Genomic DNA, 56636 nt, shown 5'->3' with positions numbered 1-56636 from the left:
GGTGCTCGGCGCCCTCAAGCAGGCCATCGGGGTCTTCCTGGCCGTCTACATCCTCGCCGAGGTGGGCCCGGCCTCGGCCACCGAACCCATACAGCAGTTCACCGGCGCCTTCGCCGCGATGATGCCGTCCTGGCTGGTCGTCCCGCTGGCCGTGGTGCTGGTCGTGATCAGCCAGATCAAAATCAACGTGACCAATGCCTACTCCGGTTCGCTGGCCTGGACGAACTCGTTCACCCGGGTCACCAAGCGCTACCCGGGCCGGATGGTGTTCGTGCTCGCCAATCTGGCCTTCGCGCTGATCCTGATGGAAGCGGACATGTTCAGCTTCCTCAACACCCTCCTCGGGTTCTATTCCAACTGCGCCATCGCCTGGATCGTGACCGTGGCCACCGACATCATCGTCAACAAGTACCTGCTGAAACTCTCCCCGCACGCCCCGGAGTTCCGCCGCGGCATGCTCTACGCGGTCAACCCCGTGGGCGTGGTGGCCTTCATCGCCGCGTCCGGCCTGTCGATCGCGATGTACTTCCATGCCCTGGGTGACACGCTCCAGCCGTACTCCCCGGTCGCGGCGGCGGTGATCGCCTTCGTCGTCACTCCGCTGATGGCGATCCTGACCCGGGGCAGGTTCTACCTGCGGCGCACCTCCGACGGGATCGACGCTCCGCTGCTGGACCGGGACGGCAACCCCAGCTCGGCGACGTTCCCGTGCCATGTGTGCCGCCAGGACTTCGAGCGCCCGGATCTCACCGCCTGCCACAGCCACGGCGCGATGGTCTGCTCCCTGTGTCTGAGCACCGACCGGACCGGCGTTCATCTGCTGCCCGCGGACCGCACCTGACACGGGGACGGGCGGGCCGTCGGCACGTCAACGACCGGCCGGTGCCCGCCGAAGTGGCCCTCGGACCTCTCTCCGGGGGCCACTTCCCATGAGCGCAACGAGACGGAGACCCGGCGGTCAGACACCGGGGGCGGTCTGTTGTAGCTGCCGCAGAAGCGTCGCGTTGTCGGGCGTGCGCCGGATCTTCTCCAGCAGGGACTGCATATTCGCCGGTCCGTCGCCGGTCTGGAGGGCACGGCGCAGGCGGCGGGTCGCCACCAACTCGGCCGGGGTGAGCAGCAGTTCCTCCCGGCGGGTGCCGGAGCCGACGGCATTGACCGCCGGATAGACCCGCTTGCCCGCGAGCGCCCGGTCCAGGCGCAGCTCCATGTTTCCGGTGCTCTTCAATTCCTCGAAGAAGTAGTCGTCGGCGCGGGATCCGGTCTCCACCAAAGCGGTGGCGAGCAGGGTCAGCGAACCGCCCTCCTCGGCGAGCCGTGCCGCACCGAAGAGCCGCTTGGGGCCATGCAGCGCGGCGGCGTCGACGCCTCCGCTCAGCGTGCGGCCACCGGATGTGGCGGCGTTGTTGTGGGCCCGGCACAGCCGGGTGAGGGAGTCGAGAAGGATGACCACGTCCTGTCCCTGCTCGACGAGTCGTTTGGCGCGTTCCACGGCCAGTTCGGCGAGGGCGATATGTTCCTTGGCCGGGCGGTCGAAGGTGGAGGCGAGCACCTCGCCACGCACCGAGCGACGCATCTCGGTGACTTCTTCCGGCCGTTCGTCGATCAGCACAACCATCAGCCGGCACTCCGGGTGATTCTCGGCGACGGCGGCCGCGAGCTGTTGCAGCAGCACGGTCTTCCCGGTCTTCGGTGGTGCCACGATCAGTCCGCGCTGCCCCTTCCCGATCGGTGTCAGCAGGTCGACGATGCGCGGGGCCGGTCCGCCGGTGGCGCTTTCCAGGCGGATGCGGTGCCGGGGGTGCAGCGGTGTGAGGTCGCGGAAGTGCGGCCGGCCGCGCACGGCGCCCGGCCGGTGCCCGTTGATCGTTTCGACCCGGGCGAGCGAGCGTGGCCGGTCGCAGACCCCGACGACGAAGTCGCCGGTGCGCAGGCCCGCTGCCCGGATCAGCGCGGCGGGCACCCGGACATCGTGGGACGAGGCACGGCAGCCCTCCGCTCGAAGGAAGCCGGATTCCTGTCGTTCGTTGCCCACGTCCAGGATCCCCGCCGCCGTGACGACGGGTTTCGTGGGCGCGGCAGCGGGCGGTGCGGTGGTGCGGGAGGTGGCAGTGGTGGGAGAGGGGGCAGTGGTGGAAGACGGGGCAGTGGTAGCGGTGCGGAGTTGAGTGCTCCTGGTCACGGGGGTCCTCTCGGGACGTCGGTACACGGCAGATGGGAGGGAACCGGCAAGGAAGGGCGGTGAGATCACGCCATGGGCGGGCCGGACGGCCCGCGGCCGGAGAGAGAAGCTGCGGCATCGCTGGACTACGGGTGCCGCACAGTGATGCTGGCTCGCCGGCCCGGAAACGACGGGCACGAAGGCGAGGGAAAAGCGATCCACAAGGGAGAACGAGGCACCGGCGCCGGAAATACGGCGAGCACAAGTGCGCCTCTCCGGCACAGTACCACCACGGGGCGCGGCCGATGCGGTGAAGTGTGGACCGGATCTATGCTGGGGGCGATGTTCGCACCCCAGGGACCCACCTTCCGTGAACTCGCCGTCCAGGCGCTGTCCTCCGTCGAGCGAGGCTATGACCTGCTCGCCCCGAAGTTCGACCACACTCCGTTCCGGACCCCGGACCGAGTGCTGACGCCGGTGTCACGGGCGCTGCACGGGCTCGGACCGTTCGACAGCGGTCTCGATCTGTGCTGCGGCACGGGCGCGGGCATGGATGTCCTGCGGCAGGTGTGCCGGGAGCGGGTCACCGGTGTCGATATCAGCGCGGGGATGCTCTCCGTGGCCCGGACCCGTGAACGGGTGACCGCGACCGCGCCCCGGGTCGAGTGGGTGCGCGCGGACGCACGGGCCCTCCCCTTCGAGCCGGTCTTCGACCTCGCGGTGAGCTTCGGCGCGTTCGGGCACTTCCTGCCCCGGGAGCGGCCGGAGCTGTTCGCGCAGGTCCACTCGGTGCTGCGCCCCGGCGGCCGGTTCGTCTTCCCGATCGGGGCGCCGGCCCGGCCGGGGTCGGCCGGCTACTGGATGCTGCTGGCCTTCGACGCGGTGATGCGGGTGCGCAACGCGCTGTGGCGCCCGGAATTCGTCATGTACTACCGCACGTTCCGGCTCGCCGAGGTCCGCGCGGAGCTGACCCAGGCCGGTTTCGATGTGCGGCTTCAGGCCCTCCCGGAGCTCGGCCGCCGCCCCGACGGCAGCCCCCGGTGCCGGCTGGTGGTGGCCACCCGGGCCTGGTGAACGGGGGCGCCGTACGGGCGGATCGCCGGTCCGGCGCGTGCGCCCCGGCGGTCCGCCCACGCCCGGTTCCCCCGTCCCGGAGCTTCACCAGCGCAGCGCGGTGAAGTCGATGGGCTGCGGCTGAAGCGTGCGGGTGCGGGCCGTCAGCTGCTCCAGGCGGCGGGTCATCTCCTCGGCCGGGAGCCGCTTGCGGTCGCCGTGGCCGGGCAGCACCCACTCGAAGCGCAGCCGGGGCGCCGTACGGGCCAGGGAAGCGGCCAGCTCCGTGATCGAGTACCAGGTGACACTGGCGGCCACCTCCAGGTCGGCGGTGCTACGCGACCAGTAGAAGCTGTCGCCGCTGAAGCAGTACTTCCCATCGGCGAGGTAGAGCACGCTGCCACGGGTATGGCCGGGCAGCGGGTACACGGTGACCCCCGCGCCGATCTCGACCGGGTCCGTGCCCCGGATGACGTGGTCCGCGTCCGGAGCGGCGTCGAGGTCGCCCTCGTGGATCCAGAGCCGGGCCCCGAACCGGTCGGCGTAGCGGCGGCCGTGCGCGGCATGGTCCCGGTGGGTGAGCAGTACGTCGGTGACGGGCCCCAACGCCTCGTAGCGGGAGGCTAGTTCCTCGCTCCATCGCGGGGTGTCGATCATCATGGTGCTGCCGTCGGGCCGGCGCAGCAGGTAGGCGTTGGCTCCTGCCGTGTGACGGGAGTTGTGGCCGCAGTGATGGACGGTGTCGTCGAGGGCCAGCGGGAAGGGGTCGAGGCCGGGGGTGAGGTGGTGCGCGGGGTGGCGGATGGACCGGGTGTGGCAGGCGAAGGCGGCCGCGTATAACTGCCGCTGCTCGGCCTCGTTTTGTGGCTGCCGGATCACTTCCGCCCGGCCGTCCTGCTCCCGGATGACATCGGGGGCCATCTGCCGGGCCACGTCACAGTTGGTGCAGCGCGCATCGACGTACCAGCCCTCGCCGGTCCCCTCCTCCGGTGCCGCCGCGGGTGACAGGTCGTTACTCATGACAGGTCCGTCCTTCCTGGTCAGGGTGGGGGTCGGAATGCTGTGGTCAGTGCGCACTGCCCCCAGAAGTACCCCGCCCCGCAGCAGAAGCGGAAGGGGGGACAGACCTTGCGCTTTGCGGCTGGAACGCCTCTTCCGGCGGGGAATCGGACGCCGGGGGTTGGGCGTTTTGCACCTGTTTAACCTACCCGCTGGCGGCGCTCCTGCGGGGGGCGGGGGACCTGCCCCCCGCCCCCCTTCACGCGCCGGGAAGGCCCGCCGATTCAGCTGATTCAGTCGGCCCGTTCGCATGCGGCGCTCAGCCGACGCAGCGTCGTGCGCATGCCGACGCGGTTGTGAGCGGCGCGCCGGGCGGGCGGGGTCCCGGTGAAGAGCAGGCCCAGCAGCTCAGCGAGCCGGCGACGCCATCCATGGCGGCGGTGGTCGATCCAGTACTCGGCGACCAGGGTGCCGCGCTCCGTCGGGGCCAGCCGGTAGCCCCAGCGCGCCACGGGCAGACCGAAGGTGATGTTGTCGAAGGCGAACTCGCGGCCGGGGTCGGCGGTGACGATCCGGCAGGTGGCGAACCAGACCCAGAACGCCTTGCGGTTGACCCCCACGAAACGGCCTCCGCGGGGCCACACCCAGATGACCTCCGGGCTCCACTCCGCCATCCGCCGGACGTCGGCGAGCGCCGCGTAGACGACCTGTGGCGGGGCCGGGATCTCCAGGGATTCCTCCACGCTCCACACCCGGCCGGTCATCGCATGCTCCCTTCGGGCGCCGATCCCTGCGTCCGGGCCGCGACGACCGCAGCGGCATCGCGCACCTGCCGGGTGACGGCCGCCGTATCGGTGAGGCTGGTGAGGTGTCCGCATCTGGGGCGGATGATGAGGCGGCCGTCGCGACAGGCGTGGAGGAAGCGGTGTTCCTGGCGGCGGAAGTGGTCGCGTTCGCCGTTCACCAGCCAGACCGGGCCCGGATACCCGGCGAGGGACGCCAAGGTGTTCATCTCCCGCACGGCCTCGATGATGCCCGGCACGGCCTCGGAGCTCAGTCCGCCCGCGACCATGGCGTCCGCCTGGGGCCGGGGCAGTGCGTGGCGGAAGGCGAGGGCGCTGAACCGGTTGAACTCCTCGGGGTGCTTGGCCGCCAGCCGTCCCGCTCCCCGGTAGACGGCGCCGAACGCCCCGCGCGGCAGCGCCGTACACCCCATGGCCATCAGGCCGAGGACACGGTCCGGGTGGGTGCCGGCGGTGGCGACGGCGACATAGCCGCCCAGGGACAGCCCCACCACCAGTGCACGGCCGCCGAGTTGGTCCACGGCATCGACGACCGCGTCCACGGCGCCGGGCATGCTGAACGGTTCCCCGCGCCGTGTGCCGTGGCCGGGCAAGTCGGGGGCCGCTATGGGATGACGCCCATCGAGGGCTTGGATCACGGGTCGCCACATCGTGCCGCTCACGCGCATGCCGTGCACGAAGACGATGGGCAGCCCGGCTTCATTGGACTCCATGTCCGGCACCGTACCTCAAATGCAACGCAACGTTGCGTTGTTCTTGATGCTAATCTCCCCTCATGAGCGAGGAGCGGCACGGAACACGGCGCAGCGGCGGCGGCCCACGGAAGGCGCAGGAGATCTTCGATGCCACGCTGGACCTGCTGGCGGAGAAGGGCTACGAGGGACTGACCATCGAGGGGGTCGCCCAGCGGTCCGGGGTCAACAAGACCACGATCTACCGCTGGTGGCCGTCCAAGGGAGCACTCCTGGGCGCCGCGCTCATCGGCGCACGCCAACTCGACTTCACGGCCCCCGACACCGGCAGCCTCACCGGAGACCTGGAGGCCCTGCTGCACACAGTGGTGACCCTCCTCACCACGCGACCGGCCTCCGACATCGCCGTTTCCGTGCTGGGTGCCGCCACTCAGAGCCCCGAACTGGCCGTGCACGTAAGGGACTTCTTCGCAGACCGGATGAGGCTGGAGCAACCCGTCTTCGATCGCGCCGTCGCGCGCGGTGAACTCGCGGCGGACACCGACGCCACGCTACTGATGGACCTGCTGGCCGGGGCCGCCTGGATCCGGGTGGTCCTGCGCCAACTCCCGCTTGAGCAGGGCTTTGTGTCGCGCACCGTTGCCATCGTGCTCGACGGAGCACGCGTACGGACCTGATGCCGCCTCCGTTTCCCCCCTCTAAAGAGTCTGTTTCAGCATCAACTACAACTTTGCCAATTCTTGGTGTAGTTGACGCAGATTTCACACCAGTCTCAAACGTAACGCGACGAACGTCACACCCAGGCACGTCGCTTTCACAAAGCTGGGCGAGAGGTAACAGCACGATGAGAAAAAGCAGGATGACCCGCCACGGCAGCCGGCTGATGGCGCTGTCCACGGTGTCACTCGGTCTGGTCGCCGCGATGGCCGTGCCGGCCGCCGCGGAGGACCAGCCCACCCGGGAGCAGCTCATAGCCGACTGCGCTTCCGGTGAAGGGAAGTGCAGCTTCAACGAGCCGACGCTCGGCAAGGCGTACCTCGGAGACTTCCGTCAGGTCTCCAACTCGCTGTACAACTGCAGCACCTCGGACGCCACTCAGTCGATGGGCTGGGCCGACACCGTGGGCTCCACGGACTCGGCGGGTGTCTCCGTCACCGCCGGCGGCAAGATCGCCGGTCTGATCGACCTCAGTGTGACCGCGACCTACAGCCACACCTGGTCGAGCTCGCACACCGAGAACAGCTCGCTGAACATGACGGTGAAGCCCGGCGAGGTCGGCTGGATCTCCCGCGCACAGGTGATGCAGACCGTCTCCGGCACCTGGCAGACCCACTACGACAGCCCGAAGTGGGGGCACTACTACTGGTTCGTGCCGGACACCGTCACCGGGCCCGCGCCCAACGGGACGGACGGACAGAGCAATGCGGTGACCGTCAAGACCCGCAAGATGACCGCCGCGGAGAAGAACTCCTGCTCGTCCGGGGCGAAGAAGGGCCAGGCGTTCGTGGCCAAGCGCTGACCACGGCGAAGTCGCGCAGCTGAACGGGGGGCGCGGTCCCTGCCTCCGGGCCCGGAACCGCATCACGGCCGCCGACCACAGTGCCTCTCGGATCCCGCAGACCGGGAGGCACCTTCGGGCCCTGCCGGCGCCCTCACCGCCGGTTGTACGCGCGTTTCGCGCATAAGCTCCGCCCGTGCACTCTTCACGCTCCCGCGCCGCCGGCGCCCTCGTCCTGATCATGGCGCTGGGCACGGCATGCTCCCCCGAACGTCTCCCGCACACCACCGGATCCGGGACCTCGAAGCCCTCCCCCGCCGCGCCCACCGCGGTGCGGCCGCCGACCGCGAACGCCGTCTTCGACTATCAGCTAGGCGGCGCCTATCCGCCGCCCGACACGGTCCGGGCTGTCTCCCGCGACCGCACGGCCAAGCCGGCGCCCGGCCGTTACAACGTCTGCTACGTGAATGCCTTCCAGGCGCAGCCCGACGACACCGGCTCCTGGGAGGACGACCACCCCGACCTGCTGCTGCGGGACGAGCACGGAGACCCCGTCATCGACGAGGACTGGGACGAGCCGCTGCTCGACATCTCCACCGGCGCCAAGCGGGCGGCCCTCATGAAGATCGTCGGCCCGTGGATCGACGGCTGCGCCAAGGCCGGTTATGACGCCGTGGAACCCGACAACCTCGACTCCTACGAGCGCTCCGACGGCAGGCTCACCGCCGGGCACGCCGCGGCCTTCGCCCGGCTCCTGGCCCGCCGCGCCCACCAGCGGCAGCTGGCCATCGCCCAGAAGAACACCGCCGATCTGCTGCCGCAACGCGGCCGTATCGGCTTCGACTTCGCCGTCGTCGAGGAGTGCACCCGCTACAAGGAATGCACCGACTTCGCGGCGGCCTACGCCAACCGGGTCTTCATCATCGAATACCGGAAGCAGGACTTCACCGCCGCCTGCCGCGCCTGGGGCAAGAAGCTCTCCCTCACCCTGCGCGACCGCGAGGTCCGTCCCGCCGGCACCAAGGGCTCCCTCCGCCGGTACTGCTGACCGTTGCCCAATGGCCGGTGCCCCATGGTCAGTTCAGCTCGGGCGGATCGTCGCGAGCCGGTTCGGCCCGGCGCAGGTCGGTGTCGGAGAGCGGTTCGAGTTCGCCGTGCGTGTCCAGCCAGTACAGGAAGGCCACGGCCGGGAAGACGAGCACCACGGCCACGAGGGTGACCAGACCGGTCCAGCGCAGGCTGCCGGGGTCGCCGGCTCCCTCGGCCACGGACAGGGACGTGGGGATGAGGTAAGGGCGTTGGGCGGCGCCCCAGGCGATGACCGCCGCCGCGACCACGCCGACGGCGGTGACCCGGGACCAGACGCCGGACCGGCGCAGCAGCAGCCATCCGGTGGCGAGGGAACAGACTCCGGCCAGGATGACGAGGCCGAGGCCGACCCCATGAGTGAGCCCGTGCCAGACATGCGGGGCATCGCTCCGGGTGACGGTCAGCATGACGGCCGCGAGGACGGCGAGGGCGACGACGCTGCCCAGGGCCCGCCGCCGGAAGTAGCCGACCAGGTCGGGCGCGTCGTAACGGGCGGCGTCGCCGGCGAGGAACACGGCGCCGAGGAAGGCCGTCGCCACGATGGCGATCAGTCCGAAGAGGATGGAGGTCGGGTTGGCCCAGGCGTGGGCCGCGGCCTCCGTGCCCGGTACCGCCCGGCCCGAGGCGATCCCGCCGACGGCGGCGCCGAGGAAGAACGGGGTGAGCAGCGAGGAGATGGCGAAGACCGCGCCGTAGAGGCGTCGCCCGGCGATCCGGCGGAGGGGTTTGCGCAGCGCGAAGCCGGCGCCGCGCAGCACGAGGCCGATGGCGGCCAGGGCCAGCGGCAGCCACATGGCGGAGAACACCGTCTGGAACAGCGTGGGAAAACCGGTCCACATGATGACGAAGACGAAGACCAGCCAGACGTTGTTGACCTCCCATACGGGGGCCATGGCGTGGTCGATCAGCCACCTGGGCCGCGCGCCGCGCCGGGCGCCACCGGCCGTCAGGTCCCAGAACCCGGCTCCGTAGTCGGTGCCTCCGGCGCAGGCGTAGGCGGCCACGGCGAGCAGCAGCAGCACGGCGATGACATCGGCGATCACGGCCGACCACCCTCGTCCGGTCCGGGCCCGGTGCCGTCGGCGGGCGGCGGGTCACCGGCCGCTACCCGCGCGCGGGGCCCGTATGGGGTGTCGGTCTCCGGTTCCCCGGTCCGCTCCCCCACCGCCCGGCGCGCGTCGGCGAGCCGCCAGCCCGTCCGCATCTTGAGCAGCACGGCGAGCAGCGAGCCGAAGATGAACACATACACCACGATGACCAGGCCCAGCATGATCCAGAGGCTGGTGGACCGGGTCGCGGTCACCGCCTCGGCGATGCGCATGTGCCGGTAGACGATCCAGGGCTGGCGCCCCACTTCGGCGGTGATCCAGCCGCATTCGACGGCAACGACAGAGGCGACGCCCGCGCAGGCCGCGCCGCGGAAGAACCACGGTGAGGCGGGCAGCCGGTGTTGCCGCAGCCGGCACCAGCCGTACCAGAGGGCGAGCAGGATCAGCAGGGAGCCGATCACCACCATGAGGTCGAAGGCCCAGTGGGCGATGGTGGCCTGGGTGGCCGTCGGCCGGTCGTCCGCGGGGACGGAGGTCAGCCCGGTCACCTTGGTCCCGGGGGTGAACCCGGCCAGGATGGAGTCGAATTGAGGGATCTTGATGCCGCCGGAGACACTGCCGTCCGGGTGCAGCCGGCCGAAGATGTACTCGGGTACGTGGGTGTCGGTCCGCCAGACGAGTTCCGTCGCGGCGAACTTCACCGGTTGCTTGTGGAAGACCGACCGGGCGATCGAGTCCCCCAGCACGAACTGCACCGGGGTGAACACCGCGGCGAGGGTGAACGGCACGGTGAAGCCGAGCCGGTGGTAGCGGTCGCGGCGGCCGCGCAGCCAGCCGACGGCGTAGACCCCGGCGACGGTGTAGCCCGCGGTGATCAGCATCGCCACGACGAAGTGCCAGTACTGCGGCCCGAACATCGGGGTGAAAATCGCCGACCAGATGTGGACGTTCTCGGGGGTGCCGTCGGCGTCGAGGGTGAACCCTTGGGGCGTGTTCATCCATGCGTTGGCCGCCAGGATGCCGAACGCGCCGAGGAGGGCGGCGGCCGGCAGCGGCAGGCCGAGCAGGAAGTGAGTGCGGGGCTTCAGCCGCCGCCAGCCGTAGAGGTAGATGGCGATGAGCACCGCTTCGAGGAAGAAGGCCCAGGCCTCCACCCCGAAACCGATGCCGAAGACGCCGCCCCACTTGCCCATCAGTCCCGGCCAGAGCAGTCCGAACTCGAAGGACAGCACGGTGCCGGTGACCACCCCGACCGCGAACTGCACCGCCATCACCGCCGACCAGCGCCGGGCGAGGAGCAGCGCGACGGGATCGTTCCGGCGCAGACCGCGGTAGTGCATCACCAGGGTGATCAGCGGGAGCGCCACCCCGAGCGGCACCAGAATGATGTGCGAGGCCAGCGTGAAGGCCATCAGCTCCCGGGCCGGGAGCAGTTGGGCCGGGGCGTCCGCCAGCAGGGTGACCGTGGTGTGCATGCCTTACGTGCCTTCGCTGCTCGGGACCTTCAGGAGAGCGCCGGCCTCGGCGTCCACGCTTGCCTGCCTCCTCGGTGCACGGCCCGGCTCTGCGGGGCCCCGCGACGGTCGCGCCGGCTCGCCACACAATCACCGGTGGGCGCGGGGCGGCACGCACTGTGCGCCCGGGTTGAGCCGTTGGGCCGAGGTACTTCGCCCGGTCGGCGCAGCCGATGGTCCGGCACCACCAGGAGCGGTCCACCGACCGGGCCGCGGGACCCCGAAGCGCGCTTGAGGGGCCCGGCGGCCCCACACCGCCGAACCCCTCCTCGAGGGGGACCCGCCGGGCCCCCTCGTGCTCTCAGCCCTGCGCCGCGCTACGCCGTCTCATGACCGGTGGAGCCGTTGATCTTCTCGATCGCCTGCCGGGCCTGTTCCTGCGGGGAGCGGGCGGGCAGCGGCGACACCGTCGTGGAGGCCACGGCGGGCTGGGCCCGCTCCTGTGGCATGGCCTTGGCATGGGCGGCGGGCGGCCGGATCCGCAGGCGATGACCTGCGGCCTCGTCCAGGGTCACCGGGCGCTTGAACCGGGCAGCCAGCCGGGCGGCGTCCTGGCCGAGTGCGGCGACATCCTCCCACTGCAAACGCACCACCAGCGAGAGTTCGGCGTCTCCGTCCGGCAATGCCTGAAGCTGCGGGATACCCGGGTCAGTCATGCTGCCTCCTCACATCGTGGACCGGTGCCTCAGGGGACACGGATATGGAGAGATACGCACGGACACCCGCGGCCGTTCACCTCCCGCCGACGGGAAATGCAGAGCCGGGCGGGCCCGGCCGGCGGAGGTGCGGATTCCGTAAGGCACGATGGTGGGTGGAACGGTGAGCGGGTGATGCCAGTGATGAGCCTTCAGCGGCTTCTCAGCTCCATCGGGCCGGCCGTGCTGTCGGGGGTGTGCGCCCCGGGAGGCACCGCGGTCCCGGTGGGAGATGTGGTGATCGCCGAACCGGACGGTGGCTTCGATCTGCGTCCGGGCGATGTCGTCCTCGGAGTGAATCTCACGGACCGGGCGCAGGCGCTGCGGCTGCTGTCCCTGTGCGCCGGACGGTCGGCGGGTGCGCTGCTGCTCAAGGCCCCGGTCGCGCTCGACGAAACGGTGGTCACGGCCGCGAGCGGGGCCGGACTCCCGCTGGTGCAGGTCGAGCAGCAGGCGGGCTGGGCGCAGGTCGTGTCGCTGCTGCGGGCGGTGCTCGACAGCGAGGGGTACGCGGACTCCGGCAGCGGGACGGCCGGGGCCGAGGCCGGTGACCTCTTCGGTCTGGCCGATGCGATCGCCGCCGTGATCGACGCGCCCGTGACCATAGAGGACCGCAGCTCCCGGGTCCTCGCCTACTCGGCGCGGCAGGAGCGCGGTGACGAGGCGCGGGTCGCCACGATCATGGGTCGGCATGTCCCCGACGAGGTCAACGCCCAGTTCCGGCGGTACGGCGTCTTCCACCGGATCGCCCAGGACACCGGCCCCATCTACGTCCCCGCGGTGGTCGAGGGAACCAAGCCGCGGCTGGTCGTGCCGGTGCATGCCGGCGGGGAAATGCTCGGCTCGATCTGGGCCATCGTGCCGGGGCCGGTGCCCGCCGAGCGGGCCGAGGCGTTCGCGGACACGGCCGCGACGGCGGCGCTGCATCTGCTGCGCCGGCGCGCCGGCGCCGATGTGGAGCGTCTGGTGCTGACCGACATGGTCGCCACGGTGCTGCACGGCCAGGAGGGCGCGGCCGACGCGGCGCGGCGGCTGGGGCTCACGACCGGCCCCTGGCGGGTGATCGCCGTGGGGGTGCGCTGCGAGGACGACGAGGAGGCGGAGCGGCAGCGGCTGACCGTATGGGAGCGGATGTCCCGGTTCCGCGGCAGTCGTCTGCGGTCCCCCGCGGCGGTCGTCGGCGGGGTGGTCTACGGGATCGTTCCGGCGGAGCGGGTCAGGCCCGGCCCCGACGACGGAACCGGGTGGCTGGAGACGCTCCACGGCAGCACCGGAGGGCCCGCTCCGCTGATCGCGGTCGGTGGGCTCGCGGCGTCGGTCCCCGGGCTGGCGCGCTCGCGTGAGCAGGCCGATGACACCCTCGACCTGCTGCGGACCGGCCTGATCGCGCGCCACCAGGCCGTGCACGACGAGGTGTGGGCCACGGTCGTGCTGCGCCATGTCGCGCGGTCCGCCGCGGCGGCACGGATAGCGGGCGTCGGGCCGCTGCAACAGCTGGTGGACCACGACCGTGCGCACGGTACGAACTGTGTGCCGACGCTGTACGCCTGGCTCCAGGAGCGGGGCGATCCACGGGCCGCCGCCGCCCGGCTGCACATCCACCCCAACACGCTCCGGCATCGGATGCGCCGGCTCCAGGAGGTCGTGGCGCTGCCGCTGGACGACCCGGAGGTCCGTACCGCTCTGCTGCTCCAGCTCACCGCCCGCCAGTACGGCGCGGAGGGCGGCCCGGACGACGCCGTGGGTTCTTCCGGCTGAGGGAACCAGGGCCGCTGCCCGGTATGTCGCTCTGACGGTCCGCTGTCTCCGTATGGCGGGATGTGCATATGCCGTCCTCCCGAACGCCTCGTCCTGCCCCGCCGCCCCCGCCCGTTGTCCCGGCCCCACTGCCGAGCGGCCCGAGACGGTGCCGGGCGAACGATGACGGGCCGTCCCCCCGCCGAAACCATGGCTCCACCCGCAGCTCGCCGGGCAGCAATGGATTTCGTGGAAGGACGGTGGCATGTCGTTCGGCATTCCCCGCCAGGCCGAGAGCGTCGAAGCCGGACCCGGAGCGGCGGTGACCGCGGTCGTGGACCGGCACCCTCCGGGGGTGTCCGCCGGGCCGGTCCCGGCCGCGGGTCCGGCGCCCTCCGGAACACCGCACGCCCAGGCCCGTATTGACCTCGCGGCGATCCGCGCCAACGTCAGCCGGTTGTGTGACACGGCGGGGTCCGCCGAGGTGATGGCCGTGGTCAAGGCCGACGCCTACGGGCACGGCGCGGTCCCGGTCGCCCGCGCGGCGCTCGCGGGCGGTGCCACCTGGCTCGGCGTCGCCGGGATGCGGGAGGCACTGGCGCTGCGCGCGGCCGGTGTCCCCGGCCGGCTGCTGGCGTGGCTGCTGACCCCCGGTGACGACTGGAATGCCGCGGTGGCCGCGGGCGTCGAGCTGTCGGCCGGTGCCCCCTGGGCGGTGCGGGCAGCGGTCCGGGCGGCACGGGCCGTGGACCGTCCCGCGCTGCTGCACCTGGAAGCGGAGACCGGGCTCGGGCGCAGCGGCGCCGCCGCGGGCGACTGGCAGGCGCTGGTGGACGGCGCGGCGGCCGCCGAAGCGGCCGGGTACCTCCGGGTGGTCGGCGTGTGGTCGCATCTGGCGCGGGCCGATGAGCCCGGACACCCCTCCTGTGCACGGCAGTTGGAGAATTTCCGCAGCGCGGCCGGGATCGCCCGCCGGGCCGGGCTCGCGCCCGACGTCCTGCATCTGTCCAACTCGGCCGCCACCCTGACGCTTCCGGAGGCGCACTTCGACCTCGTCCGTCCCGGGCTCGCCGTCTACGGACTGAGCCCGGTGCCGGACCTGGCCGGGTCCGCGGAGCTGGGTCTGCGGCCGGCGATGACCCTCACCGCCCGCCTCGCCTCCGTCAAGCGGGTCCCCGCCGGACAGGGCGTCTCGTACGGCCACCGCTATCGCACCGCCCGTGAGACGACCCTCGGGCTGGTGCCCCTGGGCTACGCCGACGGTGTGCCCCGGCATGCGTCGCAGGCCGGCCCCGTCCTTGTCGCCGGCCGGCAGCACACGGTGGCGGGCACCGTGTGCATGGACCAGTTCGTCGTCGATCTCGGCGACGCCCCCGCCGCGCCCGGGGACGAGGTGGTGCTCTTCGGGCCCGGTGACCGCGGGGAGCCCGGTGCGGCGGACTGGGCGCGGGCCGCCCACACCATCTCCCACGAAATCGTCACCCGCATCGGCGCCCGCGTACCGCGCACCTACACGGGCCTCTCGGCCCCCGGCGACCGCTGAGGTCCCCTCCTCCCAGCCCTTTGGATCCGACCGCCCCCGACGAAGAGAGCCTTCACATGACGTACCGGCTTCCACCGTCCACGCCGCGTCCTGCCGACGATCAGGACTCCCGCTCCGGCGACCCCGGTCCCGAGCATCTCCACCGGGGACTGCACTCCCGCCATATCCAGATGATCGCGATCGGCGGGACCATCGGGGTGGGGCTGTTCCTCGGTTCCGCCGAGGCCCTGCACAACGCGGGTCCGGGCCTGCTGCTCACCTATGCGGTCGCCGGCGTGGCCATCTTCTTCGTGATGCGCGCCCTGGGTGAACTCCTGGTGTACCGGCCGGTTTCCGGTTCGTTCGCCACGTACGCGGAGGAGTTCATCGGCCGCTGGGCCGGGTTCGCCACCGGCTGGAGCTACTGGCTGATGTGGGTCGTCACCGGCACCGCCGAGCTGACCGCTGCCGGTATCTACGTCCGCTACTGGTGGCCCGCGGTGCCCCAGTGGCTGCCCGGCCTCATCGCCCTGGCGATTTTGGGCGTCGCCAATCTCGCGGCGGTCCGGCTGTTCGGCGAGTTCGAGTTCTGGTTCGCCATCATCAAGGTGCTGACCATCGTCGTCCTGCTGGTCATGGCCGCCGTGATCCTGATCTTCGGCTTCGGTCCCCTGGGGGAGACCGCGTCACTGAGCAATATCTGGTCGCACGGTGGCGTCTTCCCGCACGGTATGGCCGGGCCGCTGCTCGCCCTCCAAGTGGTGGTGTTCGCCTTCGTCGGAGTCGAACTGCTCGGGGTCACCGCCGGCGAGAGCAAGGACCCCGAGAAGACCCTGCCCACCGCCGTGCGCCGGGTGATCTGGCGGATCGGGCTGTTCTACCTGGGTGCCCTCACCGCGGTCATGGCGCTGGTCCCGTGGAACCAACTCGATCCGCACGTCAGCCCGTTCGTGCTGGTCTTCGCGAAGGTCGGGATCCCCGCGGCGGCCGGTGTGGTGAACATGGTCGTGCTCACCGCGGCCCTGTCGTCCTGCAACAGCGGGGTGTTCTCCACCGGCCGGATGCTGCACACCCTGGCCCGGGACCGGCACGCACCGGCCGCGTTCGGGAGGGTCAGCCGCCAGGGCGTGCCCGCCGCGGGCATCCTCGCCTCCATGGCGGTCATGCTGCTGGGGGTGGCCGCGAACTACTTCGTCCCGGAGCAGGCGTTCGCGTATGTCACGAGCGTGGCGACCGTCGCCGCGGTGTTCACCTGGGGGATCATCTCCGCGGCACATCTGCGCTTCCGGGCGGCGGTCCGCGCCGGACGGCTCCGGCCGGTCGCCTTCCGTATGCCACTGGCGCCGGTGTCGAACTACTTCGTGCTGGCCTTTCTCGGCCTGGTGGTCGTCCTGCTGGCCTTTGACGCCGAGACCCGCATCGCGCTGTACGTAGCTCCGGTATGGGCGGCGATCCTGGCGGCGGGCTACTTCTTCACCCGTCGCAGCCGGGCCGCCGGGCCCCGGACGGCACCGCCCGACGAGGAGATCCCGGAGCCGTCGCGGAGCAGGTAGCCGGGCGGTCGGGCACGAGGGCGGGGCGGTGTCCCTATGCCACGGCGTGGAAGAGCGCCGCCGCCGCACCCCGTGACTCTACGCCCAGTTTGGTGAGGATCTTCGCGACGTGGAACTTCACCGTCGACTCGCTGATGTGGAGTTCCTGGGCGATCGCCCGGTTGCGGTGCCCGAGCGCGAGCCGGGCCAGTACCTGGAGTTCCCGCTCGCCCAGTGCGGTGAGCGGGTCGGGTGCCGGGTCCTGGAACACCCGCAGCGGGATCGTCGCCGACACCGTGGTCCCCCACCCGGGCACCGCGTCGAGGTCCAGCCGTCCGTCCAGCACATCGAGTCGCTCGGCGACCCCGCCGGGGGCCAGGGCGCCGTGCGTGAGGGTGCCGGGCCCGTCGTCCCGTACGGTCGCGCGCAGCTCGTCGTCGGTGAGCTGCCAGGCGACGTGGACGCGGGTCACCCCCTCCTGTTCCAGGACCTTCAGCAGCAGCGCCCGGACGATGGCACGCGCGGTGTGCGCCACGTCGGCGGCCACCGTCCGCGAGGAGTCGGGTGCGCCGAGCTCCAGCCGTACGGGGCTGTGGCGGACGAGCGGCCGCAGTGCGTCGGCGAGCCGGGCGAAGGCCTGTCCGACCGGCTCCTCGGCGATCTCCTGGTCCCGTTCCGCCTCCGCACGCAGCTCCACCAACGCGGAAACGGCCAGATCCGTGGCGGTGGCGCGGGCCACCGCGTCGTCGAGGGTGCGGCTGCGCAGCACGCCCAACAGCCCGGTGAGCGCGGCCGAGTAGGACTCGCCCAGCTCCGCGATCACTCGGGCCCGGGTTCCGGCGGCGGTCCGCGAGCGGGCCAGCGCCCCGGGCATGGCCTCCGCCGCCAGGCGGTCGAAGTGGCTGGTGACCACGTCCCAAAGCGCCTGTACGAGGTCGGCTGCGGCCTCGTTGACCGGGACGGCCGCCGCGTCCCGTACCAGCAGCAGGACGGCGCCGCGGGGTGTCGCATGGCTCGTCACGACCAGGGCCTGTCGCTCCATGTCGGCGAGGGTGAGCATGCCCTGCCAGGGGCGGCCGGGGACACCGGCGGCGAGCAGCGGCGCCAGATCGGCGGTGGACAGCCGGCCGGTGATCTCGGCATCGCCGTATGCCTTGAACGGTGAGTGCGCGCAATGGGTGGAGAGTTCAGCGGCCGCCAGGTGCGGCACCGGCTCGGCCAGGACGGCGGAGAGCCGGGGCAGGATCTCGCCGAGTGGCTGGCGGATCACCTCGTATGCGGCGGTCAGGGCGGACACGGATCCGGTCAACTGCATGAGCCTCAGCGTAGCCAGGCACTCCGGCACCGGCGCCGGTCTTTCGGCCAGGCCGGACTGGCCGGATGACCGGCGTCGTGGCCGTCCCCAGGAATGAGGCTGAAGACATCGGCCCAGTGCCTCCACTGCATTTCCTGCATCGAACGGGGAGACCCCTATGCGAGCGATCCTTTACGACACATTCGGCGGCGCCGAGGTACTCGGCCTCGGGGACACCGACAAGCCGGTGCCCGGACCGGGGGACATACGGGTGAAGGTGGTGACGGTCGGCGTCAATCCGCTGGATTACAAGCGGCGTTACGGATGGGTGGAGCAGTTCTATCCGACGACGTTTCCCGCCGTGCCGGGGCTGGAGTTCGCCGGGGTGGTGGACGCGCTCGGTGAGGGCGCGGGAGACACGTTCGCCGTCGGTGACGAGGTCTTCGGCCTGACCAGGACCGGCGCGTACGCGGAGTACGCCCTCGCGGGAGACATCGCGCACAAGCCCGCCGCGCTCTCCTTCGAGGCCGCGGCGGCCCTCCCGGTGGCCGGCGAGACGGCGCAGCGCGTCCTCGACGAGCTGGGCCTGGCGCAGGGCGAGACCCTGCTGCTGCACGGGGCGGCGGGCGCAGTCGGCCAGGCCGCGGTCCAGCTCGCGGTGGCCCGGGGCGCCACGGTGGTCGGTACGGCGTCCCCGGCCAATCACGACTTCCTGCGCACACTGGGTGCGGTTCCGGTGGCGTACGGGGCGGGGCTCGCCGACCGGGTCCGGGCGGCCGCACCCCAGGACGTCGACGCGGTCTTCGACGCGGCCGGCCAGGACGCGCTGCCGGTCTCGATCGCACTGCGCGGCGGCACGACGGACCGGATCGTCACCATCGCCGATATGAACTCCGCCGAGCACGGTGTGCCCTTCTCCGCGGGCGGTACCCCGTCGGAGCAGGTCCGCGCCTACCTGGCTGCGCACGCCCGCCTCGCCGTGGAGGGCAGGCTCGTGGTGCCGGTCGTCGAGACCTTCCCGCTCGCCGACGCGGCCACGGCGCAGGAGTTGAGCGAGGCGGGGCATGTGCGCGGCAAGCTCGTCATCACGGTCTGAGTCCGCGGCGGCCGGTGTGCGGGCCGGCTGACGACCACCCGCACAAAGGGCGGTGCGCCACAGGCTGGCTGCCTGTGGCGCACCGGTATCGGGGCGGCGGCCGGTGAGGGGGAGATGGGCGCTCCCTCCCTCACCGGTCAGAGCCGCACGGGTCAGTGACGGTGACCGTGTCCCCAGCGCACCTGGTCGACGACCCGGCGGTGGTCGTTGCGCAGGGTCGCGTGGTCATGGTCGTTGTCCCAGACGTAGTTGCGCCGGTCCTGGTAGACGTCCCAGCGGTTGTCGTGGCCGTAGCCGGTGTGGACACGAACCTGACTGTGGCCGGCCAGTCGCAGGTTGCCGAAGCGGTAGGCGTGTCCGCTCTTGTCGGACAGGCTCCAGCCCTTGAGGTTGACGGGTGTGCGGCCGGTGTTCCGCACCGTCACCCACTCCGCGTTGAGGCTGCGGTTGGAACGGTCGTCGCGTCCCGGGCTGTCGTACTGGATGGGTCCCAGGACCACGGCGGGCCGCCAGTGCTGCGGAGTGTGGCGATGGTGGCCATCCGCACTGGCCGGGAGGGCGGCGGTGGCTGCCAGGGCGGCGGAGCCCAGCACCACCATGGCGACACGCGAAGCGTTACGGAACATCGAACCTCCTGTGAAAGGCGCCACGTTCAGGGCGCCGAAAAACCGGACTCCCGGCCGGTTTGACCGGGCCCCCACAGAGTGACGGCCCGTCACGCCTTGGCGGAAGAAATCCATGTTGGTGTGACAAAACACGGACATATACACAACCGCACCACGCCAGGCGCACACGCCCCCGCGCTCGCCCCCTCTCCCGCAACGCCCCTTACACGTATCGCCGGGCGTCCCTTACGGGGCGGGCCGTCGGGGCCGACGGGACGGCGGGCGGGTGCCGAGGCGGCTGCCGGGGGTGGGTCCCGGACCGGGCGCAGATGCCTTCGCACAAGTCCCTTACCAGGAGCGGAAGTTGTCCTTCCGGAACGACTCCACACCCCTCCCGTGTCCCGAACTCAGCTGTCCGGTGTGCCACTTACGCACCATCCGTTGCCTGGAGCCCCCGGAACCTCTACGTTGAGCGCGCCTGATTTCGGCTCAACCCGCCGCGTTGCGGCGGGCTTCGGGAGGAACCCCCCATGCGCAGAAACACCTCCGGACATCACCGCAGACGCATGTCCCCACGCATACGCACCGCGGTGTCCGTCGGCATCGCCGCGGTGGCGGTGGCCGCGACGGCCGCCGCGGCCACCGCGGAGACCGCCACCCCGCCCCCGCGTGCCGCACGCACCCAGCACGTCGAGTACTTCAGCGGCGCGGACGGCCACCCACGGCAGACCACCGTCCCGGCCTCGAAGCCGCTCGCGCCGTCCGAGAAGGCCGCGATCGCCGCCGGCGACGGCGATGTCACCTCGATCGTGCAGAGCGGCCCGGTCGGCAGCAAGCTCGATGTCGTCTTCGTCGGTGACGGCTACACCGCCGCCCAGCAGGAGGACTTCCACTCCGACGTCCGCGCCAAGTGGGCCAAGATCTCCGCCGTGGAGCCGTACGCGGCATACCGCGGCCTGTTCAACGTCTGGGCCGTCGACGCCGTCTCCAACGAGTCCGGCGTCTCCGGGGACCCGACCAAGGACGTGGTCCGCGACACCGCCCTGGACTCCGCGTTCTTCTGCGACGGCACCGAGCGGCTGCTGTGCGTCGACACCGGCAAGGTCGAGTCGTACGCCTCCAAGGCCCCGGCGGCCGACCTCGTCGTGGTCCTCTCCAACTCCACCAAGTACGGCGGTGCGGGCTACAACGACGTCTCCTCACAGGTCGGTTACGACGGGATCGCCACCGCCTCCTCCGACAACGACCAGTCGGACCAGATCGCGGTCCATGAAACCGGTCATTCGCTGGGCAAGCTCGCCGACGAGTACGACTACGGCCAGTCCGGAACCTATACCGGACCCGAGCCCGCCCAGGCCAACCTCAGCAAGCTCTCCGCCGACCAGATGACCGCTCAGCAGCAGAAGTGGTACCGCTGGATCGGCCAGCAGTCGCCGGACGGCGGCGCGGTGGGCGCGTTCGAGGGCGGCGGCTACTACCAGTACGGGCTCAACCGTCCCACCGAGAACTCGATCATGCGGACCCTGGGCCGGGAGTTCAACCTCCCCGGCCGCGAGGCGATGATCGCGGGCTTCTACCGCTATGCGAGCGTGCTGAGCAGCCCGGTCTCCACCCATCATGCACTGTCCCGAGGAACCCGCATCCGGGTCACCGCAGCCGCCTCCGCGCAGCTGACGTGGTCCGTCGACGGCCGCGAACGCAAGGCCGCGCGCGGCAAGACCTCGGTCGTCCCGCGCACCCTGGGCGTACCGGCCGACGGCCGCCCCCACACGGTCACGGCACGGGCCACCGACCGTACGAAGGCGGTCCGTGACCCGGCGCTGCGCAAACTGCTCTCCCGCTCGCTGACCTGGCACATCGCGCCCTAGTACGCCCCTCCAGCTCCTCGCACACCGCCCCGGTCGCCGGGCGGGCCGCTCAACGCGCGCCCACCCGGCGGCCGGGGCTGCGTCTTCTCCGGCACTCAGGCGCGGTCCGGCGCCGTCAGATGCGCACCACCATCTTTCCGGTGTTGCGGCCGTTCATCAGCCCGAGGAAGGTCTCCACCGCGTGGGCGATGCCGTTCTCGACGGTTTCGCGGAAGGTGACCTTCCGTTCGGCCAGCCAGCTGCCCATCTCTTCGGCGAAGCGCGGCTGGAGACCCGCATGGTCCCCGACCTCGAAACCGCGCAGCGTGATCCGCTTCTTCACCAGCTCGATCATGTTGCGCGGCCCCGGCGTGGGTTCGGTGTCGTGGTACCCGGAAATCGCTCCGCACAGCGCGGCCCGGCCGTTCGGCCGCAGTGCGTCGATGGCGGCCTCCAGGTGGTCTCCTCCGACGTTGTCGAAGTACACGTCGATACCGTCCGGGGCGGCCTCGGCGAGCAGTTCGCGTACCGGGCCGGTCTTGTAGTTGAAGGCGGCGGTGAAGCCGAGTTCGCCGGTCAGATACTCCACCTTCGCCGCCGATCCGGCGCTGCCGATCACCGTCTTCGCCCCGCGCAGCCGCGCGATCTGCCCGGCCAGGCTACCCACCGCCCCGGCCGCGCCGGACACGAAGACCGTGTCCCCCGGGCGCATCCCCGCGATCTCGGTCAGCCCGACGTAGGCGCTCAGTCCGGGCATCCCCAGGACGCCGAGGAACGCGGAGTCCGGTACCCCCTGGATGCGCCGCAGCCTGGTGAACCGTCCGGCCGGCGCGACCGCGGCGGTGCGCCATCCGAGGTCGCTGAGGACCAGGTCCCCCGGCGACAGACCGGCCGCCCGCGAGACGACCACCTCGCCGACCGCCCCGCCCGTCATCGGCCGGTCTAAGTCATAGGCCAGGCTCCCCGTCTCCTCGGCGCTCATCAGCGCCCGCATATACGGGTCCACCGACAGAAAGGTGTTGCGGACCCACACCTCCCCTTCGGCCGGTGCCGGCAACTCCCGCTCCACGAGCCGGAAGTCCCCCGGCACCGGCCGCCCCACGGGACGTGCGGCCAGCTGCCACTCCTGCACGGTGTCGGTCATGCGGTGCTCTCCTTGTGTGCGACGGAATACTTCTCCGTCAAGGTGCAGCGCTGCCGGCCCACAGGGCATTCCGGCGCCGGTGGTCCAGGCCATCCGACGGGCTCCGGGCGGCCGTTGCCCTCTCCGGCCGGCCGCGAAGGTCAGCGCGGTGCCGCGAGGTCCTGGGTCCACCAGGGGCCGCCCGAGCCCTGGACGACGCCGATGCCGACGTCCGTGTAGGCGCAGTTGAGCAGGTTGTCGCGGTGCATCTGGTCGCCCATCCAGTCGTTCACCGCCCCGGCCGCGGTCCGCGGGCCGCGGTCGAGGTTCTCGCCCCAGCTGCTCCACCGGTAGCCGGTGGCAGTGATCCGGTCGTCGGGGCCGGTGCCGTCCGGGGCCTGGTGGTCGTAGTACTGGCGCGCCGCCATGTCGGCGGAGTGACGCTGCGCCGCGGTGTGCAGTCGCCGGTCGATCCGCAGCGGCCCGCAGCCGGCCCGCGCCCGCCGCTGGTTGATGAGTGCGGTGGCCTGCTCTTCAAGGTCGGGCGGGGTGGCCGAGGGGGTGGGAGTCGGGGTGGCGGACCGGGTGGGGGGTGCGGTCTTGGAGCGCGACGGGGAAGGGGTCGGCGTGGGGGTGGGGGTGGGGGTGGGGCGGTGCGACGGGGTGCGCGAGGCCACGGTGCGGGTCACCTTCGGCTCGGCCTGCTGTTTCTCCGGGGACGTACCGGGAGCCCACCACACGGCGGCGCCGACGGCCACCACGAGGGTGGCGGCGCCCGCGACGACCGGGCCCGTCTTCCCCCGGGGCGGCCGCGGCGGCACGGAGTGCGCGCCGGAGGTACCGGAGGCGTGGTGCGGCGGGGGTGCCGAGGTCGTCTGCACGGTCGCGGCGGCCGGGGCCGGCAGGACGTGCGGCGGAGTGAGGTGCGAGGGAAGCGGCAGCAGGGCGAGACCGGCCAGCAGGCCCTCGGCGGGCAGGAGACCGTCCCAGTGCCCGGAGCAGTCCGTGCACTGACGCGCATGGCGGGCTATTCGCTTGCGCCACAGGGCGCAGGGCTCCTGGTCCCAGGCCGCGGTGAGCTGGGAGAGTTCGGGGCAGAGCGGCGTCGCGGAGAGCGCGCGGACCACCACGCGGCCGGCCTCCAACTGCTCCTTCATGCGCTGTACCCGGACCGCCGCATGGCGGGAATCAATGCCGACGGCGGCGACCAGCTCCGGCCTGGTGATCTCGCCGGCGGCCTCCAGCCACCACAGGGACAGCAGCGACCGGTCCCGCTCGTCCAGCCAGCGGGTGGCCGCGGCCACCTCCCGGCGCTGGCCGGACAGCCCCAGCTTCAGGATGGTCAGGTCCACGAAATCGGCCGAACGGTCGGCCCGTTCCGGAGCCTGCTCCAGGCCGACGACGGGGGTCTTACGAGCGTTGGACCACCGGCGGCGTACCTGGTTCATGGCGATCGCCACCAGCCAGGAGCGGAAGGACGCCGGCTCCCGCAGATCGGCCAGCGACTCCAGGACGCGCAGCATGGTCTCCTGCACCACGTCGTCGACGTCCGCATGGCCGTCCAGCGCCCGTCCCACGACGTTGTAGATCAGTGGCAGGTAGGCGGCGACCAGCTGCTCCCGGGCCTCTTCGTCCCCGGCCTTGGCTGCCTCGACGGCCGCCGTCCCGTTTTCCTGCTTCACGCCACTCGTTCCTGTTCCTTCGTGCGTACCCGTAGCCCCCGCACACCGGAGACCCCGCGCACCGGCCGCGATAACGAAAACCTACGCGGGTCGCGAGGAGCCGTGTTCCCCGGCCTGCGTCCGCGCTGCACTCCGGGTGTCCCGACCCGCTCACGCCGCGTGCGATCCGGCCTGCCGACGGCCCGCGAAAAAAGTTTTCGCGCTTTTCGTTATCGGGTGCCGGCCCCGTGCTCTCCCCTGTGTCGGCCGCGAAACCAACGGGTCTCCCGGGCTCCGCGGGCCGGCGGATCGCTGTCCCCCACAGGAAACGGAACCATGAACTACGACCACCTTCAGACGGAGCGCCACGACGAGACTCCGGCCGGGAGCGGCCGCGGGACGAGCGAGTCCGGTACGCGCCGGCGTTCCGGCGGGGCCGGGACGGGCGGCCGGCACGGGCGGACCGGCGGTTCGCACCGCGCCGGCCGCGCTCCCCGGCGCAAGGCCACCCTGCTGGCGGTGGCGGCCGTGGTCACCGTGGGCGGCGCGTCCGTGGTGCTGATGCGCCCCGACTCCGGAGCCGACCGGGCACTCGCGGCGGACGCGTCCGAGCCGTCGGCGCCCGCGGCGAAGGTCTCCGCTCCCCCGACGCCGGACGCCTCGCCCTCGGCCAAGCCCCGCAAGCCCTCGGCCTCCCCGTCCAAGGCCAAGAAGCACGCCAAGAAGCACACTTCACCCCGGCCGAAGGCCAGCCGTCCCGGCAGCGGCTCCGGGAGCGCCCAGCAGCACACGGCGCCCCGTACGCCGCATGTCGACTCCGGTGCGGGAGCCGCCACGCCGAACGGAGCGCCGGCCGCGACGGGCACCGCCGCGCGGTACGCGCAGAAGATCGTCGAGCTGGTCAACAAGGAGCGGGCGCAGCACGGTTGTGGCCCGCTCACCGTCGATGCCCGAATACAGCGCGCGGCGCAGGCCCACTCGGACGACATGGCGGCCCGCAACTTCTACGACCACAACACCCCGGAAGGCGTCGACCCCGGTACCCGGATGACCAAGGCCGGGTACCCGTGGGGCAGCTGGGCGGAGAACATCTTCAAGAGCCCCAAGGACCCGGCCACGGCGCTGGACGGCTGGATGAAGAGCCCGGGCCACCGGGACAACATCCTCAACTGCTCCTACAAGACCACCGGTGTGGGCGTCAATCTCAGCAGCAACGGCCCTTGGTGGACGCAGGACTTCGCCACCCACCGCTGATACGGCGGGGTTCCCGGCGGTGCGGGCCACAGCGGGCTCGCACCGCCGGTGCCCTGCGGCGGCGCATGCTCAGCTGTCCGCCGGGGCGAAGGTCCGGTCGAGGAAGCCGTCGAGGCTGCGGCGGGCCGCCGTACCGTGCGGCCCGGCGAAGATCTCGGCGGCGTGGCGGGTGCCGGGCAGGACCGTGACCTCGGCCTCCGGGAAGCTGTGGGCGACCTCGCGCAGCCGCTTCTCGTCGGAGAGCGGGTCGTCGGCGGTGCCCAGGAGCAGCAGTTCCCCGTCGTACGAGGTGCCGCTCCCGGCGGAGTAGCCGCCCAATGAGGCGAGCGGGCTGATACCGGCGACACCGGCCGGGCGGTCGGTGCGGTCCGTGAGCATGCCGAGCATCAGGTTGCCGCCCATACAACCGCCCACCCACGCCACGTCCTTGGCGCCGCGCGAGCGCAGCAGGCGGTCCGCGTCGGAGATGGTCCGGCGGCGGTCCGCACCCCAGTCGAGGGTGACCACGTGATAGCCGCCGGCGGCGAGCCGCTTGGCCTCGGCCGCCCATTCGCAGGCGTCGCCCCAGGAGATGGGGGCGAAGACCACCCCGCGGGGGCCGGTGCCCAGGGTGACCAGGCGGCCCTTTCCCGAGGAACCGGACGGGCGGTACGCGGTGGCGCCCGCCACGCCGTGGAAGCACGACGGCAGCCGGTCCGGTGTGGCGCTGAACTCTCGCACGGCGACGGTTCCCTTCTCGGTGGTTCCTCCCTCGGCGGGGCGACGGTTTTCCGCCATTGCGCTCCCCTGTGGGGCCTTTTCCGCGCTACGACCGGCGCAGGCGGTGGCGCTGGTCAAGGCCAGAAACAGGACCGCTGTCATGGCCAGGGCACGTCTCGGCGCACATGTGAACATTAGAGAAGTATAGAGAGAAAGCATTGGGAAAAGCTATATTGAAAGGTAGATGGAAAGCTTTTCACAGTGTCCACATCTGGCAAGCACACAGTCTCCCCAGGTCAGAACATGCCTGTACGGAGGGTGGGATATCTTTGTACTGAGCATCGGGAAGAGGGAAGGCGGTTCGCAGTGGAGCCTGACCACGTAGACGAGATCATCTCGGCATGGGGACACGAACTGCCCGAAATCGCCGGTCTTCCCCTGGAACTGGCCAAAAGGACCGCCCTGTTGGTTTCGGCCTTTGATATCGCCGCCGCCGCCGAGCTGGAGAAACTCGGGCTCACCCAGGCCGAATACGGGGTCCTGGCCACCCTCCGCCGGATCGGCGCCCCCTACCGCCTCAAGCCGACCGACCTCACGCACGCACTCCTGCTGTCCTCCGGCGGGACCAGCAATGTGATCAAGCGTCTGGTGGCCGCCGGCTATGTCACCCGCGCGGCGGCCGAGGACGATGCGCGCAGCAGCTGGGTGCAGCTCACCCCGAGCGGGGTGGAGACCGCCGAGGCGGCGGTGCGCGCCACCACCGCCGTGCACGCCCGGCTCGTCGACCGGATTCCGGAGCATACGGCGAAGGCCCTCAGCGAGCAGCTGCGCATCGCGCTGGCCGCCATCGAGGAGGGCGTGCTGATCCGGCGCTGACGCGAGGTCAGCGGCCGGTCAGCCGGTCGCGCACCTCCTCCGCCCGGTCCAGCAGCCGCGGCAGCCCGGCGTACGCCAGCCGCCCGGCGCGCTTGACGATCCGCCCGGCGACCAGCACGGTGTCGACATCGGCGCGGTCCATCGACGACACGACGGCCGCGGTGGCGTCGTGCACCGGCGCCACTCCGGGGCGGTCGGTCCGCAGCACGAGCAGATCCGCCTGTTTGCCCGGGGTGAGGGAGCCGATCCGGTCCGCCATCCCGAGCGCCTCGGCGCCGCCGAGCGTCGCGAATTCCAGCACCTCCCGGGTGGTGAGCAACGGCGCGTCGGAGCCCGCGTGGCCCTGGAGCGCGGCGAAGCGACCGACCTGGAAGGCGGTCCGCATCTGCGTGAACATATCGCTCGGAGCGGCGACTTCGACATCGACGCTGAGGCTGGGACGCAGTCCGGCGGCCGCCGCCGCGGCGAACGGCGGCAGTCCGTGGCCCATGGTCATCTCGATGGCGGGCGCGACCGACAGCGCCCCACCACTGTCGCGGATCAGCTCCAGCTCGCCGGCGTCCATCCCGGTGCCGTGGATGAACACCGTCCCGGGGCGCAGTACGCCGAGGCGGCGCAGCCGGGAGACGGGTCGGCCGCCCCGGACGTGCAGCGCGGTCGGCACCTCCAGTTCACGGGCCAGGGCCCAGCTGTTCCGGGTGCCCTCGTCGCTGCCGAACTCGGCGTTCAGCGCCATGGTCACCAGGCCGTCCCCGCCGTGCAGCCGGCCGCCGCGGATACGGCGGGCGTCCCGCGCCGTGCCCTGGCCGTAGGCGAAGACGCTGCGCAGCCCGGAGGCGGTGAGCGCGTCGAGCAGGGCGTCGGTGTGCTCCTCGGTCGGCTTGTCGACATTGGAGATGTCCTGGACGGTGGTCACCCCCGCGTCCAGGGCACCCAGCGCACTCAGCAGATTGCCCAGGTGGAGGTCGTCGGCGCTGAGCCGGGGCGCCAGGGTGTGCAGGACCGTGGCGAAATACTGATCGAGGGTCTGGTCGGCGCCGCTGCCGCGGAGCGCCGCCTGCCACATGTGCCGGTGGGTGTCGACGAAGCCGGGGAGCACGAGGCACCCTCGGGCGTCGATCCGCTCGTCCGCCGCGGCGGGGTCGATGTCGGGGCGTACCTCGATGATCCGGCCGTCCGCCACCAGGATGTCGGCGGACGGCAGTTCACCGGTGGCCGGGTCCATGCTGAGGACCCGGCCACCGGTGACCAGCAGGCGTGCGGGGGTCATGCAGTGCCCCACCCCGGCGGCGGTGCCAGGCGGCCCATCTGGAGGTTCCAGTACTCGGTGTTGCGCCGACAGCGGCCGTCGGGGGCGAAGGTCAGGAAGTTGGTCTCCAGGAAGGTGACCCAGTGCTCGCCGTCGGGGTTGAGGGCGGGGGCCCGCAGGGTGACCCAGAGTTCGACGGCCGCCCGGTTGCCGGTGACGACCGGGGTGCCATGACGGCCGGTCATCTCGCTCTGGCCGGCGGTGATCTCGCGCCAGTAGCGGCCGATGGCGTCGCGGCCGCGGAAGGTCTGCGCCTCCACGCCGGGCACCGCCTCGTACACGGCGTCCGGGGTGAACAGCCGGACCGCGGCCTTGTCGTTCTTGGTCCGCCAGGTCTCCAGATAGGCGTCGGTCCAGCTCGACACCTGGGCGGCGGTGAGCCGTTCGGATCGTTCGTCGGCCTGTGCGGCCGGCGCCAGGGCCGCCAGGGGCAGCGCGGCGGCGCCGGCGCGGAGCAGGGTGCGGCGGTGGGTACGGGGGTTCACAGGTGTTCGGTGCCCTTTCCGTGCGGACGGGGTGACGCGGCCGGCGGCGGCTTCGCGCAGCCGGGCGGCGCCGGTGTCAGGCGGCTTCCTGGAGGCGGACGGAGAACTCGATGCCGTCGCCCAGCGGCAGCTGCTGGGAGAGATAGCCGTTGCCGGCGGTGCGGACATGGTCGGTGAACTCCGGCGGCAGCATCGGCAGGTTGTCGGAGACGACCAGGCCACCGGTGCGGAGTTGCGGTTCGAGCAGCTTGAGGACCGGGAGGTAGAGCTCCTTCCAGCCGTCCAGCAGCAGCAGATCGACCGGCCCGGGGAGCGTGCCGAGCTGCTCCCGGGCGTCGCCGGTCCGGATCTCGGCGTAGTCGGCGAGCCCGGCGCGCTCCAGGTGGCTGCGGGCCCGGTCGGCCTTGCCCGGGTGCAGCTCCGAGCCGATGATGCGGCCGGCGCCGTTGTCGCGCAGGGCGGCCGCCGCATAGATCGTCGAGGCGCCGAAGGAGGTGCCGAACTCCACGACGAGGGCCGGGCGCAGACTCCGTACGAGCTGGTAGAGGAAGGTGCCGACCTGCGGGTGTACGGGCAGCGCGGCCTGGGCGCACAGCTCGGCCGCCTCCTGCGCGGTGGGCGGCTGCGGCCAGTCGGCCGCGGTGGCATAGGCCCGCTTCATGACGTCCGGGTCATTGCGCTCGGCGGTCCGGGCGATCTCGTCCAGGACGGCGCCCACCCGCGGGTCGGCGAGTCCGGTGGTGGCGGTGGTCATGCCTGTGCCCTCCCGTCCCGTACGGCGGCCAGCAACGCGGGGGCGAGGTAGCTCTGCGCGTTGTAGATGGTCCGGTCGGTGTCGAGTATCTCGCGCCGGCCGTGCATCACCCGGGTATTGTCGATCAGCGCCACGTCGCCGTCCTGCCAGTCCAGCTCCTCGGTCAGCTCCTCGGTGAGGCGGCGGAATTCGGTGAGGAGCTCCTGGGGGATCTCCGTGCCGTCGGCGAAGGTGATGCGCGGGGCCTCGTAGTTGTACGAGGGGCCGAAGACGCTGTTGGCCCAGGAGAGCCGGCTGCCGAAGAGCGTGGAGTGGACGGCGCCGACGCGGTAGGCGTAGTGGATGGAGCCGTCGTCGTTGAGCTGGAGGGTGGTGGACACACTGCCGCCCACCAGGTCCTTCATATCGGCGAAGGTGACGTCGTCGAGCGCCTTGCGGCCCTCCGTCTGGTGGCAGACGAAGGCCTTCCACTTCGGCTCCTCCACCCGGCGGCTGTACATGATGTCCTTGACGCCGAAGACCTCACGGGCGGTGTCGCTCGCCGCGTCCCAGACCCGGTAGCCGTCACAGACGGTGGTCTGGGAGCCGCTGGCGGCGGCCTTCTCGCACAGGAACCACGTCAGGTCGGGGCCGAACGGGCTGTTGCCGTTCTCCAGATGGAGGCCGACGGCGACGGTGCCCGCGTCCACCTTCTGGGCGACCTCGCCGCCGTGGAAGGAGCGCGCCGGGTCGAGGGTGATCCGGCTGGAGTGCGCCTTCACGAAGGAGGTGAACTCCTCCAGGTCGGTGCGGAAACCCCGGAACAGCAGAAAGCCGGCGTCGGCGAGCAGCCCGGTGACCCATGCAGGGTCCAGTGCACCGAGCGACCGGTCCCCGGTGGGCAGGACGAGCCGGCCGGTGGCGGCCCCGTAGGGCTCGACATCAGCGATGGTGGTCATGCGTCTGCTCCTTGGTGGTCGTACAGCGTTCCGTTGGACAGGGCGGTGCGGATGGCTGCCCGCATGGGCCGTCCGGTGACGGTGAAGAACCGGCGGTAGAGGCGCTCGTCGGCGACGGTGAGATGCGGCACGGCGATCCGCTCCACCTCGGAGAGGTGCGCTTCGCCGAACTCCCGGACGGCTTTTTCGGCCGCCGCGAGGTCGGTGGACTCCTTGACGAGGAAGAGTCCGTGGAGGGCGGTGAGCCCGTCACCGATCACGGCGACGGCGCGGACGAACGGGAGCTGGGCATACTGCGCCTCGACCCACTCGGGTGCCACATTGCGGCCGGCCGCGGTGATGATGACGTTCTTCTTGCGTCCGGTGATGCTGATGAAGCCGTCCTCGTCGATCCGGGCCAGATCGCCGGTACGGAGCCAGCCGTCGGCGTCGAGAACCAGGCTGGAGGGGTCGTCACGGGTGTAGCCGGCGAACAACGAGGTGCTGCTGACCAGGAGTTCACCGTCGTCCGCGGTCCGGACGCGGACATGCGGCAGCGGCCGGCCCACGGTGCCCGGCCGGCGCGCGTCCGGGGTGTTCCAGCTGACCACGGAGCTGTTCTCGGACAGTCCGTACCCCTCGTGCACGGGGAGCCCGTGATCCTCCAGCCGCCGCAGCAGCTCCGGGTGCACGGGCGCCCCGCCGCAGCAGATGAGCGGCGCGCCGGGAGTGCCGAACAGGGCCGGTGCGACCGCGTCTCCGCTCGCCACGGCCTCGTCCGCGGCGGTGGCGAAGGCGTCGACGAGCGCGGGCGTGGCGACCATCGCGGTCGGGCGGGCGGCCGTCACATACGGCAGGACGTCGGCCGGGGCCGCCGCCGCGGTGCCGACCAGGGCCTTGCCGGGCGGCATCAGGACCACGGTCCCGCCGTCGAGCAGGACCATGTAGAGGCCGGTGACCTGCTCGATGAGCAGGCTGAACGGGACGACGGAGAGATAGCGGGAGAAGGCCCCGCCGGGCATCACCGACCGCAGTGAGCCCAGCAGTTCGTTCAGGGCCGCCGCCCGGATCCGTACCCCCTTGGGACGCGAGGTCGTCCCGGAGGTGTGGATGATCTTGCACTCCCAGTCCGCTCCCCCGGCGGCGGCCGGCGGCAGCACCAGGGGCACGGACGGCACGGGCCCGTCCGTGGACAGCGGCAGCACCGTGCAGTCCGGGCGCAGGACCCGGTCCCTGCCCCACTGGGTCAGCCGCTGCTGCCCGGCGGCGTCCACCACACACAGATCCGTCTCCTCCAGCAGACCGGCGGCCTGCTCTGCGGAGAAGGCCAGCGGGACCGGCACCTCGGTGGCGCGCGCGGCGATCAGTGCGAGGTCGGCGACCACGTATTCCGGGGTGTTGCCGCAGACCACACCGATGCGCAGCGGGCGTCCTTCGCGTGGTCCGATCCGCTCGGCGAGCTCCGCGGCCCGGCGCGTCACCTCCTGGTAGCTGAGGGTCCTGGCCGTGGTGCCGTCCTCCCCCAGCACCTCGACCAGCGGGCGCGCGGATTCACCGAACCTGACCAGACTCTGCTCAATGCCCAGCATGGCCGGCCACCTCCATGGCGCTGATGCTCAGTTGGAGATCGGTGACGGAGTAGCGCCCGGTGGCGTCGGAGAACAGCCGGTCCAGGGCGTTCAGCGGGATGACGCCGACCTGTGGCTCCTGCTCGTAGTACGTGCCCCAGCGCGCCGCCTCGTCGGGAGACAGCCGGCGCGGGTCGGCGGGGCCGAACGGCACGAAGGAGATGCCGGTACGGTCCAGCGTCGTGATGAGGCTCCGGGTGACCGTGCACAGGATGTACTCCATGCCCAGGCACCAGGCGATGATCGGGGTGGCTCTGATCAGTTCACGGCCGACCGAGGCGCGGCGAGTGGCCAGTGCCCCCACCTCCACCACCCGCCTGCGGTCCACCGTGGCTCCGAGACGGGCCAGTGCGGCGTCCTCGACGCCGGTGTCGAGGTACCGCTCGGAGAACAGTTCCTGGTCGCTGCCGAAGGTGAGCCCCGCGCAGGCCAGTGGCGCGCAGGGTTCCTCCGCCGCGCCGCAGGCCGGCCGGGCGACGATGAACGAGTCGGGCCGGGGCGCCACATCGGCGCCGTATGCCTGGGCGTACACCTCACGAGCGAGGTCCGCGGCGTCCAGCCATGAGCTGGTCGACCGGTGTGCCAGATCGATCTGCACGGTGCTCCCCCCTTCCCCGGCTGCCGGCTTTACTTGGTGCCGACGACCAGAGACACGGATGAAGGCAGCGCGATGCGCTCGACGGACTTCAGCCCCGCGTCGTTGAGCCAGCCCGAGATCTCCGGCTCGCTGTAGGTGCGGTCGCCCGAGCAGGCGTACATGGCCAGCGAGAAGGCCGCGTTGTGCTCCTCGAGCTGCTCGCCGCGCACGTCTTCGAGCACCACGATCCGGCCGCCGGGGCGCAGCGCCTTGGCGGCCCGCGCGATCAGGTCCCGGTTCTCCTCGTCGGTGTGGTTGTGCACGATCTCGAAGAGGAAGACCACGTCGTAGCCGGTGCCGAGGTCGCCGCTGAGGAAGCTGCCGCGCTGGAGGGTGATCCGGTCGGACAGCCCGGCCTTCTCGATCGCGGCGCCGGTGTCGGCGAGTGCCTCGGGCAGGTCGAGGATGGTGGCGGAGAGCTCGGGGTGCCGCTCGCACATGGCCATGGAGTGCAGGCCGTGCGAGCCGCCCAGGTCGAGGAGGCGCCGCGCCCCTTCGGGCAGCGGGACGGCCTCGACGATGGGCTGCACGGTGAGGCGCGACTTGACCCGCATGTAGGCGGAGAAGTCCCGTCCGGCCTCGGGGTTGTCGGCCCAGCGCTCCCAGAGGGACTGGGCGGGCTTGCCGTCCCGGACGGCCTGCGGCAGTTCCCACATCACGTTGGTGAGTTCGTACGCCCACAGCAGCGCCGGGGTGAAGTCGTACTCGGCGTTCTTGCCCAGCCAGCGCTCGGCGATCGGGCCGTTGCGGTAGCGCCCGTCCTCCAGGGTCAGCCAGCCGAGGACGGCGGCGACGTCGGCCACCGCGCGGGTGCCGTCCGTGCTCGCGCCGATCGCGGCGGCCAGCTCGTCGAGGGTCTTGGGGCCGTCTTCCTCCAGGGTCCGGAAGATGCCGAGCTTGGCGGCGGAGGTGAGCGCCGCGTAGCGGATGGTGGAGCCGATCACCTCATCGATCGGGTTGCCCGCCAGCTCGGCGTCGGTGGTGGTCTTGAACATGGCTGATCTCCTCGGGATGGCAGGGAACGGCCGCACAGCCCGTGCGCGGCCAGGGCATTCCGTACGCGCGAGGGCCGCGGGCACGGTAAAGGTGTTGGGACTGCCGAACGGGGACGAGCTTCAGCCGGCCGGGACCGGTGGGAGCCGAAACGCCCGGGGGCGCGCCGGCTCCGGCTGCGCCGCGAGGGCGAGCGGGAGGGGTGCCACGCCATGGCGGCCGTGGTACCTCACTCCGGGGGACGGGCCCCCGAAGTGGCGTTGCTGCGGGCCGCGGGCGAGGCCCGCCGCGCGGCGCCAGGTCGGCACCGGCCGCCCGGACCGCACGGCACCGTGGGGCTTCATCGGGCCCCGGCCGGTGTTGCGGCGGATCGGGAACGGGACGGTCGGGGGCCGGACGAGGAAGACCTCGCGGAGCCCTGCGGCGACGTCACGGCGTCGGGGGCCGTGCCGGACGCGGAGGGCGCCGGGCGGAGACTTCCCGGGGCCGGCCCGGGGAGGGCGGCGCGGACCGCCGCTCTCCTCGGCGGCGCGCTGCTGACGGCCCGTTCACTCCCCGGGCCGGGGTGCGGGGCTCCGGGGCCGCCGGACGGCGAACTGCCCCGGGCGGGCTGGAGCCCGAAGACCCCGCGGTGGAGGGCTGCGATACGGAAGGAGCGGGCCGGGTCGCCCGAAGGGGCGCCGGGAACGATCCCGGCCATGGTGCCCGCGCCCCCACGACGCGGGCCTCCTCGGCCCCGGCCACCGTCGTCCCGATGAGTTCGTGACGGCTGGTCATGCCGCGGTGCAGCACCCCGGACTGCACGTCCGCAGGAGACACCGCAGACTCCTGACGGCTGTTCATCGGGTCCCCCCCGTTCGCAGCTGCCTCAGTGCGGCTTACCGGATGTCAGGCGGTCACCTCGTCGAACCCGACGGCCGCGCGTCCCGCCTTGTGGATGTGGGCGGTCTCGGCGATCCGGCGGCCGAGTGCCTCGGCGGTGCGCAGGTCGCTGGCGCAGGGGGTGACGTCCGCACCCTCGTCGTTGTTGGACTGGGACATGGCGCCCAGCCAGCTGCCGAGCCGGTTGAGGTCCTCGGGGCTGCCGGAGGAGGTGTTCCAGCCGCCGTACTCGGCGAGGCCGACCCAGACCATGCCGTGCTGGGCGGCGAACAGCGCGATGTCGATCAGCGCGTTGAGCTTGTCCCCCGCCATGTTGCCGCTGTTGGTGAAGCCGCCCGCGATCTTGTTCTTCCAGCGCATGTTGTCGCCCCAGACCTGGCTGGTGGCCTCGACGAACGCACGGAAGACGGCGCTGCTGCCGCCCATGTAGGTCGGCGTGCCGAAGATCAGGGCGTCGGACTCCTGTAGGACCTCCCACAGCTCGTCGTTGAGCTCGGCGAGGGAGACCAGGCGGACCTGGGTGTCGGGGACCTTCTCCGCGCCGGCCGCGACGGCCGCCGCCTGCTTTGCGGTGTGGCCGTATCCACTGTGATACGCCACCGCAACCTTGATCTGCATACTTCTCCCCCACCCGGGACGGAACGATGTTTTAGCTTTCACTAAAGCTGTCCAGAAAGCTTTAGGTGCTGGTTACGCTATCCATGCCCGCACTTCCAAGGCAAGCGTCTCCGGCCAACACCCTGAAAAGAACAGGTAAATCCGCAGGTAGGGGCAGCTCGCCCAATCACACCCATACCTCCCGAAACTTGCGCAACACGCCGGCCACCCCGCCATGACGCCCCCTCGACGCCACCTTCGAGGCGGCGGGCGAAATCGGGCACCACGGCACACTTCCCTATCAGACGCGCAGGGGCCGGTCCCAGAGCGCTGACCAGCCGTCAAATCCCTTTTCAGCCATGGCACTTCACGGAGCTGCGCGGCACGAAGGGCGCCCTCCATCGAACCCCGGCAGCAGTGTGACGCACGCCACATGAGGGGGTGTCATACATCGAGGGGGCGTCGTCCGTGTGCAGGGTGACGGGCCCGCAAGGGGCCCTGACTACGGGGAAAGGACAACACATGCGTAACAGGCGAATTCTCAGCACCGCGGTCGCCGCTGCCGCCCTCACAGTCATCGGACTGGGTGGTGCCGCCCAGGCCCACGCCGCCACCGGGGCCGGGGCCGCCGCGCCGGCCGCCCCCTCCACACAGCACCAGGTCAAGCCGATGGACGGCCCGCCCGGAACCGTGTGGACCGGCAAGAAGTTCTGGACCCTCAGCGGCTGCCAGGAGGCCGGCACCGACCTCGTCAGCAGCGGCAAGTGGGCCGACCCCTTCTGCGACGGCTCGGGCCTCCAGTACGACCTGTGGGCCCGGCCGCTGTAAACCCCGTACGGCTAGCGGCAGTTCACCGGTAGCCGTCGGCAGCAACCCCGAGTAGGCGGCCCGTCCCCGCGCACATCCGCGGTCACGCGGGGACGGCCGTCCCCTCGGTCATGAAGAGCGAAGCGGCGGCGGCGCGAGAGAACCCGGCGCCGACCGGCGTTCCGGGCGGGCTTCCTGATCAGGCTCCCCGGGGACCGGCCGCATCGGCGGGAACGTGGGCGAGGGCCGCGCTCGAAACGCGGTACCGGCCGTTCGGCACCTCGGCCGTGGTGACATGGACAGTGAGCGGGCCCGCCCATTCGTAGCCGCGGTCGACGGCGTGCCGGGCCAGTACATCGGTCAGTTGCCGGCCCACCTCTCCGCCGCGGGCCGCCAGTTCATCGTGTACGTGCTGCGCGAGTTCGACGGTGTAGTCATTGGGTACCAGGACTCGGCTCTGGCTGCACACGAGCGCGTGGCCGTCGCATTCCTGCCGGAGGGCATCGAGCAACTGGACCGGTTCGGTGCGGAAGATCTTGGCCACCAGTGCGCTCTCGCAGTCCTCCACCACGCGCTCCCAACGCCTCAATATTCCCATGAGGTTCACCTGCCCCCGGAGCCACCGCCACATGCAGGCACGACGCGGGTCCACGAGCGCTGTGGGCGCGGCACCGTGCGGGTCCGGCCGGCCGAGGCAAAACCCCTGGCCCCCGTCGCACGGGGCCGTCACAATGAGCCCGTGCCGATCATGACGTTCCCGGAGACCGAGACCCCGCCCGCACTGCGGACGCAGGTGTCGGAGCTGCGGGACGAGGCGTGGCCGCCGGACTCCGCTTCGGCGCCCGGCACCTTCGCCCACGATCCGGCACTGCGGCCGGTGTCGATGCTGCTCGTCGACGGTGCCACGGTGCTCGCCGCGCTGGACATCCTCTCCAAAGAGATCGTCCACGCCGGACAGCGGTACCGGGCCGCCGGGCTGAGCACGGTCGTGACCCGTGGCACCGCCCGCGGAAAGGGCCATGGCCGCCGTCTGGTGACGGCCGCCCGTACGGCGATGGCCGCCATGGATCTGGACATCGGCCTGTTCACCTGCGACCGGCCGCTTCAGCCGTTCTACGAGAGCGCGGGCTGGCAGTGGCTGCCGGGTGCGGTGCTCATCGGCGGTACTCCCCGGGCCCCGTTCCCCAGCGACCGGCCGGGCTTCGAGAAGGTCACCATGGCGGACTTCTTCTCGCCCCTGGGCCGGGACCATCGTTCCTCGTTCCCGCACTCCCGGATCGCGTTGCACCCGGGCGAGATCGACAGACTCTGGTGACGACGGCTGCCCCGGGGCAGCGATGGCGTGCAAAACGGCCGGAACAAGGCCAAGTGCCGCATCAGCGGAGCGAAGGGGCGATGATGGGGGCAGCGGATGTGCGCGTCGGCCCGGCCCGGTGACGATCCGACCCGTCCGGCAGCCGGCCCCTGCGGAGGATCGATGGTCAGTTATGGGGAGTTCCGCGAGGTGACCGATGAGGCACCGGACGCCCGCCCGCAGCCTCCCCGTACGCCCCGGCGGCCCGGCTGCCCCTTCTGCCTCATCGTGTGCGGCCGGGCGCCGGCCACGGTGCTGCGCGCATGGCCGGACGCCCTCGCCATCCGGCCCCGCCACGGCGGGGTCACCGCCGGGCATGTGCTGGTCATCCCCCGGGTGCATGTCGCCGATGTCGCCGAGGACCCGGTGGTGTCGGCGGCCACCATGCTGCGGGCCGCCGAACTCGCGGCGGAGGCCGGGGACTGCAATGTGATCACCTCACGCGGCCCCGCGGCCACCCAGACCGTCCGCCATCTCCATCTCCACGTCGTCCCGCGCGCCGAGGGTGACGGTCTGCTGCTGCCCTGGACCGCCGCCCGGCCCGCGGAGACATGAGGCGCGCCGCCCCGGTGCGGACCGCCGGCGGCGGTCAGGCGAGGAAGAGCACCGTCATGGTGTCGATGGCGACCAGGACGCCGTAGGAGAGCAGCATCGTCCGGGACAGCGCCACCGCCCGCCAGGGCACGGGGCCGCCGTGCTGCTCGGCGTCCATGCTGAACGGCGGCACCGCCGGGCTCACGCAGCCGGCGACCTTCTCGTAGAGGCTGCGGAATCTCCGTTCCTGACGGAGGTAGTAGCTGTCCAGCAGCCAGAATCCCGTCGCCAGTCCCACGGCGACCGCGGCCGTCTTCCAGCTCGGCCCGCGGGTGGCGACCGCGATGAAGGCGCCGCTGACGGTCATGGCCCAACTCTTGACCAGGAAGGAGGTGTTGGCATGGCGGGCGATCACCGCCTGGAGGAACTCCAGATGCTTCACCTCCTCCGGGCCGGGGCTCGGCCGCGCGGTCATGAGGCCGGGCCCTCGTCCTCGGACGGCCGGTTGTCCGGGCCGGCGTCGCGGGGATCCGCCGTGGGCCCCTCGGGCGCCTGATCCTCGTCGGCCTCGTCGTCCTCGCCGGAACTCGTCGGCCCTGCTTGCTCCACCGGCTGCCCCGGCGAGGCGCGGAACTGTGCGTTCAGGTCGCCGGCGATGCCGTTGAGACGGTCTTCGAGCTGATCAGGGCCGTAGCGTGCGAGCACCGTGTAGACGTGGTCGAGGAGTTCGAGGCGGGCCCGGGGCGGTGTGGGGTGGGCGGGTGCCCGGTCTCCGGTGGGCGGGCGGGCGCCGTTGCGTACGGAGGCGGGGTAGGGCCAGGCGGGTGCGGTCAGCGGGAGGTCGTAGCTGCCGGCCACGCCGGTGCGGGCGCGCTCCTCGACGATGCGGATACAGGCCTCGTCGAGCGTACGGTGGGCGTCGCTCGCCGCGGCCTCGACCGTGGACCGCAGCCGCCACCAGGACTCGGTGTGCGCCACCAGGCTGCGCCGCGCCGCGCCCAGCAGCTTCCTGCCCTGCTGCTCCGCGTCCGTGACGTCCCGCCGGGCCTCCCGGTCGCTGTCGGCGCAGGGGTTGTGGGCGAGCACCTTGACCACGATCGCGGCGGTGCTGAGCACCAGGGTGAGGATGACGACGGCGCTCTGGTCCGGCGCCAGATCCACATGCTCACGCACCGCTCCGGCCGCGCGCATCCGCGCCCATATGCCGACCATGGTGAGGATGGCCAGGGTGAAGAGCACCGGCCCGGCCGCGTTGGGCCAGGGCAGTTCACCGGCCGTGCGCCGTTCCGTACGCGGGCTCCTGGGCCAGAGCGCTTCGCGCAGCGCCGCGACCGGACCGCGGCGCGTCCGCTCCAGGGTGCGGGCGGTACGGGTGCGCCGCCGGAAGACGGACTCGGCCAGGAGACTGCCCGCGGCCAGCAGACAGACGGCGACGCCGAAGCCGGGCAAGTAGGCGAGGTAGTAGCCGACTTCGGTCTCGCCCAGGCCGAAGAACCGCTGCATCAGGGTGCCGATGAACATCGTGTCGAAGGCCACGCAGGCGACCAGGGTGGGCCACAGCAGCCGTCGCCAGAGCACCGGCCGGCGGCGGAGGCTCTCCGGTCCGTCCCCGGCGTGTCGGGCGCGCAGTTCTCCGACGCGCTCCTGGGCCTGCTGGGACGACCGGGCGACGACGAACCGCTCGGCCGCTTCGAGGGTCGTCCGGGCCTGCTGGAAGGTGTCGGCGACCGCGGTGGCCGCGGTGCCGAGCCCGGGCTGCGCCGCGGTCAGCGCGGTGTTGGCGTCGGTGAAGGCCCGCATGAGGGCGGCCTGTTCCCGGCTGTCGGTCTGGTCCACGGGCCGGGCGGACGGCCGCTTCCTGAGGTCCAGCTCGACGAAGGCGGGGTCGCTGCCGGGGCAGTCGACCGCCGACTGATAGCGGGCGGCAGGCCCCGCCCGGTTCTTTCCGTTGGTGGTGTTCATCGCTGCCGCCGCCCTCACTTCCTGGTGATTTCGATGTCGACGCGCCGGTCGCACTGGAGCTTGTCCTCGGCGCTCATCCGGCCGCCCGCGGTGTGCTCCGGCTTCGCGCAGCCCGTGGGCAGGCCGCGTCCGTGTGCGGTCACCCGCTCCACCCCGAGTCCGGTCAGCACGTCCTGCACCGCGTCCGCGCGTGCCTGCGACAGCCGGTGGTTGTTGTCCGGCCGGCCTCGCGGATCGACATAGCCGGAGACGACGACCCTGCTGCCGGGGGTGGTCCGGGCGCTGACCGCGACATCGTTGAGCAGCGGCAGGGCCTGCGGGCGGACGGTGGACGAGTTGGTGTCGAAGAGCGCCGCGCCGGGGAGTTCGTAGGTCTGCGGGCGGTCCTGCGCGTAGTTGACGGGCGGGTCCTGGGGTGGCTTCTTTCCCGGCCGGCGCCCCTCGGCCGTGCCGATGGCGGTCGGGGCGAGGGTGCAGGAGGTGCCGTGTGCGGCCTTGCGGCCGGCGCCGCACAGCGCGCGCCACAGCTTGCTCAGCCAGGTCCGCTGGGCTGCCGTGGGTGTGGGATGGCCGGTGGCCGGCTGGCCCAGCCCGGCGAGGGTGAGTCGCACTCCGGTCAGGGCGGGCGTCTCGTCCCGGGCGGCGCAGACCCGGGTGATGGCCTTGATCTCGCTGCTGTCCCGGAAGGCGGCCGCGCGCAGATCGGCGCAGCCCGTGGTGGACAGCCCGTCGGTCAGCACGAGCAGGCTGCGGCTGCCGGATGTGCCCTCCAGCGAGGACGCTCCGGCCGTGAGGGCCCCGAGGACGTTGCTGCCGCCGCTGCGGGGAACGGCTCGCTGGGCCTTGCCGACCAGCCCGGTCAGGCAGCTGACCGCCTGTTGTTTCCGGGTCTTCTGGTTGATCTCGTTGTTGTTGTCCTTGACCCAGTCGGTCGAGCGGTCCTTGGCGATCCAGCTGATCTGCGCCGAGTCGCCGCTGAAGCTGCCGACCGAGACCGTGTCCTTGCGCCCGACCACCGACGTGAGCAGAGCGCCGATGCTGTGCGCGTAGTCGCGCCCGGTGTCCGTGCCGCGTACGGAGGAGGAGCTGTCGACGAGGACGACCGTACGGCCGGCGGTGTCGGCGGGCTGCTTCATCCAGGCGCAGGGGTCCAGCCGGGGTTCCTCGCCGCAGGCGCCGAGGAGGCCGGCCATCAGCGCCGCTCCCAGGGCGCCGGCGATGGTGGAGGTGCCCCGGCGGCGCCCGGGTCCCCGGACCGCGGCGCTGTCTGTGGTGTTCACGGTGCCAGCTCCTCGACGTCGCCCACGGTGTCGACCCAGGAGAAGGGGCTGAGGCCCATCTGGCGGCAGAATTCGCTGAGGGCCTTGTCGTAGGCGTTGGCGTACTCGAACAGGCCCACCTGCTCGTGGTGCTTGGTCGCCGCCGTGAGGACATCGGCGAGCGCCTCGGCGCCGTTGCGGCGGGTGTTCTTGAGCGCCTGCATGACCTTGAAGAAGTCCTCGTCGGCGAGGGCCGCGGCGAAGGGCACCAGGAGCCGCCGCTCGGCCGCGCCGAGGGTGCCGAGGAGCTCCAGTTCGCTCATGACCTGGAGCCAGCGCTCGGTCAGCTCCTGCACCTGGTCCGCCTTGAGCTTGCCGAGGTGGTGCTCCTTGGCCATCCGTACTTCGGCGAGGTGGAAGGGCAGCACATGTTCGCGCAGCGCCGGGTCTATCCGCATGCGTACCGAGGGGCGGCAGCGGATGAGGCCCTTCTCGTCGTGGTAGCACCAGCCGCCGCGCAGCTCCTTGTTGACGGCTTTCTCCGCGGCCACCGGATCGCCGGGGTCGCAGGCGCGGGCGACGGACCAGGCGCGTCGCAGCAGCTTGCCGCGGGCCGCCTCCTCGTGGAGCGCCGCGCGCTCGCGCAGCACGTCCAGCGTCATCTCCTGGCTGCTCCAGCGGAAGTGCGGGACGAGCTCGAAGGCGAACACATCCCCGTCGGCCGCCACCGACAGCGTCTCCTCGACCGGCGGCAGCTCCACCGCCACCTCGCTCCGGGCCGCCTGCCCGAGCGCCGGGCTGTCCGGGCTCTCCTTGTCCTCGGCGGTCTCCGGGGCTCCGGCGGGCTCGGTCCCGTCCTTGCGCGTCACCCGGCGCCACCAGTTGCGCAGCCTGGTGCGGAGTCCTTTGCGCTCTGTCATGTCTGTCTCCTCTTCGTACGGGGTGTCGTCAGGACGCGGAGCGGGGAGTGGGCCCCGCCTCGGGGGGCTGGTCCCGGAGCTGGCGAATGGTGCGCGAGTCCGGGTGCCGGCCGGCCCACATGCCGAGGTAGAACCCGGCGCGGAGGGTGAGCGGCCGGGCCCAGATGCGCGGGACGAGGGCCTCCAGGAAGGCGGCCAGCTCCTTGTCCGCGTCTCCTGCCAGCAGCCAGCGGCGCAGCAGGTCCCAGGCGCGCGTCGAGCTGTCCTGTCCCATCAGGGCGTGGCGCCACAGACGGACCAGGGCGTCGGCGCGGTCCGGGTCGGTCATCGCGGTGTCGGCCAGAACGGGCCGGTCGCGGCGGTCCGGGCCGGCGCCGTAGCGGCTGAGGATCAGCAGGGTGCGGATCGCGTGCTTGGCCAGATGATCGTTGTCCGAGGCGATCCAGCGGTCCAGGGCGTCGGCGGTCCGGCCGGGGGCGCCGGCGAGGTAGAGCCAGGACATCGAGAAGGCCACCGAGCTGCTGAACGCCAGCTCCGGCCGGGTACCCAGTTCGCGCAGCGCCCAGAGGGTGTCCGGGACGTCCTGGGCGCCGACCAGGGTTCCGTACGCCCGTGCCGCGCTGTCCTGGAACTCCCAGCGGGGGCTGCTCAGCCAGCTGCGGATCTGGGCCCGCACCCGGCCCACCATCCGGGGGTCGTGGGCGGCCATCTCCAGGGCGAGCGCGGCGGACTGCCGGTAGGCCGCGGACTTCCGGGCCCAGTGCCGTATCAAGTCCCGGTAGACGCTGTCGAAGTCGTGGCTGAGCAGGATCCCGGCGATGTGCGCCGCCCGTACCCGGATCCGCTCCAGCGGCCCGGCGACCAGCGCCGTCAGCCACTCGCGCAACGGGTCGCGCAGGCTGTCGTAGTCGTGCCAGACGACCTCGATGACGGCGTGCATCAGCTCTTCGTCCACCAGCCGGGCGCACCGGGGGTTATCGTCGGTGCGGCCGCCGGACATCGCGTCACCGGAGGCGCGCATCTCCTGCGGGATCAGCTGGTCCAGTTCCCGCTCGAAGACATGGTTGGTGGGGGCCGGCTCACGGGTCTCGTAGCGCGGGAGCACGGTCGCGCTGAGGACTTCCCCGGCCTCGAAGACATCGGAGAGCGGGTGGCCGTGGAAGAACGCGTAGGCGATCCGGAACGCCTGGCGGTGCGGGTCCAGCACCGGGCCGTGCGAGGTCTCCGCGGGGACCTGGAGCAGCTGTTTGGCGAGTCGGCGCAGCCGGTCGCGCCACTGGCCGATGACGTCGCTGAGGCTGGTGTCCTCGGAGTGGATGCTCTGGGCCAGAACCTCGGCGAACTCCACGACGCTGCGGACGGACGGGGCCCCGTCGAGGGTGCGCTGCACCTGCTGGGACTCCAGCATCCGCGCGGTGAACGCCGTGGTGTGCTCGGCGGTGCAGTCCTGCTCGGGGCACGCTCCGGGGTGCCCCGCGAGCAGGCGGCGCAGATGTACGGCGAGGACCTGGCCCGGGGCCGGGCGCCGGTGCGCGAAGGCGTGCGGCCGCAGCAGGTCGGGGTCGACCCGGCCCAGCTCACCGATGATGACGAGGAAGGCGCCGTGTTTGCGGGCGAGATGGCCGAGGGTCTCCAGGGTCGACAGCTTCAGCGGCTGGTCGTCCAGGTCCACCACGAAGCCACCGGGGGTGAGCAGGTCGTCGGCGCGTCGGCACAGCGCCTGGAGGATGCCCGGGGCCTCGCTGTGCAGGATCTTGATGCGGTCATCGGGGCAGCAGCCGGCGAGCAGGGTCAGTGCCGTGGACTGCCGGCCACTGCCCGGCTGCCCGGCGAGCACCAGAACGTGCTGTGCGGCGAGCCGGGCGGCCATCTGGGTCTGCTGCTCGACGTCCTGGTGGGAGTCCAGCTGTTGGGCGACGGTCAGCGAGGAGACGCTCAGCACCTGGATCTCGACGCCGTTGTCGCCGCCGATGGTCAGCTGCTCGGCGTAGAAGGCGGAGCCGCTGCCGTTGGCGACCGCGCTGCGCTTGAGCTTGTTCAGGGCGTTCTGCTGCCGGGCCTGCTGGTAGCGGGTGAAGTCGCCGCCGTCGCCGGTCTCCCGGCGGGCGGCGGCCCGGGCGGTGTCCTGGGCCGCCGGCCGGCTGTCGCCGCTCTGGGATGCGGCAAGGTCGTTCGGGGCGCTCGCGCCGGTGGCCTCGGTGCCGTCCGGCGGTCCGGCCGGGCTCGGCTCCACGGCCTCGGGCGGCGCCGGTTCCTCCGCGGCGGCAGCGGGCTCCTCGGCCGGCACCTCCGCCGCCGTCTCCTCCGGCCCGGCGTGTTCGGTCTCGCTCACTGTCGGTCTCCGCTCTGTGCGTCGCGGTTCTGGTTCACGGTGGCGTTGCCGCTGCCGTTGGCCACGGCGCAGTCCTTATAGGTGGAGTACGCGCCGGGCTGCGGGGCGCCGGAAACAGGCGGCGCCGGACGCGGGTCCGGCTGCGGCTCCGCCCTGCGCACCGGTACGTGGCTGCGCAGCGCGTCCGTGATGACGGGAAGGTCGAGATGCGCGTATGGCACCCGCAGCTGCATGAACTGGCGTTCCGTCAGTTCAGCGATGTCTGCGGGCAGTTGCTGCTTCTTCGGGAGCTGGGCCGAGTCGATCAGCACGGGGATGACGGTCTTGCGCCACTGGAGGGCGCGCTGGATCTCGTCGTGGACGTAGTCGCCCGGTACGTCGATCCGGCGCCGGCCGTCGGTGTCGCGCAGCGAGAGCCAGTTCGGGCCGATCAGCACGAGAAGGACCGCACAGCTTTCGAGGTGGCGCCACAGCGCGGGCGGAAAGTGCACGCCCGGCTGCGTGGTCCGGCGGTCGCGGAAGACATTCTCCGGCCCGAATACCTCCTTGAATTGCTCGTCGAGCAGGACAGCCGCTTCGGCGCCGTCGCCGGTCCGGTAGTTGATGAATACTCCGGCCATGATTGTTCTGCCTTTCCTCATGAGGACAGCGGTGGATTGCGGCAGCCGGGTGCTGTGGTGGTTACTCGGGCTGTCGCGGGCACAGGGGGATGAAGCCGAGATTCACAGGGGTTTCAGGCGTGGTCAACGCGTTGCCCTCGGCCTTTTGGCCGGGCAACGGAACACCACGGATGCGGCGGGGTGCGGTTCTTCGGTCGGCCTTCTCCGTGGTGCGGGCCGATGGGTGAGAAGTCAGGCCGGAGTTCCCGGACCGGTCCGGTGGGTGTGCAGTCCGATCGCGAGGTGCGGAAGGGTCCGACGGACGGTGGGATTCTTTGGCCAACGATTCAGTGCGCGGCTCAGCCGCAGAAGATCGGCGCGGATGGTGGCCGAGTCGATGAGGGCAACATGAGAGGCGACCAATTCCGCGATCGCACAGGCCTGCTCGATTTCCCCGACGTTCGCCAATGCAAGCGCCAGCCGGGCGCCATATCTGGCTCTGGCACGGCGGGATTCCGGCGGAATGGCATCCAGACCATCGCCGAGCAAAGTAACGGCCTCTGCCGGGGAACCGAGATCATGCATGCACCAGCCGGCGACGAAGGCCGTCAGATCCGGCAGATGGATACTGCCGAGAACCGGGTCCGTGCCGTCCGGCGTCACCGCACCGGCCGTCAGCTCCGCACCGCGGTCGAGCGCCCGCCGACAGGCGTCACGGTCCCCCACCAGCGCGTGCCCCTGTGCCTCGCGCTGCGCCGCGAGTCCGCGGATGCGTACGCTGCGGGCCTGCTGCGCCGCCCGTCGCGCCAGTTGGACGGTGGCCACCGAATCGCCGGTGTACAGGGCCAGTTCCGCGCGCCGGATCAGGGCGTAGGCGGCCAGTTCGTCGTCACCGCCGTCCGCGGCCAGCTGGACCGCCTGTTCGGTCCACCAGAGCGAGGCCGCGTCGCTGCCTGCCTCCTGCGCCATCCAGCCGGTGTACTCAGCGAACCGGGAGGCGAGCCGGAGCACCACATCGCGGTGCGCGGGCTGCGCCTGGTGCGCCATGCCCCGCAGCGCGCTGGTGGCCGCGATACACAGCTGCGCGACCACCGACGGCCCGAAGAGCTGTCCCAGCCGGCGGAACTCGTCGAAGACATTGCGGAAGTACGGCAATGCCGAATTCGTCTCCCCGCTTTCGAGAAGAGGCGGTGCGAGAGACCAACTCACAATGGTGGAAGGCATGGCACCGCCGCCGGACGACGCCGGGTCGAATGCCACGAAGTCGCTCTCCCCGCCGGCCCGCATACGTAATGTCCAGGGCGTGCCGACATCCGCCTCGGTCATGGGCGCCGCGGGGGTGTCGTGCTCGGGTGCGGAAATCAGGCTGCTGAGTTGCCCGCCGGCGTGGAGAGCGCTGTCGCATAACTGTGCAAGATCGTGACTGGGCGCCTTCACGCCACGCTCGATCTTGCTCAAGTGCCCTTTGGAAAAACAGATCAGGATCGCCAGTTCTCCCAGCGACAGCCCCGCTTCAATCCTCCGCCGGCGTAACTCCGCCCCGAACCGCACAGGAATCCGCTGCACCCCGCTCGCCCCCCTCGTCGTTCGCGACCGGTGAGGGGAGTGTGCCACGCCTCACACCAACTCTCACATCCCCTTCACGAATTGCTTGCTATCGGTTTCATCACGCTCCGCTTCTCGCGAGGTAACGCGAGGCAAATCACCTTCCCCGCAGGAAGGACCCCTTGCGCAACGGCCACATCAAGGCTGCCGCCCGTTCCGCAACGCCCAGTCTGCGCCTGGCGAGTTGCCCTCCGCGCCCCGGCGCGGGCGAGGGTCCGGCTCAGCCTCTGGGCACGGGCCCGTTCTCCAGGAGGCGGGCTGACAGTGTGGACGCCGCGCCCCAACAGCCCTTCGTCGTATGGCAGGAACAGCAGCGGAACGGCGCGCCGTCCGGTGAGCCGGTCGCACCAGATGGGGAACTTCCGACTCAGGTCACTCCTGACTCAGGTCACTTCTGACTCAGGTCACTTCTGACTCAGGTCACTTCTGACTCAGGTCGCCAGGGCCGGGCGGCCGGCCCCACGGCGCCTCCAGCGTCGTACGCAGGGCGTCGACCAGCTCCCGGCCGATCCGCCCGGCGAGCTGCTCCTCCAGTTGCTCCAAGATGGCGCCGGCCTGACGGTGTGCGCGCTCTCCTTCCCGGGTGCGCCGGATCAGCCGCTGTCGGGCGGAGGCGGGGTGCGGGGCTTGTTCGAGCAGGCCGGCGGCGACCAGCCCGTGGACGGCCTGATGCGCGGTCTGCCGGGTGACGCCCATGCGCCGGGCCAGCTCCGACACCGTGCTGCCCTGGTCGTCCAGCGCGGCGAAGAGCTGCACCTGCGTCGGGGACACCGGCGCGGCTCCGGCTGCTTCCAGGAAAGGCGGGGGGCTACCGCCTGAACTGCCCGCACGCCTACCGCATGGAGCGGCAACACAGCCAGGTCGTCGGCGTCGCCGCCGGCCCCGGCGGCACCTTCGAGCGATTCTTCGAGAACCTCGGCGCGCCGGCCGAACGGCTCGGCCTTCCACACGAGCCCGTAGTCCCCGAGGCCGCCAAGTTCACATCCGTCCCCGAGCAGTACGACGTACGCTTCCTGTCCGACCACCAGTGGCGAACCCGATGACGGCAACTGACGGCCCTGGCCCGCCAGATCGCGGCTGCCCGAGCGCTGGGACGACCAGGCCAGTCAGCTGGAGATGGCTTCGAGCAGGTCGCCGACCTTGGGGTCGGGCAGTGTCCGTGCGACGTCGGCCTGCGTGACGATGCCGACCAGCGCGTTGTCCTCGATGACCGGGAGGCGGCGCACCTTGTTCCGGCTCATGGTGTGCAGGATGGATTCGGCTTCCTCGTCGGCGTCGACCGTCACCACGTCTCCCTGGGCGAGGTCGCCGGCCTTCACCTTGGCGGGATCCTTGCCCGCGCCGAGGACCTTCACGACGATGTCGCGGTCCGTGAGCATGCCTTCGAGCCGCTCGTCGGCGCCGCGAACGGGCAGGGATCCGACGCCGAGTTCGGTCATCTCCTTCGCCGCGTCCAGGACGGTCTCGTCGGCCGCGACACAGGTGGCGTCCGGGGTCATGATCGCGCGTGCGGTCGTGGCGGACTCCTCCGCTTCCTCGGTCGTGGCGGTGCCTTCGGGGGCGCCGAGCACACCGTCATCGCGGCGCAGGACGGCGTAGCCGACCCCTATGCCGATGGCGACGGGCCATTCGAGCACTTCTGCGGCACCGAGGACGCCGAGGCCCAGGTAGAGCGGGAGGCCCTTCTTGGCGGGCAGGACCCGCCGGGCGACGGCGATGGGCGCCATGGCGGCGTCCATGACGCCGCTTGCTATCCGGCCGGGCGAGGGCATGGTCAGGGTGACCGTGCGCTTCGCGGCCGACGGTGGCGGGGTGGCCTTGGGAGGGGGCTCGGCCAGGGGCTCACCTGGGGTGTCGGTTTCGGCGCTGGACGGGGAGTGCGTTCCGGGTGTGGAGGTCACGAATATCGCCTCGCCTGTTCGATCATGAACGTGCAGACCCACCCCCTTATCAGTAGGTCTACCCCGTATCGCCCCTTTCATCGAGCTCGGTGAGACTGCCTCTGAAGGTCTCTGTGCACCAACGCTCTGATCCGAGGAGGCATGCTTCATGGCGCCGGAGCATGCCTCGGCCCTCGGAATGCCGCCGTTCCTGGGTTCGATCGTCTCCGCCGTTGCCTCACACACGGCGTCCGGTGTCCGGGCGGCCTGGGGGGTGGCGGAGAGACTCCTGGAGGGCACGGACCGTGAGGTGTGGTGGTCGTCCGAGCGCTGTTACCTCGCTGTCTCCGGTGTCCACGGCCCGAGAGGCGAGGCCGTCGCCCGTCGTGTGGAGCGGGCCGTGGAGAAGCATCCGGGGGTGCTGTGGGCGCGGGTGAACGCGCCCATGGAACGGGTCATCGTTGCCGTGGGCTCGCCTGCTCCCGGCACAAGTGAGCTGGTCGCGCTGGTGAAGCGGGCTGAAGGCGACCATGCCGCGGATGCGGAAGCGTTCGACGAGTGGCAACCGGAGCCCCGCCACCCTGCGGAGGGTCCGCCCTTCCCGGCGGTGCCGGCACTGGTGGCGGACACGCTGGGGCTGGCTCTGGTGACGTTCCGGCGGCTCGCTCCGTGGTTCGGCCTGCCGCCGGAGGTCGCCGGTGGCCTCGATGCCGTTCGCTATCATCCGCGCCTTCGTCACCTGGTCGAGGACATCAGCCCGAGTGAGCGGGCCGACTCCCTGCTCCCGGTGATCGGCGCACTGGTGCAGGGCGTGGCCACGGGCGGTGGCGGGCTTGCCCTGGACGTGCTGCAACGCGTGGCAGCGTGGCGGGAAGCGAGCGACGAACGCGCCGCGTGGCGCGAGCGCGAGGCCGGACTTGTCCGTGGACCGGACGAAGCCGCTGCTGACGCGGTCACGGCCGGGCGGACGGCTCCGCCGCCGCAGGACGGGGCCGACCGGTACGCGGAGCGTTCGATGATGGCGGGCCTCGCCGCCGGCCTGGCCGCCCTGCCGTTCGCCGGGATCCGCAAGGCGATCGCGATCGGAGTGGCCTCGGTGCCGAAGCCGCCCGGCGCGGGGCGGGAGGGCTTCGCCACGGCGCTGGGGCGGCATCTGGCGCTGCGCGGTGTGGTGACGATGGACCGTACCGCGCTGCGGCGCCTGGGCCAGGTGGACACCATTCTCCTGGAGGAAGAGTCGCTTCGTGGGGACCGGTACGAGCCGGTGGACCTGGAGCTGCTGGCAGGCACTGATCCGGAGCAGGTCTCCGAGCGGCTGTTCTCGCTCTTCGACTCCGACGTGCCGCTGGCTGTCCGTAACGCGGGCGGCTGGGTGCTGGGCCCGCTGGACGAGCTGGACCTGAAGGGGCGGACCGGTCGCAAGGCGGCGAATGGTCTGCGCCGGAGCGGCAGCGAGAAGATCCTCGGGCTGGCCCGGGGCCATCAGCTCCAGGCGGTGGTAGGGCTGGCCACCCAGTCGGCCCCGGGAGCCGAGGCGGTCGCCGCGGCAGCACGACGGGCCGGCGCACGGGTCGTGGTGGCGTCCGACCGGGACGCCCCCGGCTTCGGATTCGCCGACGCCGTGCTGCCCGCGGGCGATCGCCTGGCGGACTCGGTCCGTGGCCTCCAGGCCGACGGCGCGGTCGTTCTGCTGGTCGCCACCCATCGCCGCGCGCTGGGCACGGCCGACTGCGCGATCGGCGTGCACCGCGAGGAGGAGCGGACGCCCTGGGGCGCTCACGTTCTGGTGGGGGCGGATCTTGAGGCAGCGGGCTTGATCGTCGACGCCGTGGGAGTGGCCGCGGTGGTCGACCGCGACAGCCATTACGTGGCCGCGGGCGGCAGCGGGATCGGCGCTGTGGCCGCCCTCCAGGGCCCGGCCCGCCAAGCGACCGCGCGGGTGCTTGCGGTGAGCAACACCGCCGGGGCGGTGGCCTTCTGCATCGGCGCCTGGCGCGCCCGGCAGCTCCTGAGCCGCCCCCTCACACCGCCCGTGGCCCAGACACCCTGGCACCTCATGCCCGTCGACCGCGTCATGGAGCGGCTGCGGACCCGACCCGAGGGCCTTTCCGCGCAAGAAGCGACCGCTCGCGGCGCCGAGACGCACGCAGGGGAGCCGACGAAGCTGACCCTGCCGTACGCCTTCATCGAAGAGCTCTCCAATCCCCTGACCCCGATCCTCGCCGCCGGCGCCGCTCTCGCCGCGGCGGTGGGGTCCCGGACCGACGCCGGCCTGGTCGCCGCCATCACCGGTGTGTCTGCGCTGGTCGGAGGCTTCCAGCGGGTGCGGACCGATCGCGCGCTTGCTGAGCTCTTCGCCCAGTCGGCCATCGGTGCCTGCGTGCGGCGCGAGGGACGGGAGCGTCTTGTCACCTCGGGCGATCTGGTCCCCGGCGATGTCGTCTCTCTGGGGCCCGAGGATGTCGTGCCTGCGGACTGCCGTCTGCTGGAGGCGGAGGGCTTTGAGGTCGACGAGTCCTCCCTCACGGGGGAATCCCTGGCCGTGAGCAAGGATCCCGCGCCGGTGGTCGCCGGACACCTCACCGGGCGCCGCTCGATGCTCTATGAGGGCACGACCGTCTCCGCCGGACGGGCCGTCGCCGTCGTCGTGGCGACCGGCTCGGCCACGGAAGCCGGACGCAGCCTCGCCACCGCGCGCCAGGCCGCACCGGAGACCGGCGTGGAGGCCCGGCTTTCCTCACTCACCCGCGCCAGCATGCCCATCGCCCTGGGGTCCGCCGCCGCGGTCGCCCTCTCCGGGCTCCTGCACGGCCACCCCCTGACCGACAATCTGGCCTCGGCGGTCAACCTGGCCGTCGCCTCCGTACCCGAGGGCCTCCCCTTCCTCGTCAACGCCGCCCAGCTCGCCGCCGCGCGCCGCCTGGCGACCCGAGGTGCCCTCGTACGCAACCCCCGCACCATCGAGGCACTCGGCCGCGCCGACGTCCTCTGCTTCGACAAGACCGGCACACTCACCGAAGGCACCCTGGAGCTCTCCGGCGTCAGCGATGGCGAGCGCGCCGCCGCCCTCGACCGGCTCGACACGCCCCGCAAGGAAGTCCTCGCCGCCGCACTGCGCGCCACGCCGCCGGCCCGCCAGTCCGAACCGATGGCCCACCAGACCGACCGGGCGATCGTCGACGGCGCCCACCGCGCAAGGATCACCACCCGCACCGGCGCGCCCCGTTGGCGGCGCACGGACGCCCTTGCCTTCGAGCCGGCCCGGGCCTACCACGCCACCGTCGGCCACACCGGACGCGGTGTCCTGCTCAGCGTCAAGGGAGCACCCGAGAACGTCATCAGCCGATGTACCAGGCGTCGGCAGCCGGACGGGCCGGTGACTCTCGACGCATCAGCCAGGCGGGCCCTTGCCGAAGCGGCCGAGGAACTCGCCGCGGCCGGGCGAAGGGTCCTGGCCGTGGCGGAACGCAGCATGAAAACCGGCGAGGAGCTCACCGACGAAGGCGTACAGGCGCTGGACTTCCTAGGGTTCCTCACGCTGGGCGACCCGGTACGCGACAGCGCCGCGCCCGCGACGGCCCGGCTGCGCGAGGCCGGCGTGCACACCGTGATGCTGACCGGCGACCACCCCGCCACCGCCGACGCCATCGCCTCCGCCATCAGCGAAGAGGTCGCAGAGCCCAAGGTGTGCACCGGGACGGAGATTGACGTACTCGACGACGACGCACTGGACGAACTGCTGCCGACCGTCGATGTCATCGCCCGCTGTAGCCCCAGTCACAAGGTCAGGATCGTCCAGGCCTACCAGCGCATCGGCCGCGTGGTGGCCATGACCGGCGACGGAGCCAACGACGCTCCCGCCATCCGACTCGCCGACGTCGGGATCGCACTCGGGCGCCGCGGCACCCCTGCCGCGACCGCGGCCGCGGACCTGGTCGTTACCGACGACCGGCTGGAGACCATCGTCTCCGCCCTCATGGAAGGCCGCGCCATGTGGACCACCGTCCGCGCGGCACTCGCCATCCTCATCGGCGGAAACCTCGGCGAGGTCACCTTCAGCGTCCTCGCCTCCGCACTTACCGGCACCACCCCGCTGAACGCACGTCAGATCATGCTCGTCAATCTCCTCACCGACCTCGCCCCCTCCCTCGCCATCGCGGTCCGCGAGCCGTCCGGCCAAACCGGCGAGCGCCTCCTCGCGGAGGGCCCCCACCGCTCACTTGGCGCCGCCCTCACCCAAGAGATGCTGCTGCGAGGCATCATCACCGCCCTCGGCGCCGGCCTGGCCTGGACCGCGGCCCGCCTCACGGGCCGCGGCCGGCGCGCGTCGACCGTCGCCCTCGCCGCCGTCGTCGGCACCCAACTCGCCCAGACCCTCACCACTGGCGGCACCGACCGCAACGTCCTGGTGGCCGGCCTCGGCTCCGCGGCCGTCCTCGCCGCCATCATCCAGACCCCCGGTATCAGCCAGTTCTTCGGCTGCACCCCGCTGGGGCCCGTCGCCTGGGGCATCGCCCTGGGCGCGATCACCACCGCCACCCTCCTCGGCCACTTCCTCGCACCTCTGATCACCGCACGCCTCACACCGGCTACCGGGGACGTGGCCCCCAGCAGTGGGTGAGTCTCACCGGCCTCCTGGGAAAGGCCATCACAGACCACTAGACGATCAGTTTGCGGCCGGGCCTGCCGCTTCCTCTGCTGGAGCACCGGGGAGCACTGGTTGCGCCGGCTTCCGACGGCGAGGGGTCATGCGACGGGCTGAGGGGCGGCAGCTTGTCAGCACATTGGCCGACCCCGCCCACTGCCCGAAGTGAGGGAAATCCTCCAAAACGGCCCCCACATTACTGTGACCGCCCAACTGATCATGAAATGCTGCGTGGTCGCAGACTTGCAGGGTGCGGTGCGTGCTCCGGTGCGGGCCGCAGCCACCGCGACGACCCGAAGGACGTGCCTCATGAGCGAACGAGTCATCACCCCGCGCAGCCGTGGCTTCCTCTTCCTCGACTCCCATCCGGCCGGCTGCGCACGCCAGGTGCAGGAGATGTGGCAGGCCGTCCCCGCGCCCAGCGAGGCCCCGAGCGACGCACCGGTGGCGCTCATCCTCGGCTCCTCGGCGGGCTACGGGCTGGCCGCGACGATCGCCGGCCTCGCGCGGGTGGGAATCCGCGGCATCGGCGTCTGCTTCGAGAAGGCACCCACCGAGCGGCGTACCGCCACGGCCGGCTGGTACCGCACCGCCGCCACCGCCGAACTCGCCCGCCGGAACGGCCACGAGATGGTCTTCCTCAACGGCGACGCCTTCTCCGACGCGATGAAGGACCGGGTCGCGGAGTTGCTCCGGGAGCGCTTCGGCCGCCTGGACCATCTGATCTACTCGGTCGCCGCACCGCGCCGCACCGACCCGGACACCGGTGCCACCTACGCCTCCGCCCTCAAGCCGATCGGCGAGTCGTACCGCACCAAGACCCTCGCCTTCGACAGCGAGGGGACGCCGGAGGTCAAGGAGGTGGAGACGGCGCCGGCCACGGAGGACGACATCGAGCAGACCGTCGCCGTGATGGGCGGCACGGACTGGGAGCGGTGGATCGACCATCTCGCCGACCGTGAGCTGCTCGCCGACGGCTTCAGCACCGCCGCCCTGTCCTACATCGGCTCGCCGCTGACGGACGGGATCTACCGGCAGGGCACCATCGGCGCCGCGAAGTGCCATCTCGAAGCGACCGCCCGTACGCTCAACGAGCGCTTGGCGAAGCTGGTCGGCGGCCGCGCGGTGACCTCGGTCAACGGGGCGGCGGTCACCCAGTCCTCCACCGCCATCCCCGGGATCGCGCTCTATGTGGGCCTGCTGCGCGGTGTCCTCGGCGACGCCATGGTGCCGCCGATCGCCCAGCTGACCAGTCTGTGGGACCAGCTCACCGATGGCCGGCCGCTCGATGTCGACGACGACGGCCGGGTCCGTCTCGACTCGTGGGAACTCAACAGCGCGGTCCAGGCCGCCGTCACCGAGCGGTGGGACACGGCCACCACCGAGAGCATCACCCGCCTCGCCGACATCGACTGGTTCCACTCCGAGGTCCAGCGGCTCTACGGCTTCGCGGTACCGGGAATCGACTACTCGGCCCCGACCGCCACCCAGGTCCCTTGGCCGGACGCAGCCTCCTGACTCGGGCGGCTCCGGCGACTCCGATGACTCCCTAACTCCGTTGACTCCGGGAAGAATGCCGCTCAAACGCCCGGGAGTTACGGAAAAGACAGGGAGGTGAGGGAACATCGCCGGGCGTCATCGTACTTCCGCCCCCGCCGTTTTTTCGACTAACTCGACGATTGGGCCGGACAGTTGACGGCGCGATAGATTCGATTCGACGGCACTGCCTGCGACGAGACGACACAGCGCATTTAGATGTCAATTACACGTCAAGGAATGTGAACGAGGGCTCTGAACCCTCCCCATCGCATTCCCATCGTGCCGAACATGACACCCGCACCGACAGGGCTCACGGGGCGTACGGAGAATTGCGCGGCGGACGGTTCGCTTTCAGGCCGTGGCTCGTGAGTCACGGCCCGAGCGGCCACTGTCCGGGGCGCCCTGGCGGGAGATGACCGCCGTCACGGTTTTGCCGGTCGGCTTGCTGTGGACCTCTACGGATTCCGAGAGGCGGCACACCATCGACCATCCGAAGCCGCCGCCCTCTCCGGTGACGTCCGGCGTACGGGGGCGCGGGAGAACGGGGCTGGAGTCGCCCACGATGATCACGACCGACTCCGGGTCAGCCGTCAGTCGCATGGTGCAGAGCTTGCCGCCGGCGTGACGTACGGCGTTGGTGACCAGTTCGGAGACGACCAGGATCACCGCGTCCCTGGCATCCTTTTCCAGGGCGGGTTCCAGGCGCTCCAGAAACGTGGCCGCAATGTGCCGGGCGGGACCGACAACTTCGGAATAGCAGTCCAGTTCAAGCTCCAGCACCGGCGACGCCGTGACCGTGCGCGGAGCCTCGGCGGTGCTCATAATAAAGCTCACCTCGTATCGCATCGACTTGCCTTCAGGCCGGAGAGCGTGCCCCCTCCCCGAGGTGTCAACCACACATTTCCGAGTTCGAGCGAAAATGTTTACTCTTCGCAACCTCGGAATGATCGAACCCCGGCCTGCCCGAACCGACACCGGGCAAGCGGAGCGCCGCGGAACACCTCGTCGGACCGGAAGTCGCACGGCGAGCTCGGTGACCGCGCCACGGCCATCAGGTCTTCCCTGCGATTCCGGCACCGGAAATGATCAGTGCGGCAGCATCAGAAGAAGGGGAACCACAGTTGTCATCCTCAAGACAATCGCGTGCCCGTATCCGCTGCCACCAATCGGAAATCGCCCCCGGTTTGCCCCACGATCCGCTGGGTAAAAGGGACTGCGCTCCTTGCGCCGCACCACCAGCCACGCGGCAGAACCCATGCCGCCCAACTGCCCCGGCCCCGCCGTCTCGGCCCTACCGGCGGTATGCACCAAAAGCCGCAAAGACGAATAGAACATCACAAAGACCAGGAGCGCGACGTAGTCCGCGAAATCTGCGCCATGCAGTGCGGCCGCGACCCCGGGGATCCAGTAGCCGTACCCACAGGACAAGCGCGGGAAGAACGGAACGCCCGGCTACTGGCCAACCCGCCGGCCTCGCCCGAGGGACATCGAGGACCTGGACGTGCATGGCTCAGCGGATCCCGCACCGCCGGGCCATGCACGGGTCAGGCGAGGCCGATCTGCTGGTAGAAGGTGAGGTTGTCCCAGAAGAGGAACTCCTCCTCCATCACTGCTTGCTTGTTCCAGATGCCGACCGTGGCCATGTTGATGGAGAACTTCTTGCCCGTCGGCTGGATGGTGCCGCCCTTGCCGTCGGGCATGGGGCGTGTGAAGGTGCCCTGCATGACGCCGGTCACCGAGGTCAGGTTGTCCTTGGCGATGCGGATCGGGTGCTCGGTGATGCGCGTGTCCGGCGCCCAGACGAACTGGCTCTTCATGTCGGCGATGTGCCGGTCTATGCCGTCCGTGTAGTGGCCGTCGGGCCAGTGGACGCGGATGTTCTGTGTGTGGCTCTCCCTGATCCGGTCCCACTGCTGGCCGGAGTAGACGACGAAGTCCAGCTCGTCGAAGACCTTGAGGTGCTTGCGCTCCGTATCGGTCAGGTGGGTCGGCCAGAGCGACTCGGCCTGCGGGGTGGAGGCCGGGTCGCCGAGCAGTTCCCGGTCGCCCGTGGCTGCGGCTGCCAGGTCGGTTCCGCTGGCCACCGCGGTGATGGCGAGGGCGCCCAGGGCAGCGGCGCCTCCGGCTCTGAGGACGTTGCGACGGTCGATCATGTCGATTCCTTGTCTACGAGATCACGCTGGCGAGGGGGTGAGACTT

The 56636-nt window shown here is 71.4% G+C and carries 50 protein-coding genes (1 of these 50 running past the window's edge); 18 read left to right on the top strand and 32 right to left on the bottom strand.

Features of this window, described 5'->3' with window-relative positions; all coding sequences use genetic code 11:
- Positions 1-841 carry the final stretch of a purine-cytosine permease family protein gene (locus tag AC3EUV_RS23420; RefSeq protein ID WP_435603814.1) on the top strand. Its footprint begins 863 nt before the window's first position, so only the last 841 of its 1704 coding nucleotides appear in the window; its start codon lies off the left edge, out of view; the stop codon is at positions 839-841.
- A 117-nt stretch (positions 842-958) separates the two neighbouring features.
- Here AC3EUV_RS23420 and rho read toward each other — a convergent pair whose 3' ends face one another.
- A complete protein-coding gene (gene rho, locus AC3EUV_RS23415) occupies positions 959-2182 on the bottom strand; it encodes a transcription termination factor Rho (protein WP_435603813.1) in 1224 nt (407 codons plus the stop codon).
- Positions 2183-2503: 321 nt separating this feature from the next.
- On the opposite strand from rho, the gene AC3EUV_RS23410 reads away from it, so the two are divergent.
- Positions 2504-3235, top strand: a complete 732-nt coding sequence (locus tag AC3EUV_RS23410; RefSeq protein WP_432147066.1) for a class I SAM-dependent methyltransferase — start codon at positions 2504-2506, stop codon at positions 3233-3235.
- An 84-nt stretch (positions 3236-3319) separates the two neighbouring features.
- On the opposite strand, the gene AC3EUV_RS23405 is transcribed toward AC3EUV_RS23410, so the two are convergent.
- From AC3EUV_RS23405 to AC3EUV_RS23395, 3 genes are all read right to left on the bottom strand, one after another.
- A complete protein-coding gene (locus AC3EUV_RS23405) occupies positions 3320-4234 on the bottom strand; it encodes an MBL fold metallo-hydrolase (RefSeq protein WP_435603812.1) in 915 nt (304 codons plus the stop codon).
- Between the two features lie 272 nt (positions 4235-4506).
- On the bottom strand, positions 4507-4977 hold the full coding sequence (locus tag AC3EUV_RS23400; RefSeq protein ID WP_435603811.1) for an SRPBCC family protein: 471 nt from the start codon (positions 4975-4977) through the stop codon (positions 4507-4509).
- Positions 4974-5729 carry an alpha/beta fold hydrolase gene (locus AC3EUV_RS23395; protein WP_435603810.1) on the bottom strand — a complete coding sequence of 252 codons (756 nt, stop codon included), beginning with the start codon at positions 5727-5729 and terminating at the stop codon, positions 4974-4976. The genes AC3EUV_RS23400 and AC3EUV_RS23395 overlap by 4 nt, the downstream gene beginning before the upstream one ends.
- A gap of 62 nt (positions 5730-5791) precedes the next feature.
- Here AC3EUV_RS23395 and AC3EUV_RS23390 point away from each other — a divergent pair, with 62 nt between their 5' ends.
- The 3 genes from AC3EUV_RS23390 to AC3EUV_RS23380 all read left to right on the top strand — a co-directional run bounded on the left by AC3EUV_RS23390 (position 5792) and on the right by AC3EUV_RS23380 (position 8254).
- A complete protein-coding gene (locus tag AC3EUV_RS23390) occupies positions 5792-6385 on the top strand; it encodes a TetR/AcrR family transcriptional regulator (protein WP_435603809.1) in 594 nt (197 codons plus the stop codon).
- Positions 6386-6552: 167 nt separating this feature from the next.
- Positions 6553-7227, top strand: coding sequence for a hypothetical protein (locus AC3EUV_RS23385; RefSeq protein WP_432147061.1), 675 nt, complete (start codon positions 6553-6555; stop codon positions 7225-7227).
- 220 nt (positions 7228-7447) lie between these two features.
- The gene (locus AC3EUV_RS23380) at positions 7448-8254 is read left to right on the top strand and encodes an endo alpha-1,4 polygalactosaminidase (protein ID WP_432147067.1); all 807 of its coding nucleotides are present in this window, start codon (positions 7448-7450) and stop codon (positions 8252-8254) included.
- Positions 8255-8282: 28 nt separating this feature from the next.
- On the opposite strand, the gene AC3EUV_RS23375 is transcribed toward AC3EUV_RS23380, so the two are convergent.
- The 3 genes from AC3EUV_RS23375 to AC3EUV_RS23365 form a co-directional block, all read right to left on the bottom strand.
- On the bottom strand, positions 8283-9338 hold the full coding sequence (locus AC3EUV_RS23375) for a cytochrome d ubiquinol oxidase subunit II (RefSeq protein WP_432147060.1): 1056 nt from the start codon (positions 9336-9338) through the stop codon (positions 8283-8285).
- Positions 9335-10819, bottom strand: a complete 1485-nt coding sequence (locus AC3EUV_RS23370; RefSeq protein ID WP_432147059.1) for a cytochrome ubiquinol oxidase subunit I — start codon at positions 10817-10819, stop codon at positions 9335-9337. Before AC3EUV_RS23370 ends, AC3EUV_RS23375 begins: the two co-directional genes overlap by 4 nt.
- 356 nt (positions 10820-11175) lie before the next feature.
- A complete protein-coding gene (locus AC3EUV_RS23365; protein WP_387239307.1) occupies positions 11176-11514 on the bottom strand; it encodes a hypothetical protein in 339 nt (112 codons plus the stop codon).
- A gap of 174 nt (positions 11515-11688) precedes the next feature.
- Between AC3EUV_RS23365 and AC3EUV_RS23360 the strand changes: the two genes are divergently transcribed.
- The 3 genes from AC3EUV_RS23360 to AC3EUV_RS23350 all read left to right on the top strand — a co-directional run bounded on the left by AC3EUV_RS23360 (position 11689) and on the right by AC3EUV_RS23350 (position 16365).
- Positions 11689-13311 (top strand): PucR family transcriptional regulator, encoded by a 1623-nt coding sequence (locus tag AC3EUV_RS23360; RefSeq protein WP_432147058.1) that lies wholly within the window; start codon positions 11689-11691, stop codon positions 13309-13311.
- Between the two features lie 244 nt (positions 13312-13555).
- Positions 13556-14833 (top strand): alanine racemase, encoded by a 1278-nt coding sequence (gene alr / locus AC3EUV_RS23355; protein WP_435603808.1) that lies wholly within the window; start codon positions 13556-13558, stop codon positions 14831-14833.
- A 56-nt stretch (positions 14834-14889) separates the two neighbouring features.
- Positions 14890-16365 (top strand): amino acid permease, encoded by a 1476-nt coding sequence (locus AC3EUV_RS23350; protein WP_432142279.1) that lies wholly within the window; start codon positions 14890-14892, stop codon positions 16363-16365.
- A gap of 34 nt (positions 16366-16399) precedes the next feature.
- Here AC3EUV_RS23350 and AC3EUV_RS23345 read toward each other — a convergent pair whose 3' ends face one another.
- Entirely contained in the window at positions 16400-17659 is a 1260-nt protein-coding gene (locus AC3EUV_RS23345; protein WP_435603807.1) for a LuxR C-terminal-related transcriptional regulator, read from the bottom strand.
- 157 nt (positions 17660-17816) lie between these two features.
- Here AC3EUV_RS23345 and AC3EUV_RS23340 point away from each other — a divergent pair, with 157 nt between their 5' ends.
- Complete coding sequence (locus AC3EUV_RS23340; RefSeq protein WP_435603806.1) at positions 17817-18734, top strand: NADP-dependent oxidoreductase; 918 nt, start codon at positions 17817-17819, stop codon at positions 18732-18734.
- Between the two features lie 152 nt (positions 18735-18886).
- Here AC3EUV_RS23340 and AC3EUV_RS23335 read toward each other — a convergent pair whose 3' ends face one another.
- A complete protein-coding gene (locus AC3EUV_RS23335) occupies positions 18887-19360 on the bottom strand; it encodes a lamin tail domain-containing protein (RefSeq protein ID WP_432142276.1) in 474 nt (157 codons plus the stop codon).
- 545 nt (positions 19361-19905) lie between these two features.
- On the opposite strand from AC3EUV_RS23335, the gene AC3EUV_RS23330 reads away from it, so the two are divergent.
- A complete protein-coding gene (locus AC3EUV_RS23330; protein WP_432142275.1) occupies positions 19906-21207 on the top strand; it encodes a M64 family metallopeptidase in 1302 nt (433 codons plus the stop codon).
- A gap of 115 nt (positions 21208-21322) precedes the next feature.
- On the opposite strand, the gene AC3EUV_RS23325 is transcribed toward AC3EUV_RS23330, so the two are convergent.
- Together AC3EUV_RS23325 and AC3EUV_RS23320 are read right to left on the bottom strand one after the other, a co-directional pair.
- Positions 21323-22330 (bottom strand): NADP-dependent oxidoreductase, encoded by a 1008-nt coding sequence (locus tag AC3EUV_RS23325; RefSeq protein ID WP_432142274.1) that lies wholly within the window; start codon positions 22328-22330, stop codon positions 21323-21325.
- Positions 22331-22470: 140 nt separating this feature from the next.
- The gene (locus AC3EUV_RS23320) at positions 22471-23991 is read right to left on the bottom strand and encodes a sigma-70 family RNA polymerase sigma factor (protein ID WP_435603805.1); all 1521 of its coding nucleotides are present in this window, start codon (positions 23989-23991) and stop codon (positions 22471-22473) included.
- 315 nt (positions 23992-24306) lie between these two features.
- Between AC3EUV_RS23320 and AC3EUV_RS23315 the strand changes: the two genes are divergently transcribed.
- Entirely contained in the window at positions 24307-25224 is a 918-nt protein-coding gene (locus AC3EUV_RS23315) for a CAP domain-containing protein (RefSeq protein WP_435603804.1), read from the top strand.
- Between the two features lie 69 nt (positions 25225-25293).
- Here the strand turns inward: AC3EUV_RS23315 and AC3EUV_RS23310 are convergent, their stop codons facing one another.
- Positions 25294-26001, bottom strand: coding sequence for an alpha/beta hydrolase (locus tag AC3EUV_RS23310; RefSeq protein WP_432142271.1), 708 nt, complete (start codon positions 25999-26001; stop codon positions 25294-25296).
- 288 nt (positions 26002-26289) lie between these two features.
- Here AC3EUV_RS23310 and AC3EUV_RS23305 point away from each other — a divergent pair, with 288 nt between their 5' ends.
- Positions 26290-26799: a MarR family winged helix-turn-helix transcriptional regulator gene (locus tag AC3EUV_RS23305; protein WP_435603803.1), complete on the top strand. Its 510-nt coding sequence runs from the start codon at positions 26290-26292 to the stop codon at positions 26797-26799.
- 7 nt (positions 26800-26806) lie between these two features.
- Here AC3EUV_RS23305 and AC3EUV_RS23300 read toward each other — a convergent pair whose 3' ends face one another.
- From AC3EUV_RS23300 to AC3EUV_RS23265, 8 genes are all read right to left on the bottom strand, one after another.
- A complete protein-coding gene (locus tag AC3EUV_RS23300; protein ID WP_435603802.1) occupies positions 26807-28069 on the bottom strand; it encodes an amidohydrolase family protein in 1263 nt (420 codons plus the stop codon).
- Positions 28066-28593 (bottom strand): nuclear transport factor 2 family protein, encoded by a 528-nt coding sequence (locus AC3EUV_RS23295; protein WP_435603801.1) that lies wholly within the window; start codon positions 28591-28593, stop codon positions 28066-28068. Before AC3EUV_RS23295 ends, AC3EUV_RS23300 begins: the two co-directional genes overlap by 4 nt.
- A gap of 76 nt (positions 28594-28669) precedes the next feature.
- On the bottom strand, positions 28670-29347 hold the full coding sequence (locus AC3EUV_RS23290; RefSeq protein ID WP_435603800.1) for an O-methyltransferase: 678 nt from the start codon (positions 29345-29347) through the stop codon (positions 28670-28672).
- Complete coding sequence (locus AC3EUV_RS23285) at positions 29344-30285, bottom strand: TauD/TfdA family dioxygenase (RefSeq protein ID WP_432142267.1); 942 nt, start codon at positions 30283-30285, stop codon at positions 29344-29346. Before AC3EUV_RS23285 ends, AC3EUV_RS23290 begins: the two co-directional genes overlap by 4 nt.
- A complete protein-coding gene (locus AC3EUV_RS23280) occupies positions 30282-31853 on the bottom strand; it encodes an AMP-binding protein (RefSeq protein ID WP_432142266.1) in 1572 nt (523 codons plus the stop codon). Before AC3EUV_RS23280 ends, AC3EUV_RS23285 begins: the two co-directional genes overlap by 4 nt.
- Positions 31840-32490 (bottom strand): thermostable hemolysin, encoded by a 651-nt coding sequence (locus AC3EUV_RS23275; RefSeq protein WP_432142265.1) that lies wholly within the window; start codon positions 32488-32490, stop codon positions 31840-31842. The genes AC3EUV_RS23280 and AC3EUV_RS23275 overlap by 14 nt, the downstream gene beginning before the upstream one ends.
- A gap of 29 nt (positions 32491-32519) precedes the next feature.
- Complete coding sequence (locus tag AC3EUV_RS23270; RefSeq protein WP_432142264.1) at positions 32520-33524, bottom strand: methyltransferase; 1005 nt, start codon at positions 33522-33524, stop codon at positions 32520-32522.
- An 886-nt stretch (positions 33525-34410) separates the two neighbouring features.
- Entirely contained in the window at positions 34411-35022 is a 612-nt protein-coding gene (locus AC3EUV_RS23265) for a flavodoxin family protein (RefSeq protein ID WP_398822322.1), read from the bottom strand.
- Between the two features lie 501 nt (positions 35023-35523).
- Between AC3EUV_RS23265 and AC3EUV_RS23260 the strand changes: the two genes are divergently transcribed.
- Positions 35524-35829, top strand: a complete 306-nt coding sequence (locus tag AC3EUV_RS23260; RefSeq protein WP_435603799.1) for a hypothetical protein — start codon at positions 35524-35526, stop codon at positions 35827-35829.
- A 178-nt stretch (positions 35830-36007) separates the two neighbouring features.
- Here the strand turns inward: AC3EUV_RS23260 and AC3EUV_RS23255 are convergent, their stop codons facing one another.
- Positions 36008-36406 (bottom strand): DUF3662 domain-containing protein, encoded by a 399-nt coding sequence (locus AC3EUV_RS23255; protein WP_435603798.1) that lies wholly within the window; start codon positions 36404-36406, stop codon positions 36008-36010.
- Between the two features lie 150 nt (positions 36407-36556).
- Here AC3EUV_RS23255 and AC3EUV_RS23250 point away from each other — a divergent pair, with 150 nt between their 5' ends.
- Both AC3EUV_RS23250 and AC3EUV_RS23245 read left to right on the top strand, forming a co-directional pair.
- The gene (locus AC3EUV_RS23250) at positions 36557-37123 is read left to right on the top strand and encodes a GNAT family N-acetyltransferase (protein ID WP_432142292.1); all 567 of its coding nucleotides are present in this window, start codon (positions 36557-36559) and stop codon (positions 37121-37123) included.
- 162 nt (positions 37124-37285) lie between these two features.
- A complete protein-coding gene (locus tag AC3EUV_RS23245; RefSeq protein ID WP_387239250.1) occupies positions 37286-37717 on the top strand; it encodes an HIT family protein in 432 nt (143 codons plus the stop codon).
- Positions 37718-37751: 34 nt separating this feature from the next.
- Here AC3EUV_RS23245 and AC3EUV_RS23240 read toward each other — a convergent pair whose 3' ends face one another.
- From AC3EUV_RS23240 to AC3EUV_RS23205, 8 genes are all read right to left on the bottom strand, one after another.
- Positions 37752-38171: a hypothetical protein gene (locus AC3EUV_RS23240; RefSeq protein WP_432142261.1), complete on the bottom strand. Its 420-nt coding sequence runs from the start codon at positions 38169-38171 to the stop codon at positions 37752-37754.
- Complete coding sequence (locus tag AC3EUV_RS23235) at positions 38168-39658, bottom strand: hypothetical protein (protein WP_432142260.1); 1491 nt, start codon at positions 39656-39658, stop codon at positions 38168-38170. Before AC3EUV_RS23235 ends, AC3EUV_RS23240 begins: the two co-directional genes overlap by 4 nt.
- Positions 39659-39672: 14 nt before the next feature.
- Complete coding sequence (locus AC3EUV_RS23230; protein ID WP_435603797.1) at positions 39673-40938, bottom strand: OmpA family protein; 1266 nt, start codon at positions 40936-40938, stop codon at positions 39673-39675.
- Complete coding sequence (locus tag AC3EUV_RS23225) at positions 40935-41837, bottom strand: hypothetical protein (protein WP_432142258.1); 903 nt, start codon at positions 41835-41837, stop codon at positions 40935-40937. The genes AC3EUV_RS23230 and AC3EUV_RS23225 overlap by 4 nt, the downstream gene beginning before the upstream one ends.
- A 28-nt stretch (positions 41838-41865) precedes the next feature.
- Positions 41866-44169 (bottom strand): hypothetical protein, encoded by a 2304-nt coding sequence (locus AC3EUV_RS23220; RefSeq protein WP_432142257.1) that lies wholly within the window; start codon positions 44167-44169, stop codon positions 41866-41868.
- Complete coding sequence (locus AC3EUV_RS23215; RefSeq protein ID WP_432142256.1) at positions 44166-44789, bottom strand: toll/interleukin-1 receptor domain-containing protein; 624 nt, start codon at positions 44787-44789, stop codon at positions 44166-44168. Before AC3EUV_RS23215 ends, AC3EUV_RS23220 begins: the two co-directional genes overlap by 4 nt.
- A gap of 231 nt (positions 44790-45020) precedes the next feature.
- Entirely contained in the window at positions 45021-46334 is a 1314-nt protein-coding gene (locus tag AC3EUV_RS23210; RefSeq protein ID WP_435603796.1) for a helix-turn-helix domain-containing protein, read from the bottom strand.
- Between the two features lie 459 nt (positions 46335-46793).
- Complete coding sequence (locus AC3EUV_RS23205; RefSeq protein ID WP_435603862.1) at positions 46794-47168, bottom strand: MarR family winged helix-turn-helix transcriptional regulator; 375 nt, start codon at positions 47166-47168, stop codon at positions 46794-46796.
- A 44-nt stretch (positions 47169-47212) separates the two neighbouring features.
- On the opposite strand from AC3EUV_RS23205, the gene AC3EUV_RS23200 reads away from it, so the two are divergent.
- The gene (locus tag AC3EUV_RS23200; RefSeq protein ID WP_432142294.1) at positions 47213-47416 is read left to right on the top strand and encodes a hypothetical protein; all 204 of its coding nucleotides are present in this window, start codon (positions 47213-47215) and stop codon (positions 47414-47416) included.
- A gap of 63 nt (positions 47417-47479) precedes the next feature.
- Here AC3EUV_RS23200 and AC3EUV_RS23195 read toward each other — a convergent pair whose 3' ends face one another.
- The gene (locus tag AC3EUV_RS23195) at positions 47480-47872 is read right to left on the bottom strand and encodes a CBS domain-containing protein (RefSeq protein ID WP_432142290.1); all 393 of its coding nucleotides are present in this window, start codon (positions 47870-47872) and stop codon (positions 47480-47482) included.
- Between the two features lie 550 nt (positions 47873-48422).
- Between AC3EUV_RS23195 and AC3EUV_RS23190 the strand changes: the two genes are divergently transcribed.
- Both AC3EUV_RS23190 and fabV read left to right on the top strand, forming a co-directional pair.
- Entirely contained in the window at positions 48423-52874 is a 4452-nt protein-coding gene (locus AC3EUV_RS23190) for a cation-translocating P-type ATPase (protein WP_435603795.1), read from the top strand.
- A 333-nt stretch (positions 52875-53207) separates the two neighbouring features.
- Positions 53208-54416: an enoyl-[acyl-carrier-protein] reductase FabV gene (gene fabV, locus AC3EUV_RS23185; protein ID WP_435603794.1), complete on the top strand. Its 1209-nt coding sequence runs from the start codon at positions 53208-53210 to the stop codon at positions 54414-54416.
- 372 nt (positions 54417-54788) lie between these two features.
- Here fabV and AC3EUV_RS23180 read toward each other — a convergent pair whose 3' ends face one another.
- Positions 54789-55259, bottom strand: coding sequence for an ATP-binding protein (locus AC3EUV_RS23180; protein ID WP_435603793.1), 471 nt, complete (start codon positions 55257-55259; stop codon positions 54789-54791).
- Between the two features lie 722 nt (positions 55260-55981).
- Complete coding sequence (locus AC3EUV_RS23175; protein WP_432142251.1) at positions 55982-56590, bottom strand: ester cyclase; 609 nt, start codon at positions 56588-56590, stop codon at positions 55982-55984.
- Between the last annotated feature and the right edge of the window lie 46 nt (positions 56591-56636).

Source organism: Streptomyces sp. bgisy130 (assembly GCF_057708345.1).
Note: the sequence above shows the minus strand (reverse complement) of the source record. Positions and strands in the feature narration are given on the sequence as shown.

Bases quoted from the DNA above. Each gene is read 5' to 3' on its own strand.
- AC3EUV_RS23410 (WP_432147066.1), top strand. From the start codon at position 2,504: ATGTTCGCACCCCAGGGACCCACCTTCCGTGAACTCGCCGTCCAGGCG.
- AC3EUV_RS23405 (WP_435603812.1), bottom strand. From the start codon at position 4,234: ATGAGTAACGACCTGTCACCCGCGGCGGCACCGGAGGAGGGGACCGGC.
- AC3EUV_RS23400 (WP_435603811.1), bottom strand. From the start codon at position 4,977: ATGACCGGCCGGGTGTGGAGCGTGGAGGAATCCCTGGAGATCCCGGCC.
- AC3EUV_RS23395 (WP_435603810.1), bottom strand. From the start codon at position 5,729: ATGGAGTCCAATGAAGCCGGGCTGCCCATCGTCTTCGTGCACGGCATG.
- AC3EUV_RS23390 (WP_435603809.1), top strand. From the start codon at position 5,792: ATGAGCGAGGAGCGGCACGGAACACGGCGCAGCGGCGGCGGCCCACGG.
- AC3EUV_RS23385 (WP_432147061.1), top strand. From the start codon at position 6,553: ATGAGAAAAAGCAGGATGACCCGCCACGGCAGCCGGCTGATGGCGCTG.
- AC3EUV_RS23380 (WP_432147067.1), top strand. From the start codon at position 7,448: ATGGCGCTGGGCACGGCATGCTCCCCCGAACGTCTCCCGCACACCACC.
- AC3EUV_RS23370 (WP_432147059.1), bottom strand. From the start codon at position 10,819: ATGCACACCACGGTCACCCTGCTGGCGGACGCCCCGGCCCAACTGCTC.
- AC3EUV_RS23365 (WP_387239307.1), bottom strand. From the start codon at position 11,514: ATGACTGACCCGGGTATCCCGCAGCTTCAGGCATTGCCGGACGGAGAC.
- AC3EUV_RS23360 (WP_432147058.1), top strand. From the start codon at position 11,689: ATGCCAGTGATGAGCCTTCAGCGGCTTCTCAGCTCCATCGGGCCGGCC.
- alr (WP_435603808.1), top strand. From the start codon at position 13,556: ATGTCGTTCGGCATTCCCCGCCAGGCCGAGAGCGTCGAAGCCGGACCC.
- AC3EUV_RS23350 (WP_432142279.1), top strand. From the start codon at position 14,890: ATGACGTACCGGCTTCCACCGTCCACGCCGCGTCCTGCCGACGATCAG.
- AC3EUV_RS23345 (WP_435603807.1), bottom strand. From the start codon at position 17,659: ATGCAGTTGACCGGATCCGTGTCCGCCCTGACCGCCGCATACGAGGTG.
- AC3EUV_RS23340 (WP_435603806.1), top strand. From the start codon at position 17,817: ATGCGAGCGATCCTTTACGACACATTCGGCGGCGCCGAGGTACTCGGC.
- AC3EUV_RS23335 (WP_432142276.1), bottom strand. From the start codon at position 19,360: ATGTTCCGTAACGCTTCGCGTGTCGCCATGGTGGTGCTGGGCTCCGCC.
- AC3EUV_RS23330 (WP_432142275.1), top strand. From the start codon at position 19,906: ATGTCCCCACGCATACGCACCGCGGTGTCCGTCGGCATCGCCGCGGTG.
- AC3EUV_RS23325 (WP_432142274.1), bottom strand. From the start codon at position 22,330: ATGACCGACACCGTGCAGGAGTGGCAGCTGGCCGCACGTCCCGTGGGG.
- AC3EUV_RS23315 (WP_435603804.1), top strand. From the start codon at position 24,307: ATGAACTACGACCACCTTCAGACGGAGCGCCACGACGAGACTCCGGCC.
- AC3EUV_RS23310 (WP_432142271.1), bottom strand. From the start codon at position 26,001: ATGGCGGAAAACCGTCGCCCCGCCGAGGGAGGAACCACCGAGAAGGGA.
- AC3EUV_RS23300 (WP_435603802.1), bottom strand. From the start codon at position 28,069: ATGACCCCCGCACGCCTGCTGGTCACCGGTGGCCGGGTCCTCAGCATG.
- AC3EUV_RS23290 (WP_435603800.1), bottom strand. From the start codon at position 29,347: ATGACCACCGCCACCACCGGACTCGCCGACCCGCGGGTGGGCGCCGTC.
- AC3EUV_RS23285 (WP_432142267.1), bottom strand. From the start codon at position 30,285: ATGACCACCATCGCTGATGTCGAGCCCTACGGGGCCGCCACCGGCCGG.
- AC3EUV_RS23280 (WP_432142266.1), bottom strand. From the start codon at position 31,853: ATGCTGGGCATTGAGCAGAGTCTGGTCAGGTTCGGTGAATCCGCGCGC.
- AC3EUV_RS23270 (WP_432142264.1), bottom strand. From the start codon at position 33,524: ATGTTCAAGACCACCACCGACGCCGAGCTGGCGGGCAACCCGATCGAT.
- AC3EUV_RS23265 (WP_398822322.1), bottom strand. From the start codon at position 35,022: ATGCAGATCAAGGTTGCGGTGGCGTATCACAGTGGATACGGCCACACC.
- AC3EUV_RS23260 (WP_435603799.1), top strand. From the start codon at position 35,524: ATGCGTAACAGGCGAATTCTCAGCACCGCGGTCGCCGCTGCCGCCCTC.
- AC3EUV_RS23255 (WP_435603798.1), bottom strand. From the start codon at position 36,406: ATGGGAATATTGAGGCGTTGGGAGCGCGTGGTGGAGGACTGCGAGAGC.
- AC3EUV_RS23250 (WP_432142292.1), top strand. From the start codon at position 36,557: ATGACGTTCCCGGAGACCGAGACCCCGCCCGCACTGCGGACGCAGGTG.
- AC3EUV_RS23245 (WP_387239250.1), top strand. From the start codon at position 37,286: ATGGTCAGTTATGGGGAGTTCCGCGAGGTGACCGATGAGGCACCGGAC.
- AC3EUV_RS23240 (WP_432142261.1), bottom strand. From the start codon at position 38,171: ATGACCGCGCGGCCGAGCCCCGGCCCGGAGGAGGTGAAGCATCTGGAG.
- AC3EUV_RS23235 (WP_432142260.1), bottom strand. From the start codon at position 39,658: ATGAACACCACCAACGGAAAGAACCGGGCGGGGCCTGCCGCCCGCTAT.
- AC3EUV_RS23225 (WP_432142258.1), bottom strand. From the start codon at position 41,837: ATGACAGAGCGCAAAGGACTCCGCACCAGGCTGCGCAACTGGTGGCGC.
- AC3EUV_RS23215 (WP_432142256.1), bottom strand. From the start codon at position 44,789: ATGGCCGGAGTATTCATCAACTACCGGACCGGCGACGGCGCCGAAGCG.
- AC3EUV_RS23200 (WP_432142294.1), top strand. From the start codon at position 47,213: ATGGAGCGGCAACACAGCCAGGTCGTCGGCGTCGCCGCCGGCCCCGGC.
- AC3EUV_RS23195 (WP_432142290.1), bottom strand. From the start codon at position 47,872: ATGACCCCGGACGCCACCTGTGTCGCGGCCGACGAGACCGTCCTGGAC.
- AC3EUV_RS23190 (WP_435603795.1), top strand. From the start codon at position 48,423: ATGGCGCCGGAGCATGCCTCGGCCCTCGGAATGCCGCCGTTCCTGGGT.
- fabV (WP_435603794.1), top strand. From the start codon at position 53,208: ATGAGCGAACGAGTCATCACCCCGCGCAGCCGTGGCTTCCTCTTCCTC.
- AC3EUV_RS23180 (WP_435603793.1), bottom strand. From the start codon at position 55,259: ATGAGCACCGCCGAGGCTCCGCGCACGGTCACGGCGTCGCCGGTGCTG.
- AC3EUV_RS23175 (WP_432142251.1), bottom strand. From the start codon at position 56,590: ATGATCGACCGTCGCAACGTCCTCAGAGCCGGAGGCGCCGCTGCCCTG.